The 43399-nt window shown below is 66.2% G+C and carries 37 protein-coding genes and 1 pseudogene; 17 read left to right on the top strand and 21 right to left on the bottom strand.

Annotated elements, in window-relative coordinates:
- The coding region (locus JZZ72_RS21165) for a LysR family transcriptional regulator (protein ID WP_210015097.1) at positions 1–939 on the bottom strand (939 nt) is incomplete at its 3' end.
- Positions 940–1017: 78 nt separating this feature from the next.
- Here JZZ72_RS21165 and JZZ72_RS21160 point away from each other — a divergent pair.
- The 7 genes from JZZ72_RS21160 (at position 1018) to fusA (ending at position 8370) form a co-directional block, all read left to right on the top strand.
- Positions 1018–2070, top strand: a complete 1053-nt coding sequence (locus JZZ72_RS21160) for a Gfo/Idh/MocA family protein (protein WP_100632489.1) — start codon at positions 1018–1020, stop codon at positions 2068–2070.
- 70 nt (positions 2071–2140) lie between these two features.
- Entirely contained in the window at positions 2141–3538 is a 1398-nt protein-coding gene (locus tag JZZ72_RS21155) for an MFS transporter (protein WP_210015096.1), read from the top strand.
- Positions 3535–3990, top strand: coding sequence for a type II 3-dehydroquinate dehydratase (aroQ, locus tag JZZ72_RS21150; protein ID WP_100632487.1), 456 nt, complete (start codon positions 3535–3537; stop codon positions 3988–3990). The genes JZZ72_RS21155 and aroQ overlap by 4 nt, the downstream gene beginning before the upstream one ends.
- A complete protein-coding gene (locus JZZ72_RS21145; RefSeq protein WP_116053550.1) occupies positions 3987–5150 on the top strand; it encodes a Gfo/Idh/MocA family protein in 1164 nt (387 codons plus the stop codon). Before aroQ ends, JZZ72_RS21145 begins: the two co-directional genes overlap by 4 nt.
- A gap of 100 nt (positions 5151–5250) precedes the next feature.
- Positions 5251–5649 carry an ACT domain-containing protein gene (locus JZZ72_RS21140; RefSeq protein ID WP_210015095.1) on the top strand — a complete coding sequence of 133 codons (399 nt, stop codon included), beginning with the start codon at positions 5251–5253 and terminating at the stop codon, positions 5647–5649.
- Positions 5650–5777: 128 nt separating this feature from the next.
- The gene (locus JZZ72_RS21135; protein ID WP_058540411.1) at positions 5778–6167 is read left to right on the top strand and encodes a tautomerase family protein; all 390 of its coding nucleotides are present in this window, start codon (positions 5778–5780) and stop codon (positions 6165–6167) included.
- 97 nt (positions 6168–6264) lie between these two features.
- Positions 6265–8370: an elongation factor G gene (gene fusA / locus JZZ72_RS21130; RefSeq protein ID WP_078481078.1), complete on the top strand. Its 2106-nt coding sequence runs from the start codon at positions 6265–6267 to the stop codon at positions 8368–8370.
- 12 nt (positions 8371–8382) lie between these two features.
- Here the strand turns inward: fusA and JZZ72_RS21125 are convergent, their stop codons facing one another.
- The 9 genes and pseudogenes from JZZ72_RS21125 to JZZ72_RS21090 form a co-directional block, all read right to left on the bottom strand.
- Positions 8383–8718 carry a hypothetical protein gene (locus tag JZZ72_RS21125; RefSeq protein ID WP_210015094.1) on the bottom strand — a complete coding sequence of 112 codons (336 nt, stop codon included), beginning with the start codon at positions 8716–8718 and terminating at the stop codon, positions 8383–8385.
- 94 nt (positions 8719–8812) lie between these two features.
- Positions 8813–9460, bottom strand: a complete 648-nt coding sequence (locus tag JZZ72_RS21120) for a response regulator (RefSeq protein WP_210015093.1) — start codon at positions 9458–9460, stop codon at positions 8813–8815.
- A gap of 43 nt (positions 9461–9503) precedes the next feature.
- Positions 9504–11885 (bottom strand): ATP-binding protein, encoded by a 2382-nt coding sequence (locus JZZ72_RS21115; RefSeq protein ID WP_210015092.1) that lies wholly within the window; start codon positions 11883–11885, stop codon positions 9504–9506.
- Positions 11882–14683, bottom strand: coding sequence for an ATP-binding protein (locus tag JZZ72_RS21110; RefSeq protein WP_043861103.1), 2802 nt, complete (start codon positions 14681–14683; stop codon positions 11882–11884). The genes JZZ72_RS21115 and JZZ72_RS21110 overlap by 4 nt, the downstream gene beginning before the upstream one ends.
- 139 nt (positions 14684–14822) lie before the next feature.
- Positions 14823–15611, bottom strand: a complete 789-nt coding sequence (locus JZZ72_RS28325; protein WP_404702909.1) for a methyl-accepting chemotaxis protein — start codon at positions 15609–15611, stop codon at positions 14823–14825.
- A 69-nt stretch (positions 15612–15680) separates the two neighbouring features.
- Positions 15681–16448 (bottom strand): annotated as a pseudogene (locus tag JZZ72_RS28320) (MCP four helix bundle domain-containing protein); the annotation flags it as partial.
- A gap of 201 nt (positions 16449–16649) precedes the next feature.
- On the bottom strand, positions 16650–17453 hold the full coding sequence (locus JZZ72_RS21100; RefSeq protein WP_100632481.1) for a putative bifunctional diguanylate cyclase/phosphodiesterase: 804 nt from the start codon (positions 17451–17453) through the stop codon (positions 16650–16652).
- Between the two features lie 164 nt (positions 17454–17617).
- The gene (locus JZZ72_RS21095) at positions 17618–19087 is read right to left on the bottom strand and encodes a SulP family inorganic anion transporter (RefSeq protein ID WP_210015091.1); all 1470 of its coding nucleotides are present in this window, start codon (positions 19085–19087) and stop codon (positions 17618–17620) included.
- Positions 19088–19266: 179 nt separating this feature from the next.
- Positions 19267–21030 (bottom strand): S8/S53 family peptidase, encoded by a 1764-nt coding sequence (locus tag JZZ72_RS21090; RefSeq protein WP_210015090.1) that lies wholly within the window; start codon positions 21028–21030, stop codon positions 19267–19269.
- Between the two features lie 140 nt (positions 21031–21170).
- On the opposite strand from JZZ72_RS21090, the gene JZZ72_RS21085 reads away from it, so the two are divergent.
- From JZZ72_RS21085 to JZZ72_RS21075, 3 genes are all read left to right on the top strand, one after another.
- Positions 21171–22448, top strand: coding sequence for a bifunctional O-acetylhomoserine aminocarboxypropyltransferase/cysteine synthase (locus tag JZZ72_RS21085; protein WP_210015089.1), 1278 nt, complete (start codon positions 21171–21173; stop codon positions 22446–22448).
- Between the two features lie 123 nt (positions 22449–22571).
- Positions 22572–24518, top strand: a complete 1947-nt coding sequence (locus tag JZZ72_RS21080) for a DNA topoisomerase III (protein WP_100632478.1) — start codon at positions 22572–22574, stop codon at positions 24516–24518.
- A 63-nt stretch (positions 24519–24581) separates the two neighbouring features.
- A complete protein-coding gene (locus JZZ72_RS21075) occupies positions 24582–24971 on the top strand; it encodes a VOC family protein (protein ID WP_054916504.1) in 390 nt (129 codons plus the stop codon).
- 58 nt (positions 24972–25029) lie between these two features.
- On the opposite strand, the gene JZZ72_RS21070 is transcribed toward JZZ72_RS21075, so the two are convergent.
- The 4 genes from JZZ72_RS21070 to JZZ72_RS21055 all read right to left on the bottom strand — a co-directional run bounded on the left by JZZ72_RS21070 (position 25030) and on the right by JZZ72_RS21055 (position 29855).
- Positions 25030–25974 (bottom strand): p-hydroxyphenylacetate 3-hydroxylase reductase component, encoded by a 945-nt coding sequence (locus JZZ72_RS21070; protein ID WP_043861111.1) that lies wholly within the window; start codon positions 25972–25974, stop codon positions 25030–25032.
- A 62-nt stretch (positions 25975–26036) separates the two neighbouring features.
- On the bottom strand, positions 26037–27206 hold the full coding sequence (locus JZZ72_RS21065) for a p-hydroxyphenylacetate 3-hydroxylase oxygenase component (protein ID WP_043861112.1): 1170 nt from the start codon (positions 27204–27206) through the stop codon (positions 26037–26039).
- A gap of 206 nt (positions 27207–27412) precedes the next feature.
- Positions 27413–28825: a DOPA decarboxylase gene (locus JZZ72_RS21060; RefSeq protein ID WP_210015088.1), complete on the bottom strand. Its 1413-nt coding sequence runs from the start codon at positions 28823–28825 to the stop codon at positions 27413–27415.
- Between the two features lie 85 nt (positions 28826–28910).
- Complete coding sequence (locus JZZ72_RS21055; protein WP_043861114.1) at positions 28911–29855, bottom strand: LysR family transcriptional regulator; 945 nt, start codon at positions 29853–29855, stop codon at positions 28911–28913.
- Between the two features lie 144 nt (positions 29856–29999).
- Here JZZ72_RS21055 and JZZ72_RS21050 point away from each other — a divergent pair, with 144 nt between their 5' ends.
- Entirely contained in the window at positions 30000–30863 is an 864-nt protein-coding gene (locus tag JZZ72_RS21050; RefSeq protein WP_116053531.1) for a LysR family transcriptional regulator, read from the top strand.
- Here the strand turns inward: JZZ72_RS21050 and JZZ72_RS21045 are convergent.
- Complete coding sequence (locus tag JZZ72_RS21045) at positions 30804–32000, bottom strand: HPP family protein (RefSeq protein ID WP_043861116.1); 1197 nt, start codon at positions 31998–32000, stop codon at positions 30804–30806. The two genes, JZZ72_RS21050 and JZZ72_RS21045, sit on opposite strands and share 60 nt — an antisense overlap.
- Before the next feature lie 267 nt (positions 32001–32267).
- Positions 32268–32555 carry a hypothetical protein gene (locus JZZ72_RS21040; RefSeq protein WP_043861117.1) on the bottom strand — a complete coding sequence of 96 codons (288 nt, stop codon included), beginning with the start codon at positions 32553–32555 and terminating at the stop codon, positions 32268–32270.
- Between the two features lie 268 nt (positions 32556–32823).
- On the opposite strand from JZZ72_RS21040, the gene JZZ72_RS21035 reads away from it, so the two are divergent.
- The 4 genes from JZZ72_RS21035 to ppk2 all read left to right on the top strand — a co-directional run bounded on the left by JZZ72_RS21035 (position 32824) and on the right by ppk2 (position 37630).
- Positions 32824–33747 (top strand): hypothetical protein, encoded by a 924-nt coding sequence (locus JZZ72_RS21035; protein ID WP_088514877.1) that lies wholly within the window; start codon positions 32824–32826, stop codon positions 33745–33747.
- 283 nt (positions 33748–34030) lie between these two features.
- Positions 34031–35011, top strand: coding sequence for an aliphatic sulfonate ABC transporter substrate-binding protein (locus tag JZZ72_RS21030; protein WP_100632474.1), 981 nt, complete (start codon positions 34031–34033; stop codon positions 35009–35011).
- A 17-nt stretch (positions 35012–35028) separates the two neighbouring features.
- A complete protein-coding gene (locus tag JZZ72_RS21025; protein ID WP_210015087.1) occupies positions 35029–36390 on the top strand; it encodes an LLM class flavin-dependent oxidoreductase in 1362 nt (453 codons plus the stop codon).
- A 205-nt stretch (positions 36391–36595) separates the two neighbouring features.
- Positions 36596–37630 (top strand): polyphosphate kinase 2, encoded by a 1035-nt coding sequence (gene ppk2 / locus JZZ72_RS21020; protein ID WP_043861121.1) that lies wholly within the window; start codon positions 36596–36598, stop codon positions 37628–37630.
- A 41-nt stretch (positions 37631–37671) separates the two neighbouring features.
- Here the strand turns inward: ppk2 and JZZ72_RS21015 are convergent, their stop codons facing one another.
- The 3 genes from JZZ72_RS21015 to JZZ72_RS21005 all read right to left on the bottom strand — a co-directional run bounded on the left by JZZ72_RS21015 (position 37672) and on the right by JZZ72_RS21005 (position 39820).
- On the bottom strand, positions 37672–37857 hold the full coding sequence (locus JZZ72_RS21015) for a DUF1289 domain-containing protein (protein ID WP_043861122.1): 186 nt from the start codon (positions 37855–37857) through the stop codon (positions 37672–37674).
- A gap of 9 nt (positions 37858–37866) precedes the next feature.
- A complete protein-coding gene (locus JZZ72_RS21010) occupies positions 37867–38613 on the bottom strand; it encodes an SDR family oxidoreductase (RefSeq protein ID WP_043861123.1) in 747 nt (248 codons plus the stop codon).
- A gap of 70 nt (positions 38614–38683) precedes the next feature.
- Entirely contained in the window at positions 38684–39820 is a 1137-nt protein-coding gene (locus JZZ72_RS21005; RefSeq protein WP_043861124.1) for a sterol desaturase family protein, read from the bottom strand.
- A 268-nt stretch (positions 39821–40088) separates the two neighbouring features.
- On the opposite strand from JZZ72_RS21005, the gene JZZ72_RS21000 reads away from it, so the two are divergent.
- Positions 40089–40520, top strand: coding sequence for a DUF411 domain-containing protein (locus JZZ72_RS21000; RefSeq protein WP_043861125.1), 432 nt, complete (start codon positions 40089–40091; stop codon positions 40518–40520).
- 10 nt (positions 40521–40530) lie between these two features.
- Positions 40531–40965, top strand: coding sequence for a YqaA family protein (locus JZZ72_RS20995; protein ID WP_043861126.1), 435 nt, complete (start codon positions 40531–40533; stop codon positions 40963–40965).
- A 6-nt stretch (positions 40966–40971) separates the two neighbouring features.
- Here JZZ72_RS20995 and zapE read toward each other — a convergent pair whose 3' ends face one another.
- Both zapE and JZZ72_RS20985 read right to left on the bottom strand, forming a co-directional pair.
- Complete coding sequence (gene zapE, locus JZZ72_RS20990) at positions 40972–42081, bottom strand: cell division protein ZapE (RefSeq protein WP_210015086.1); 1110 nt, start codon at positions 42079–42081, stop codon at positions 40972–40974.
- Positions 42082–42185: 104 nt separating this feature from the next.
- Complete coding sequence (locus JZZ72_RS20985) at positions 42186–43334, bottom strand: PQQ-dependent sugar dehydrogenase (protein WP_043861128.1); 1149 nt, start codon at positions 43332–43334, stop codon at positions 42186–42188.
- Positions 43335–43399: the final 65 nt, after the last annotated feature.

Genomic DNA, 43399 nt, shown 5'->3' with positions numbered 1-43399 from the left:
TCCCCCAGCCAGCGCATAGGGCCCCTGCGCCAGTTGCTCACGCAGAAACGCCACGCAACTGCGCACCTTGGCCGAACTTGACGAGCGCACCGCCGTCACCGCCCAGATGTCCGCCGGCTGGTGATACCCCGGCAGCACCTGCACCAGCGCTCCGCTGGTCAGGCTGGCCGCCACGTCCCAGCGCGAAGCCATGATGATGCCGTGCCCGTCATGGGCCCACTGGCGCACGATGTCGCTGTGGTTGGAGGCCATCGGCCCGGTCACCTTCACCGTCTCGGCGCCATTGGGCCCCACCAGGCGCCATACCCCGAAACGGTCGTCGCGGCTGCGAAACAGCAGGCAGTCATGCTGCGCCAGGTCGGCCGGCACCCGCGGCTGGCCGCGCCGCGCCAGGTAGTCCGGGGCGGCCGCCAGCACCCGCGAGCTGCTGGCGATGCGGTGCGCGATCAGGTGTTTTTCCTGCACCTCGCCCACCCGCACATCGATATCGAAGTTGTCGGCAATCAGGTCCACGCGCCGGTCCAGCAGCTCCACCCACACCTCCAGCGCCGGGTACTGGCGCCGTAGCAGCGACAGGATCGGCGCCACGTGCTCGCGCCCCAGGCGCAGGCTGGTGCACACGCGCAAGGTGCCTTGCGGCTCGCGCTGCCCGCCGGACAACGCATCGAACATCGCGCCCACGTCCTCGAGGATCTTCTGCGCCCACACGAACGTCGCCTCGCCATCGCTGGTGATGTTGACCCGCCGCGTGGTGCGGTTGAACAGCTTGACCCCGAGCATCGTCTCCAGGGTGGCGATGCGCTTGCTCACATGCGCCGGCGACAGCCCGGTCTCGGTGGCTGCCGCGATGAAGCTGGAGCGCCGCGCCACCTCGCAGAACAACTGAAGGTCACGCAGCAACGGCTCATTATTCGCTATCAGCGCATTCTGATTCTTCATCTGGCCCGATTATCTCCTGGCGCTTTTTTATTAGCCTCTCACAAACGCGCTTCGACCCAGAACAAGAAAGTGAGAACCATGACTGCATTACGCCTTGCCGTGGCCGGGGCCGGCCTGATCGGCCGCCGCCATATCGAACTGATCCAGGCCAGCGCCGAGTGCCAGCTGGCCGCCATCGTCGACCCCTCGCCCGCCGCCGCCGAACTGGCCAACGCCTGCGGCGTACCGTTGTACCCGGGGCTGGCCGAACTGTTCGGCGCGCAGCGCCCGGACGGGGTGATCCTGGCCACGCCCAACCACCTGCATGTCGACGGCGCACTGGCCTGCGTGGAGCACGGCATACCGGCACTGATCGAAAAGCCGGTGGCGCATACCCTGGAAGACGGCAAGCGCCTGCTGGCCATCGCCGAGCAGCGTGATGCACGCCTGCTGGTGGGCCACCACCGCGCCCACAGTGCGATCCTGCACAAGGCCCGCGAAGTGATTGCCGAAGGGGTACTGGGCAACCTGGTGGCGGTGATGGGCAGCGCGCTGTTCTACAAGCCCGACGATTACTTCGATGCCGCCCCCTGGCGCCGCGAGGCCGGCGGCGGCCCGGTGCTGATCAACCTGATCCACGAGATCGGCAACCTGCGTTCGCTGTGCGGCGAGATCGTCGCGGTGCAGGCCCAGGCGTCCAACGCCACCCGCGGCTTTGCCGTGGAAGACAGCATCGCCATCAGCCTGCGCTTTGCCAGCGGCGCGCTGGGCACCTTCATGCTCTCCGACACCGCCGCCTGCGCGCGCAGCTGGGAGCAGACCGCCCGCGAGAACCTCGACTACCCCAGCTACGCCGACGAGGACTGCTACGTACTGGCCGGCACCCAGGGCTCGCTGTCGATACCGACCATGCGCCTCAAGTACTACGCCCGCGACGAACAGCGCTCGTGGTGGCGGCCGTTCCAGTGCGCCACCGCCAGCCTCGACGAGGCCGACCCGCTGGCCCGCCAGCTGGCGCACTTTTGCCAGGTGATCCGTGGCCAGGCCCGGCCGCTGGTGAGCGTGCGCGACGGCCTGCGCAACCTGCAGGTCATCGACGCCATTGGCCAAGCCGTCCGCTGCGGCCACACGGTAATGATCGACAGCCTCTGAACATCGGTGCCCCGGCCCTGCGCCGGGACGCCTGCGTGCCCCCAATAAAAACAACAAACGGAGAATTGCGATGGCCACACATGACGCCGCGCACAGTGCGCGCCAAACCCGCAAAGCCACCGCCAGCGGTTGGGTCGGCTCCGCGCTGGAGTACTACGACTTCTTCATCTATGCCCAGGCCGCGGCGCTGATCTTCCCGCAGATCTTCTTCCCCAGCACCGACCTCAAGCTGGCCATCTTCGCCTCCCTGGCCACCTATGGCGTGGGCTACCTGGCGCGCCCGGTCGGGGCCTTCGTGCTCGGCCACTGGGGCGACACCCGCGGGCGCAAGAACGTGTTGCTGCTGTGCATGTTTCTGATGGGCATCGCGACCATGGCCGTGGGCCTGCTGCCGACCTTCGAGCAGATCGGCTACTGGGCGCCGGCGCTGCTGGTGGTGCTGCGCCTGGTGCAGGGCTTTGCGGTGGCCGGCGAGATCGCCGGGGCCAGCTCGATGATTCTCGAACACGCACCGCCCGGGCGCCGCGGCTTCTTTGCCAGCTTCACCCTGCAGGGCGTACAGGCCGGCCAGGTGATGGCAGCGGCGGTGTTCCTGCCGCTGGCGTACTTCATGCCCAGCGACGCCTTCAACAGCTGGGGCTGGCGCATCCCGTTCCTGCTCAGCGCCGCGGTGCTGATCGCCGCCTACATCATTCGCCGCGAGGTCAAGGAGCCCGAGGCCTTCAAGGTGGCCGCCAAGCAGACCGCGCGCTCGCCGATCCGCGATGCCTTCACCTACAGCTGGCGCGGCATGCTGGTGGTGTTCGGCGTGTCGCTGATGAACGTGATCCCGGTGGTGACCACCATCTTCGGCGCCGCCTACGCGGTGCAGCCGGCCTATGGCGTAGGCTTCGACAAGAGCGTGTACCTGTGGATTCCGGTGGTGGGCAACATCGTCGCGGTACTGGTGATCCCGTTCGTGGGCAACCTCTCCGACCGCATCGGCCGGCGCCCGCTGATCATCGGCAGCGCACTGGGCTGCGGGCTGATGTCGTTCGTCTACCTGTATGCCATCAGCCTGCACAACCTGCCGCTGGCGTTCGGCGCCTCGCTGCTGATGTGGGGCATGGTCTACCAGGGCTACAACGCGATCTTCCCCAGCTTCTTCCCCGAACAGTTCCAGACCCACTACCGCGTGTCGGCCATGGCCATCGCGCAGAACGTCGGCTACATGATCACCGCCCTGCTTCCGGCGCTGTTCACCGCCGTGGCCCCGCCCGGCTCGAACAACGTGCCGCTGCTGATCGGCGCCATCACCTGCGCGGTCACCGCCATTTCGGCCTTGGCTGCCTGGAGCGCTCCGGAAACCTACCGCACGCCCCTGGACCAGCTCGGCAAGCCGGACGCCGTGGCCCTCGACAAACCCGTGTATGACGCGCTGCGGGCCAAGGCTCTGCGCACCACCCCTGCTACGGAAACCGCCCAATGAAGACCCTGCTCGTGCTCAATGGCCCCAACCTCAACATGCTCGGCCTGCGCCAGCCCGAGGTGTACGGCCGCGAAACCCTGGCCGATGTGCAGGCGCTGTGCCACAGCGCCGGCCAACGACTGGACCTGGACATCGAGTTCCACCAGACCAACCACGAGGGCCAGATGATCGACTGGATTCACCAGGCCCGTGGCCGCGTGGCCGGCATCGTGATCAACCCCGGTGCCTGGACCCATACCTCGGTGGCGATCCACGACGCGCTGATCGCCGCCGAGGTGCCGGTGATCGAGGTGCACATTTCCAACGTGCACAAGCGTGAAGCCTTCCGCCACCACTCCTATGTGTCGCTGGTGGCCCAGGCGGTACTGGCCGGGTTCGGCACCCATGGCTACGTGCTGGCCATCAACCACTTCGCCCACCTGCAGCGCACCGCGCAAGGAGCCGTGCAATGAAAACCGTAGCCAACCCCAGCCAGCGCCTGCGCCTGGGTTTTGTCGGCGGCGGCCTGGAGTCGTCGATCGGCGCCACCCACCGCTACGCCGCGCAACTGGACGGGCACTTCGAACTGGTGGCCGGGGTCTTCGCCCGCGACCCGGCACGCAACCGCGCCGCTGCCCAGGCCTACGGCGTAGCGCCGGAGCGGGTGTACCCGGACTTCCAGCGCATGGCCGTGGCCGAAGCCGCGCGCGCCGATGGCGTGCAGGCGGTGGCGATCATGGCGCCCAACGCGGTGCACGTGCCGGCCAGCCTGGCGTTTCTCGACCAGGGCATCGACGTGATCTGCGACAAGCCGCTGGCCTCGAGCCTGGCCGAGGCGCAGCAACTGCTTGAACGCGCACGCAAGGGCCCCGCGCTGCACCTGCTGACCCACAACTACAGTGGCTACCCATTGGTGCGCGAAGCCCGCGAGCTGATCGCGCGCGGCGCCATCGGCGAGGTGCGCCTGGTGCAGGTGGAACACGCCAGCGCCTTCGGCACCCACCCGCTGGAGCAGCAAGGGGTCAAGGCGCTGGCCTGGCGCACCGACCCGGCCCAGGCCGGGGCCTCATCGGTGCTGGCGGATGTGGGCGTGCATGCCCACCAGTTGCTGCGCTTTGTCACCGGGCAGGAGGTCAGCGAAGTGTCGGCCGAGCTGAGCACCCTGGTGCCGGGGCGCCAGTCGGACGACAACGCACACGTGAAGCTGCGCCTGCAGAATGGCGCACGGGGCATGCTGTGGGCCAGCTTCGTGGCGGCCGGGCACCGGCATGGCCTGCAGTTGCGCGTGTTCGGCTCCACCGGGTCGCTGTACTGGCATCAAGAGGAACCCGACCGGCTGGAGCTGCGTCATCAGGACCAGCCGCACCAGATCCTGCGCCGTGGCGAGGCCTGGCTGAGCGAGTCGGCCAGGTTGTCGACGCGAATCAAGGCGGGCCAGCCGGAGGGGCTGCTGGAGGCGTTCGCCAACATCTACAGCGAGGCGGCCGAGCGGATCATGGCGCGCCGCGAGCACCGTGCGCCGAGCGCGCAGTCGCTGCTGTGCCCGACGGCCGAGGATGGGGTACGCGGCATGCGCTTCATTGATGCCTGCGTGCGCTCGGATGCGGCGGATGGGCGCTGGACGCAGGCCTGAACGCCAGAAGCTGCACTTATGCAGGCCCAGCAGAATTGATTTTGCTGATCAACAATCGGCTGCCAGACTGGCGGCCGATTTCTTTTGCAGGGGCACGATCATGTCGGGTGAAACAAGTCTGGCCACGCTGTTGCGCAGCATGCGGCCGCAGTTGAATGAAGGCAGCTACGTGTTCTGCACGCTGGCCGACTGGTCGGGGCTGCAGCCTGACGAGGTGATCGGCAGTTTTCGCGAGCAGGAGGGGCTGACGGTGATCGTGTCGCGTGGGCGGGCCGAGGCGCTGAAACTGCCTTTCAGCTACGAGGCCGCGTGGATCACCCTGACGGTGCATTCGTCGCTGGAGGCGGTGGGCCTGACCGCGGCGTTCGCCACGGCGCTGGGCCAGGCCGGCATCAGCTGCAACGTGGTGGCCGCGTTCTACCATGACCATATCTTCGTCGCGCAGGCCGATGCGCAGCGGGCGATGGCGGTGCTGGAAGGGTTGGCGGCGGGGGCCTGATGATAGCAGGGGCTTTCGCCGGCAAGGCCGGCTCCTACAGGTTCGGCGTTCTCTGCAGCAGCCAGCCTTGCCGGCGCCAGGGCCATCGGCCACGATGCACCTCCCCCCGCCCTACACGGAACGTCAGCATGGCCCAGATCAAGATCTATGGATTGCGCACCACCCTCGACCAGCACCGCCCTGCCCTTGCCGAAGCCATCCATGGCGCGGTGATGAGCGCCCTGCAGTACCCGCCGGAAAAACGCTTCCAGCGCTACCTGGCCCTGGACCCCGCCGACTTCCTCTACCCCGACGACCGCAGCGAACACTACCTGATCATCGAGATCAGCCTGTTCGAAGGCCGCTCCAGCGCCGCAAAGAAAGACCTCATCCGCCAACTGTTCCAGCGCATCGGCGAGCACACCGGCATCGGCGCCCAGGACATCGAGATCACCCTGTTCGAGACCCCCCGCGAAAACTGGGGCATACGCGGCCTGCCCGGCGACGAGCTGGGCCTGAACTACACCGTGGAGGTCTGAACACACGCGCCGACCGGTAGCAGCAGCCGTGCATTCTTCTGCTTAACTGGAAGAACCCGGGCCACAGGCTGCCCGCCTTTTGCACAGGTGAACGACCATGGCGCGCACCACCCCCATCGAGCTGTACCGCAATATCGGCATTGTCGCCCACGTCGACGCGGGCAAGACCACCACCACCGAACGCATCCTGTTCTACACCGGGGTCAACCACAAGATGGGCGAAGTGCACGACGGCGCCGCGACCATGGACTGGATGGCCCAGGAACAGGAGCGCGGCATCACCATCACCTCCGCCGCCACCACCGCCTTCTGGCAGGGCTCGACCAAGCAGTTCCCCGAGAAATTCCGCTTCAACATCATCGATACCCCCGGCCACGTCGACTTCACCATCGAGGTGGAGCGCTCGCTGCGCGTGCTCGATGGCGCGGTGGTGGTGTTCAGCGGCGCCGACGGGGTCGAGCCGCAGTCCGAGACGGTGTGGCGCCAGGCCAACAAGTACCATGTGCCGCGCCTGGCCTACGTCAACAAGATGGACCGCCAGGGCGCGGACTTCCTGCGCGTGGTCAAACAGATCGACAAGCGCCTGGGCCACCACCCGGTGCCGATCCAGCTGGCCATCGGCGCCGAGGAGCACTTCATCGGCCAGATCGACCTGGTGAAGATGAAGGCCATCTACTGGAACGAGGCCGACAACGGCACCAGCTACCGCGAAGAGGCGATACCGGCCGACATGCTGGAGCTGGCCACCGAGTGGCGTGCGCACATGATCGAGGCCGCCGCCGAGGCCAACGACGAGTTCATGGAGCTGTACCTCAACGGCACCGAACTCGACAACGAGCAGATCAAGGCCGGGCTGCGCCAGCGCACCCTCAACAACGAGATCGTGCCGGCCATCTGCGGGTCGTCGTTCAAGAACAAGGGCGTGCCGCTGATGCTCGACGCGGTGATCGACTACCTGCCCGCCCCGTCCGAGATCCCCTCCATCAACGGCACCGACCCGGATCATGAAGACCGGCACCTGGAGCGCCATGCCGACGACAGCGAGCCGTTCTCGGCGCTGGCCTTCAAGATTGCCACCGACCCCTTTGTCGGCACCCTGACCTTCGCCCGGGTGTACTCCGGGGTACTGAACTCGGGCGATGCGGTACTCAACTCGGTCAAGGGCAAGAAGGAGCGCGTGGGCCGCATGGTGCAGATGCACGCCAACCAGCGCGCCGAGATCAAGGCGGTGTGCGCCGGCGACATTGCCGCACTGATCGGCATGAAGGACGTGACCACCGGCGACACTCTGTGCGACATCAACCAGCCGATCATCCTCGAACGCATGGACTTCCCCGACCCGGTGATCTCGGTGGCCGTGGAACCCAGGACCAAGGCCGACCAGGAGAAGATGGGCATCGCCCTGAGCAAGCTGGCCCAGGAAGACCCGTCATTTCGCGTGCGCACCGATGAAGAAACCGCGCAGACGATCATCTCCGGCATGGGCGAGTTGCACCTGGACATCATCGTCGACCGCATGCGCCGCGAATTCGGCGTCGAGGCCAATGTGGGCAAGCCGCAGGTGGCCTACCGCGAGAAAATCCGCAACACCTGCGAGATCGAAGGCAAGTTCGTGCGCCAGTCTGGCGGGCGCGGCCAGTACGGGCACTGCTGGATCCGCTTCGCCCCGGCCGAGGAAGGCAAGGAAGGCTTGGAGTTCGTCAACGAGGTGGTCGGCGGCGTCATACCGCGCGAGTACATCCCGGCGATCCAGAAAGGCATCGAGGAGCAGATGAAGAACGGCGTGCTGGCCGGCTACCCGCTGATCGGCCTGAAGGCCACGGTGTTCGACGGCTCGTACCACGATGTCGACTCCAACGAGATGGCGTTCAAGGTGGCGGCGTCGATGGCCACCAAGCAACTGGCGCAGAAAGGCGGCGCGGTGCTGCTGGAGCCGGTGATGAAGGTCGAGGTGGTGACCCCCGAGGAGTACCAGGGCGACATCCTCGGCGACCTCAGCCGGCGCCGCGGGCTGATCCAGGAAGGCGAAGACACCCCGGCCGGCAAGGTGATCCGCGCCGACGTGCCGCTGGGCGAGATGTTCGGCTATTCGACGCAGATGCGCTCGATGACCCAGGGCCGCGCCAGCTACACCATGGAGTTCACCAAGTATGCCGAGGCGCCGGCGAGCGTGGCCGATGCCATCATCAAAAAGCAGGGCTAGGTCGTCGCGCGATTACTGCACGGTCGACGCCCCGCCGACCCGGTCGCTGGGTGCAGGGATGTGCTGATTGCTGACCACCAGCTGCAGCAGGTGTGCACTTGGCCGGTAAAAGGGGCGTCTGCTCAGTGTGTGGTCAAGCCAGGCATTGAGCTCGTACAGGCGCACCGGTGCTTCACCCGGGTAGTCCGCCAGTACGGCGAGGACCATGTTCCACACCGCAGGGCTGCAACGCAGGCAACGGCTGTCGATGTACTGCCCTATGAACTGGCGAACATCCGCTGTCTCGCTGTGTGAAATGAAGATTGTCCGCACGCTGTCGGGGTATCGCTGCTCAAGATCGGGCGCCATGATTGCCTCCTGTGGAATGCTGCCGTCGCTTGACGCCATTGAACGATACAGCCGGGCCCCGTGCCATCAGGCAAACCTGAAAACGCGGGCACGCCTACTGGAACAGGTTGGCCTCCAGGCAGTACGAGACCAGCTCCTGGTCGCTGCGCACATCCAGCTTGCGCATGGCCGCGATCTTTTGCGTGCTGATGGTCTTGGGGCTGCGATTCTGATTGATCGCGATGTCGCGCAGGCTCATGCCCGACACGAACAGACGCAGGATCTCCACTTCGCGGGTGGAAAGCGAAGCCATGCGCTCGTCGATCTGGTAGCCGTTGTCGATCACCGAGTTCCGGTTCGCCGGCGCCAGCTTGTAGATGCGGTTCTGGCTCAAGGCTTCCAGTGCGCGCAGCAACTCTTCGTTCACCGTGCGCTTGTCGATCACGCCCGCCACGCCCAGATTGTAAAGCCGCGTGAGGATGAGGCTGTTGGACACCATCGTCAGCACCAGCACGCGCAGCGCGGGGAAGTTGCGCGTCAGGTAGGTGATCAGCCGCAGGCCGTCGCCATACTGGGAACTCTCCGGCATGTTGTAGTCGGTGATCAGGATCTGGGGCTGCTTGTCGTGCAGCACGTTGATCAGTTCGGTGGAGCTGCCCGCTTCGCCAACCACCTCGAAGCGCGGGTCGGACTTGATGAGTTCGCGTACGCCAAACAGCACGATCGGGTGGTCATCGGCGATGACTACGGTGATTTTATGCATGATCGCTCCGGTGTGCACAAAGTGTGGCAAGTCTCGGCCCGGGTCATACCGACCTCATCAAGTCGCAGAGCCGGTCGAGCGCCTGGTGAATATCGTCAATCAAGGTGAGCTGCAGGCTGGGCGCGCGCAGGCGGTGCTCAAGCTCACCGAACAGCCTGGCCAGCGCGTGCGCCTGCACCACCGACAGTGCGCCACTGACACCATGCACTTTGTGCAGGACGTCGGTTTGCTCGCCGGCCGCCAGGGCCAGGCGAATGGCGCGGATGTCCTTCTCCATGGTACTCAAAAACAGGTCGCGCATGGCCGGCGACAACACGATGCCCGCTGCCGATGACTCCCCCTCGGCCAGCTGCACCGACAGCTCTAGCGACGGCTGGCGCCCGGCCTCCTCGTGCGCCAGCGCCGGGGTGACATTGAGCAGCAGGTTGCGCAAGGTGGTCAGGCTCAGCGGCTTGACCACCCAGCAGGTCATGCCCGCTGCCTGGCAACGCTCGCCCTCGTCGCGCATGGCATTGGCGGTAACGCCGATGATCGGCGCCTTGGCGTTCTGCAGGCGTATCGCGCGCGCCAGCTCGTAGCCGTTCATGACCGGCATGTTGACATCGGTCAGCAGCACGTCGAAGCGGTACTTGCGCCACTGCTGCAGCGCCTGCTGGCCATCGCTGGCCAGTTCCACGGTGCAGCCCAGGGCTTCGAGTTGTTCCTTGAGAATGGCCTGGTTGATCAGGTTGTCCTCGGCCACCAGCACCTGCAGGCCAAGCGCCGGCAAGGCAGGGGCTGCGCCAGGCGGCGCGGGCTCGGTGACGCCGTTATTTTCCATCAGCACGGCGCCGGCAATCGCCCGCACATGATTGGCGCTGACGCGCCAGCCCGCCTCCATCGGCTCGGGAACCTGCGGGCCGTCGTAGTCGCACAACAGGCGCCGGCCGTTCCAGTCCGGCAGCCACTTGCCGTTGCCCAGTACCTCGACCAGCAGCGCCCCGCTGTGCACCTCGTGCTGCGCGGCGCTGAGCACCGTAACCGTGGCATGCCAGCGCAGCAGCCAGCTGCCGATGTTCTCGGCCAGCTCCAGCACGGGCGCACGCACGTACACCTGCACGCCGCCGAGGTCGATGCCAGGTTCTGCCGGCAACGGCGTGTCCGGCAGCACGAACGGCAGGCGTAGCGTGAAACTGCTGCCCAACCCCTGTTCGCTGACCACCTTCACCTCGCCGCCCATCAACGCACTGAAGCGGCTGCAGATCGACAGGCCAAGCCCGGTGCCGCTGACAAGGTTGCTCGCGCGGGCCTGGTAGAACGGCTCGAACAGGTGTAGCTGCTGCTCCGGGGAAATGCCGATGCCGGTGTCGGTGACCTGAAGTTCCAGCGTGATGTCTTGCCCTTCGCCCCTGACCACGCGACAGCGCAGCACAACCCGCCCGATGTCGGTGAACTTGATCGCGTTGCCCAGCAGGTTGTTGAGGATCTGCCAGATGCGCACCTCGTCCCCTACCAGCTGGTCGGGTATTTCCGGTGCCACGCAGGCATAGATCTGCAGGCCCTTTGCACGCGCGTTGGCGATGTGCGCGGACATCACGTCCTCGATCAGGCCCAATGGCGAAAAGGCCACCGACTCAAGGGTGAGTTGACCCGACTCGATCCTGGACACGTCCAGCACATCGCTGATCAGTTGCAACAATGTCGAGGACGAGCGCTGGATGATGCTGAGGTAATCCATCTGGCGCTGGTCGAGGCCGGTCAGGCCGAGCAGCTCCAGGGTGCCCAATACGCCGTACAGCGGGGTGCGGATCTCGTGGCTCATGGTCGCCAGGAAGAGGGTCTTGGCTTCACTGGCCTTGTCGGCCATGGACTTGGCCTGGCTCAAGGCCACCGCGCGTTCCAGGTGTTCGGTGACGTCGGTGAACGCGCACAGCAGAACCTGCTGGTCCTGGTAGCGGGTCGAGGAGAAACTGAGCCGGAAACAGCGACCCTGCAGCACCATGCTCGCCTCGCCGCACAGTTCGATGCCGGGTTGGCGCGCCATCTCGACGATGGACTGCGCCACTTCGCGACTGTCCTTGGCACGCTGATTCTCCACCACCACCTGGAGGTCGTGCAGGCGGATGACAATCAGCCCGGCAGGTGCACTTTCGATCACCGCCAGGCTGAACGCCTGGCTGTCGAGCAGCTCGCTCCGGGCCTGGCGAGCCGGCGCGATGACCTGCCGGCGATAGTGGTAGTACAGCCACCCCAGCAGGGCACTGAGCAACGCGAATGCCAGCACGATGCGCAGCAGCGGTAAATTCGCCCCACGGATGAAGCTGACGCAATCGACGCAGTACTGCGCTGCCCATTGCTCGTGGGTCATCGCCAGCAGGAAGATCAGGGCAACGCCAAGCAGCAAGCCGATACCGAGGCGTAGGGAGCTTCTGGCCAACGACGTCACGCTCGCCTCTCTTCACGCTGGCAGTGCTGCAGGCAGGTGAACAGCGCACCGAGGCCGAAGGGTTTGACCAGCAGCTGCTGCATGCCTACCGCCAGGCACCGATCGCCCTCGTCGCGCATGGCATTGGCCGTGGCACCGATGATGGGCACCACGCAGCCTTGACGACGAAGGGCCTTGGCCAGGTCATAGCCGTTCATGCGTGGCATGTTGATGTCGGTGAGCACCACGTCGAACACCTCGTTCTGCCACAGCGCCAGGGCCTCATGCCCATCGCGGGCCAGGCCCACGCTGCACCCCAGCTCTTCCAGCTGGTCCTTGACGATCAGCTGGTTGATCACATTGTCTTCGGCGACCAGTACCCTCAGGTCCAGTTGCCGGGTGATCTCGTGCTCGATCCGGCCAGGCGCCGGGGGTGCGATGCCCTGGGCCTGGCTGACGGCCGCCAGCAGCCCGTTCAGGTCGTTGAGCTTGACCCGCCAGTAGCGTTGCTGCGACGGCGGCTCGCACTCCTGCGGGCAGATCACTACACGCGGCCCGCTCCACTCCAGCAGGACCGGGTGCGCGGTGTGCGGGTGGGCCTCCACCAGCAGCACGTCATGCGCGGCCTGGATCTCGGGTGGCAGCCCGATATGGGTCTGCGCGCCCCAGCGCCGCAGCCAGCCACTGACGTATTCGGCCATTTCCAGCACCGGGGAATGCACGTAGATCATCTCGTCGGCCAGGCGCGGCGTATCGCTCGCCGGCATCGGGTACGAGCGCCCCAGCGGAATGCTCAAGGTAAAGCTGCTGCCCAGGCCCACGGCGCTGACCACGCGGATGCTGCCGTTCATCAAGGCGGCCAGGCGCTGGCAGATGGACAGGCCCAGGCCAGTGCCGGGCACCACGTTGGTCTTGGTCGAGGACTGGTAGAACGGCTCGAACAGCAAGGCCTGGTCGTCCGGGGCAATGCCCGGGCCGCTGTCGCTGACCTGCCAGAGGATGTCGGCCCGTTCCTCGGTCATCGAGCCGACCTTGGCACGCAGCACGATCTGCCCGCTCTCGGTGAACTTCACCGCATTGTTGAGCAGGTTGTTCAGCACCTGGCGGATGCGCGTTATGTCGCCACGCAACAGCGCCGGCATGTGCGGGTCGACGAAGGCATACAGATACAACCCCTTGCTGCGCGCAGCACCGGCGTAGCTCTGGGTCACGTCGTGGATCAGCTCCAGCGGCGAGAACTCGCTGGCCTCCAGGGCCAACTGACCGGCTTCGATCTTGGCCACATCGAGAACATCGCACACCAGGTTGAGCAGCGCTGCCGAGGAACTCTCGATGGCGTGCAGATAGTCTTTCTGCGGCCCCCTCAGCTCGGTACGGGCCAGCAGCTCCAGGGTTCCGAGCACGCCATACAACGGCGTGCGTATCTCGTGACTCATGGTCGCCAGGAACAGTGTCTTGGCTTCATTGGCGGCATCGGCCATCTGCTTGGCCATGGTCATCGCGGCCTCGGCCTGCTTGCGCGTACTGATATCGCTGAAGGCGCAGAACAGCACATCCTCGCCGTTGTAGCGGGTGCGCACGAAACTCAGGTGCAGGTGGCGACCGTCGCCGGCCTGGAACTCGTCGGACTGGACGATTTCGCGGTCGCTGAAGGCTTGTTCGATCCAGCCGTGGCACAGGCGCTCGCGCTCCTTGCACTCGCCCAGCCACTGCTGCGACAAGGTGTTCTCCAGTACCACCTGGCCATCCGCGCGGCGCAGCACGCACAGCGCCACCGGGGCGGTCTGGATGATCGCGCGGTTGAACGCTTCACTTTCGATCAGTGCATCGATGCGCTGGGTCGCCGGGGTGATCAGGCGCCGTTCGACGCGCGTCACCAGGCGCCCCACCAGCACGCCGATCAGCAGGATCAGGGCGCTGGCAGCCAGCAACGGCCACCACAACACCTTGAGCAAGGCCTCCAGCCCGATGGCATAGAACAGCTTCCAATCCGAGTAGCCCAGCTTCTTGCGCATCACCAGCTGGTCGGGCCAGAAGCCTTCCCCGGAGAAGCCGAAGTCATGGCCTGTCTCCAGCTTCGGCAAGGGCAGCGACGGGTACACGCTCGACACGCTGCGCATCATCACATCGCCTCTGGGGTTGAGCATCATGAACTGCCCTGCCGCGTCATCGTGCAGCGTGCTGGCCACGTCGCTGGCATCCATCTCCATGCCGAGCCAGCCTGATCGGGGCTGGTGGAAATCCACCCGCACGAACAGATACAGCCGCGGCGTCGACGCCTGCTGATCGCTGAGCCAGACCGCCTGGTCCGCCTCGGGCAGGGTGGGATCGATACGCTGCAGGCGGCTCAGCACCGCGCCAGGGATCGGCGTATCGAAGCTGACCGTGCGGTTCAGGTACACCACGCGGGCCGCCACCTGATCGGCGACGTACAGCAGGTTGATGCGGTTTGTGGTGAGGAAATCCACCATGCGCCCGGACAACTGCAGGTCCCAGCGGAGGTCGTCACCGGGCTGTCGGTGGCCGACCTGCTGCGCCACCGCGAACTGTTGCCCAGGTGGCTTCGCCACCGCCGACAGCGCGAGGCTCTTGAGCAGCGCCTCGCGCTGGGTGAAGAACACCCGTGCATTGGCGATGGCATCGCTCATGAGCCCCTGACGACGGGAAACTTCGTTCCTGAGAATCGAGCTCAGAGAAATGATCGCACCCACCACCATGCCCAGCACCAGCAACTGGGCGAACAATCGCAGCAGCCGGCGCACGGCCTTGGGGGTGGAGAAGAACGAGTCGGTGGGTTGCAGGAAATGCTTCAATTTCATGGCGCCAGCTTAAGTGCCCTTTGCTGCGCAGCACTATCAGGCAAGCCTTAAAAATGCGCCCCAGCACAGCCAGGGCGCTTGGCTCAGCTCGATGTACCGCCGCGAATGCGCATGCCGTGGCTGGGGCACGGGCGCGGTTTCACGTGGTGAAGCGCCGGGTCAGGTCGGCCATGGCAATCGCCAGCCTGGACAGCTCGTTGCTTGCAGTGGCCGTCTGGCTGGCGCCGTCGGAGGTCTGCACCGAGTGATCGCGAATGCTCACCAGGTTGTGGTCCACCGAACGTGCCACCTGCGCCTGCTCTTCGGAAGCGGTTGCAATCAGGAAGTTGCGGTCGTTGATCTCGGTGATCGAACGGGCAATCGCATCCAGTGCGGCGCCGGCTTCCTGCGCGATCCCCAGGGTGTCCTGGGCATTGACGCGGCTTTGCGACATCGCCGTTACCGCCTGCTCGGCCCCCGCCTGGATGTCGGCGATCATGGTCTCGATTTCCTTGGTGGACTCCTGGGTGCGGTGGGCCAGTGCCCTCACCTCGTCGGCCACCACGGCGAACCCGCGCCCCTGGTCACCGGCCCTGGCAGCCTCGATGGCAGCATTGAGGGCCAACAGGTTGGTCTGCTCGGCAATCGCGCGAATCACGTCCAGCACCTTGCTGATGTTCTGTGCCCTGTTCGCAAGGCCTTCGACTTCCCCGCTGGTGGACTCGACAATCGTTGTCAGGTTCTGGATGGCGACAACCGCCTGGGTCACCCGCTCGGAACCGGTGCGGGTCGAACTGGCGGACTGCTGGGTGACTTCCGACGCGGAGGCTGCGTTGCGCGCCACCTCTTCGACCGCAACCGTCATCTCGTTCACGGCGGTGGCGGCCTGTTCGATTTCATCGCTCTGCTGCTGCAGCCCGCGGCTCGATTCCTCGGCCACCGAATGCATCTGTTCGGCCGCTGCGGCCAACTGGTTCGACGAGTCGCCCATCAGACGAATGGTGTCACGCAGGCTGGCCTGCATGCTCGCGGTCGAGGCCATCAGGTCGGTCAGCTCGTCCTTGCCGGACATCGGCACGACACTGCGCAGGTCGCCTTCGGCAATCCGCTGGTTGATCCCCAGCACCGCCAGCAACGGTACGGTGATGCTGCGCGCAAACAGAACCCCCATCAGGATGCTCAACACCACGACCACGCTGATGATCACGATCACGGTCTTCACCGAGCTCTGATAGATGGCCTCGGACTCGATCCCCGATTGGCGGGCACCTTCGCGGTTGATGTCCATCATCTTGCCGATAACGACCTGCAGGCTGTTCGCCAGCGGCCGAGTCGTCTGGTTTAGGTACTCGGTGGCTTCGGCGGCGTGGTCGGCCTGCACCCGCTCCAGAAAGCTGTCCAGCTGCCCTATGTAGTTGGCGATCCCTGTCTTGACATCGTCGTAGGCCGCTTGTTCGTCCGGGCTGGACACCTGGTGACGATAGTCGGTGACCGCCTTGTCGAGCTCGCTGCGTGCACCGGTGATGGTCTCGATGGACATCTTCCTGATCGCTGGGTCATCGGTACTGAGGAGGCGATAGCTTTCAAGCCGCAGGCGCAGCACCAGCGCGTCGATCGCGCCTCCCTGGCGCACACTTTCCATCCAGTTCTTCTCGATTTCCAGGGCAGCGGCACGCACCCGGCCCATTTGCATGATGGAAACCACACCCAGGACAATGACCAGCACGTTCAATACGAAAAACACCAGTATTGCTCGATGGCCCAGCCTGAAATTTCTAAGCAGCATGTTCAATCCCTCATAGAAACAAGCAGAAAATCGGAGGCACCCGACTCCGCGTCGTTGCTGGTGGGGACTTTAATGAGGGCGTTTGAAATAGCCTATCAGGCAAGCCTTAAAACGGGCCTGCACACCGCCCTCCGATGATCGGCGATCGAGGTACGCCCACCCTCCGAGCGGCCAGGCGCCCTTGCGTGGCGGTGGCAGCCGCTAGTTGAACAGGCGTTGCAACTCCGTCGGCGGCAAGGGCCGACTGAGCAGGTAACCCTGCGCGTAATGGCAGCCCTGGCCCACGATGAAGTCCAGGTGGTCAGCCTCCTCGACGCCTTCGGCAACCACTTCGAAGCCCAGCTCGCACCCCAGCCCGATGATTGCACGACAGATGGCGTGCAGCTTGCCGCTCTGGGGCTGGCCGCTGACGAAGCTTCTGTCGACCTTGAGGATGCTCAATGGAAAACGCAGCAGGCAACTCAGGGCTGAGTAGCCGGTGCCAAAATCATCCAGCGCCAGCCGCACGCCCAGGCTCACCAGTTCATCGAGGCAGGCCTTGACCTGGGCACTGTCGCTGACCCACTGGCTTTCGGTGATTTCCAGGATCAGGCTCGCCGGCGGCAGCCCGCAGGCCTGCAGAACGCGCCGCACCGAGGCGGCGAAGCCGACCTGCTCCAGCTGCAGGCTGGAGACGTTGACCGAACAGTGCAGCTGCCCCTGCCCGGCCAGTTGCCAGTCGCGGACCTGTCGACAGGCGCGCTGCAGCACCCACTCGCCAACCGGTACGATCTGCCCGGTGGCTTCAAGGGTGGGGATGAACGCCAGCGGCGGCACCAGTTGCCCGGCAGATCGCCAGCGCAGCAGCGCCTCGACACCCGCGATGTAGGGGCGACCCTGATCGACGCGGTAGAGCGGTTGATAATGCAGTTCGAACTGATCCCGCTCCAGGGCCCTTCCGAGGTCCGACTGCAACGACGTACTCGCGACGGGCGTCGAGACCACGTAAAGCGCCGACTGATTCATCACTCAACCCTCCCACGCAGGCGTGCCATAGCCCATCCACCGCTTCGAAAGACTCCTCCAATCAACAGGCTTGCCGTCAGAGAACGTCACTCCCGTGACAGGCCAATGTTCAGGCACATGCCGCAGCGCGGACCATCAGCAGATCCTTAAAAATGCGCGTGGGCTCAGGCGGTGTGCTGCTCCCCCGCGCGCCTGAGCAGTTGCTTGCAGCGCTCGGTCAGGTGCACCACGCGCAGGTGCTTGCCGGCCTTGGCATAGCGCTCGCGCAGGGTCTTGATGGCAGCGATCGCCGAGTAGTCGACCACCCGCAGGTGGGCGCAGTCCAGGGTCACCTCGGCCGGGTCGTCGGCCGGGGTGAACTGGTTCAGAAAGGTGGTGACCGACGCAAAGAACAGGGTGCCGTGCACGCGGTACAGCTTGCTGCCGTCGGCGTGCACGTCGCTGTCGGCGTACAGCTCGCGGGCCTGCTGCCAGGCAAAGTTCAGGGCGGCGATGATGATGCCGAACATCACGGCAGCCGCCAGGTCGGTGAACACCGTGACCACGGTGACCGCCACGATGGTCAGCACGTCGTTCACCGGCACCTTGTGCAGCACCCGCAGCGATGCCCAGGCGAAGGTCCGCTGCGCCACCACGAACATCACCCCCACCAGTGCCGCCAGCGGAATGCGCTCGATCAGCGGCGCGAGAAACAGCACGAACATCAGGATCATCACCCCGGCCACGACGCCCGACAGCCGACCGCGTCCGCCGGAGCCGAGGTTGATCACGGTCTGCCCGATCATCGCGCAGCCGCCCATGCCGCCGCACAGGCCCGAGACCATGTTGGCCGCGCCCAGCGCCACACATTCGCGGTCGGGGTGGCCGCGGCTCTCGGTGATTTCGTCGGTGAGGTTGAGGGTGAGCAGGGTTTCGAGCAGGCCGACCATGGCCATCAGTACTGCATATGGCGCGATGATGCGCAGGGTGTCGAGGGTCCATGGCACCTCGGGCAGGGCCAGGCCCGGCAGGCCGCCGGCAATGTGCGCCATGTCGCCCAGGGTGCGGGTGGGCAGGTCGAACAGGTACACCAGCAGGCCCACGCCGAGAATCGCCACCAGCGCCGGCGGCACGGCGCGGGTCAGGCGTGGCAGCACGTAGACGATGGCCATGGTCAGTGCCACCAGGCCGAGCATCAGGTACAGCGCATTGCCGGCAAGCCAGGCCTGGCCGGACTTGAAGTGTTCGAGCTGGGCCAGGGCAATCACGATGGCCAGGCCGTTGACGAAGCCGAGCATCACCGGGTACGGCACCAGACGCACCAGCTTGCCCAGGCGCAGCAGGCCGAACAGCAGCATCACCAGCCCGCCCAGCAGCACCGTGGCCAGCAGGTATTGCACGCCGTGCTGCACCACCAGCGCGACGATCACCACCGCCATCGAGCCGGCGGCGCCGGAAACCATGCCCGGGCGCCCACCGAACAGTGCGGTCAGGGTGCAGATGATGAAGGCGCCGTACAGGCCCAACAGCGGGTTCAGGTGCGCAACCAGGGCGAAGGCGATGCACTCGGGCACCAGGGCGAAGGCGGTGGTGAGGCCGGCGAGCACGTCGGCGCGCACGGGGGCGAGTCGGAAGGGTTTGCGTGTGGGCTGCATCGGGGTTCCAATCGGCAGGGCATCGCCTGCGGGGGTGACAGGGTATCGAGGGGGTGCAAAAGGTTGGCTAGCTTACCTCAAACACAAACGGCGTCGCAGCCATCGCGGGGCAAGCCCGCTCCCACAGGACTGTGCAGAGCCTGTGGGAGCGGGCTGGACCCGCGATGAAGGCGACACCCTCATCGCACCCGGTCGCGGCTCTGCACCGCCAGGTCCAGGGCCTTGTGCATGTCCAGCCGCGCCGAGCGGCCGACGTCCTTGTCATTGAGCTGGTAGTTGCGCTCCGACGGCAGGATCGGCGCGGTCAGGTCTTCGGCGTCCATCGGCTCGAAGTCGCCCTCGCTGCCCAGGGTCATGGCGCTGCGGCGCAGCAACAGGCGCAGTTGCTCGGGCTGCAGGCGCGGGTTGATCGAGAGCATGGCCGCCACCACCCCGGCCACCATCGGCGTGGCATAGGAGGTACCGCAGTGCACCTCGCCGCGCTGGTCGGCCTGCGCAGTGGACGCCTGCACGCAGGCGGCGGCGGTGATGTCCACGCGCACGTCGATGTTGGAGGCGGCGCGCTTGACCACATAGGCCGGATCATCCACCGCCACCGGGCGCTCGCTGCGCTGGTGCCCGCCCACCACCAGCAACTGCTCGGTGACGAACGAGGACGGCAGGCGGTACTCGTCGGTACCCGAGTACGACGCGCCATTGCCCGCCGAGTTGATCACCACCACGTCCGGGTGCTCCTTGCGCAGCCACAGGAAGAACTCCTCCAGCAGCTCTTCATAGCCGCTCATGGCCAGGCCCGAGCGCACCAGCGAGTCGACCTCGTCGCCCTCGACGTTCTTCGCCCCCACCCGGTGGATGCCCCAGCTCCAGTTCAGCACCCGCACGCCATCCTCCACCAGGTTGACCGAGGCGGCGATGTTGGCGGTGATGCCGGCGTCGGAATTGCGCTCCACGATCACCTCGAAGCCGGGGCTGGCCGGGTCGAGCCCGCGCAGAAAACCGGTATTGCCGCCCTGCTCCCAGCGCGCGGCGAGCACCCCGGCCACCGTGCTGCCATGCCCGTCGGGCTTGTCGGCGTCTCGCGCGTACAGGCAGGTGCGTGGTCGCTCGCCACGGCACGGGCCCAGGTAATCGGCGAAATCGGGGGCGTCGAAATCCACGTCGCGCTCGATCACGCCGATGCGTACCGGGCTGACCGGTACCGCCGCATCGCGGGCAGGGATGCGCCGCTGGTAGAAGTTGACCGCGTCCATGAAACGGTTGGCGGCCCACTCCTCGCCGCCGGGCCGGGCCTGCGCATCTGCGGATTCGCGCTCCTCGCCCTTTTCCGGCGCGGATTCCTCGATCACCACGGCGTCCACGCTGACCTCGCTGCCCAGGCGCAGCACCATGGCATCGCGCTGCACCAGGTCACTGACCGGCAGGCGCAGCTGGTAGACGTTCAGCGGCGCGATCGCCCCCACCACCTTGGCGCCGTACTTGTCGGCCAGGCGCCGGGCCTCCTGCAGACCGTCGTGGCGCTCTTCGATCAGCAGGCTGACCAGGTCGACATAGGTGGTCAGGCCGTCCATGTTCTTCGCCACCTCGCCCGGACCGGCGGGCACCACATGGCTGGCCTTGAGCGACAGCCACACCGGGTTGCTGGCCTGGCCGCCCGCGTCCTGCAGCCACAACGGGCCGCTGTCCAACCGCGCCGTATCGAGGTTCAGCCGCAGCGTATCGCCATCGCGGGTGACACGGGCGGCGGGCAGCACGTGCCCGTCCAGATGCACCCCGGGCGTGCCCTGCGCCAGGCCGCGGGTGCTCACGCACCACTGCTGCTGAACCGCGCTCAGCACATCGCCACAGCGCTGCAGGCCGGTGATGCGCAAGGGCTCGGCGGCGATGGCCAGGGTGCTGGCCAGGGCCAGCAGGGCGAAACCGGGTGCAATCAGGTGGGGCAGCATGGGCGACTCCGTTGCAGGGTGGCAGGCAATGACCATCCGACCGGCTGGCGCAGGTCATCGTTCAGCGGGGCAAGGCTTGACCCCGCGTTTGCGCCCCGCGCATGCTTCGGCCTCCACGACTTTCAAGGAACGACTGCATCATGAAGCTGGAAACCTTGGCGATCCATGCGGGCTTCAGCCCCGATCCGACCACCAAAGCGGTTGCGGTGCCGATCTACCAGACCACCTCGTTCGCCTTCGATGACACCCAGCATGGTGCCGACCTGTTCGACCTCAAGGTGGCCGGCAACATCTACAGCCGCATCATGAACCCCACCAACGATGTGCTGGAACAGCGCATGGCCGCGCTGGAAGGCGGCGTGGGCGCACTGGCGGTGGCCTCGGGCATGGCGGCGATCACCTACGCCATCCAGACCGTGGCAGAGGCCGGCGACAACATCGTCTCGGTGTCCAAGCTGTATGGCGGCACCTACAACCTGCTGGCCCATACCCTGCCGCGCTTCGGCATCCAGACCCGCTTCGCCGCCCATGACGACATCGCCGCCCTCGAGGCGCTGATCGACGACAAGACCAAGGCGGTGTTCTGCGAGTCGATCGGCAACCCGGCCGGCAACATCGTCGACCTGCGCGCGCTGGCCGATGCCGCGCACCGCCATGGCGTGCCGCTGATCGTCGACAACACCGTGGCCACGCCGATCCTGTGCCGCCCGTTCGAGCACGGCGCCGACGTGGTGGTGCACTCGCTGACCAAGTACATCGGCGGCCACGGCACCAGCATCGGCGGCATCGTGATCGACTCGGGCAACTTCCCGTGGGCCGACCACAAGCAGCGTTTCGCCCTGCTCAACACCCCCGACCCGTCCTACCACGGCGTGACCTACACCGAGGCCTTCGGCCCGGCGGCGTTCATCGGGCGCTGCCGCGTGGTGCCGCTGCGCAACACCGGCGCGGCGCTGTCGCCGTTCAACGCCTTCCTGATCCTGCAGGGGCTGGAGACCCTGGCCCTGCGCATGGAGCGTCACACCGAGAACGCCCTGAAGGTGGCCCACTACCTCCAGGGTCACGAGCAGGTGGCGTGGGTCAAGTACGCCGGCCTGCCGGACCACCCCGAGCACGCGCTGGCGCTGCGCTACACCGAGGGCAAGCCGGCGTCGATCCTGTCGTTCGGGATCAAGGGCGGCCAGGAGGCCGGTGCACGCTTCATCGACGCACTCAAGCTGGTGGTGCGCCTGGTGAACATCGGCGATGCCAAGTCGCTGGCCTGCCACCCGGCCTCCACCACCCATCGCCAGTTGAACGACGAAGAGCTGGAAAAGGCCGGCGTGCCGCGTGACATGGTGCGCCTGTCGATCGGCATCGAACACAGCGACGACATCCTGGCCGACCTGGCCCAGGCACTGGAAGCGTCGCGCGGCTGAGGCATCGGCGGGCAGGCAAGCGCTACACATTCATCTGTATATCCATACAGATAAACCTTGCCTGCATCGCCAATCCTGCGCATTCTAGGGCCCATCACAGCCCGACCAAGAGCTCACTCGGCCATGCGCCTGTACCTCTGCGAAAAACCCTCCCAGGCCAAGGACATCGCCAAGGTCCTTGGCGCCAGCCGCCGCGGCGACGGTTGCTGGGTCGGCACGGGCGTCACGGTGACCTGGTGCATCGGCCACCTGCTCGAAACCGCCCCGCCCGACGCCTACGATGCCCGTTACAAGCGCTGGTCGCTGGCCGACCTGCCGATCATCCCGGCGCAATGGAAAATGCTGGTAAAACCCAGGACGGCCGCCCAGTTCAAGGCGGTCAAGCGCCTGCTCGGCGAGGCGGCCGAACTGGTGATTGCCACCGACGCCGACCGCGAGGGCGAAATGATCGCCCGCGAGCTGGTGGAGCACTGCCGCTATCGCGGGCCGATCCAGCGCCTGTGGCTGTCGGCGCTGGACGACGCCTCGATCCGCAAGGCCCTGGCCGCCCTCAGGCCCGGCGCCGCCACCTTCAACCTGTACCACTCGGCCCTGGGCCGCTCGCGTGCCGACTGGCTGATCGGCATGAACATGAGCCGGCTGTTCACCCTGCTCGGCCGCCAGTCCGGCTATCAGGGCGTGTTGCCGGTGGGCCGGGTGCAAACCCCGACACTGCGCCTGGTGGTGGACCGCGACCGCAGCATCGCCGATTTCGTGCCGGTGCCGTTCTGGGCCATCGATGTGCAGTTGCGCAGCGCCGGCGAGGTGTTCAATGCCCAGTGGCGTGCGCCCGACGAGCTGTGCGACGACCAGGGCCGCTGCCTGAACCAGGCGTTCGCGCAGCAGGCGGCTGCGGCCATCCAGGCGGCGCCCACGGCGCGCCTTTTGACGCTGACCACCGAGCGCGTGCGCGAGGCAGCGCCGCTGCCCTTCGACCTGGGCACCCTGCAGGAGCTGTGCTCGAAGAAATTCGGCCTGGGCGCCCAGGAAACCCTCGACATCGCCCAGGCGCTGTACGAAACCCACAAGGTCATCACCTACCCGCGCAGCGACTGTGGCTACCTGCCCCTGAGCCAGCACGCCGAGGCGCCGGCGATTCTTGCCGCGCTGGGGCGCGCCGACCCGAGCCTGGCGCCCTTGCAGCCGCACCTGCAGGCGCAACGCCGCTCACGCGCGTGGAACGACGCCAAGGTCAGCGCCCACCACGGCATCATCCCCACCGCCGCCGCGCTCGACCCGGCGCGCCTGCCGCCCAAGCACAAGTCGGTGTACGTGCTGATTCGTGCCCGCTACCTGGCGCAGTTTCTGCCCAACCATGAATACGACCGCACCCAGGCCGACTTCGATTGCGCCGGGCAGGCGCTGCGTGCGGTGGGCAAGCAGATCGTCGAGCCGGGCTGGCGGCGCGCGCTGCCCGAAGCCCTGACCCCGCCCAAGGGCCGCGAGGCGCCGGTGGCGCAAGTGCTGCCGGCATTGCACGAGGGTCAGCTGTGCGAGGTGGCCGGGGTCAACCTCAAGGACCTGTGGACCCAACCGCCCAAGCCCTTCACCGAAGGCGACCTGATCAAGGCGATGAAGAACGTCGCCAAGCTGGTGGACGACCCGCGCCTTAAACAGAAGCTCAAGGACACCACCGGCATCGGCACCGAAGCGACCCGCGCCGGGATCATCCAGGGCCTGCTCGACCGGGGCTACCTGGTCAAGCAGGGCAAGGCGCTGTCGGCCACGCCGGCGGCGTTCAGCCTGATCGACGCGGTGCCAAGGGCGATTGCCGACCCTGGCACCACGGCGATCTGGGAGCAGGCGCTGGACATGGTGCAGAGCGGCGAAATGAGCCTGGAAGCGTTCGTGGCCAAGCAGTCGGCGTGGATGAGCAAGCAGGTGGAGCGCTGCTCGGGCATGAGCCTGCGCATTTCAGGGCCGCCGGTGCCGGCCGGGCGCGGCGGCGCGCCGTGGAAGAAGAAGCGCAAGAGCAGTGCCACGGCCGGCAAGCGACCCCGTGCCACCAAAGCGAAAAAAACCGGGGCTTAGGCCCGTGCCGGCTGCTTCGCCGGCAAGGCCGGCCCCTACAGAAACCACCGACAAGGAATGTGTATGAAACTGGGCTACACCATCGTTTATGTACCCGATGTCGAGGCATCGTTGAGCTTCTTCGAGAATGCCTTCGGCCTGAAGCGTCGTTTTCTGCATGAGTCCGGCGATTACGGCGAGCTGGACACCGGGCCAACCACCCTGGCCTTCGCGTCGCTGGAACTGGGCGAGTCGAATTTCCCGGAAGGTTTCGTTGCCGCCAGCAACAGCCACAAGCCCCTGGGCATGGAGATCGCGCTGGTGACCGAGAAGGTCGCGGCGGCCCACGCCAATGCCCTGGTCAACGGCGCCGAGGAAATCAGGGCGCCGCAGAGCAAGCCCTGGGGCCAGACGGTTTCCTACTTGCGCTGCCCGGCCGGGGTGCTGGTGGAGCTGTGCTCGCCGATGGGTTGAAAGCGCTTGGCCAGCAAGGCTGGCGCCTACAGGGGCCGTCCTTGGCAAAGCCTTTGGCTCACGCGCGAATCACTGCCTTGAGCACCGTCTTGAACGTCTCGATCTGCTCGTCGCTGAACGCGGCAAATACCGTGTCCTGCTGCTCGCGCGCAATCGTCCACAGGGCCTCGGTCTGGTCGATGCCGGCCACGCTCAGGCGCACATGCCCGGCCGCCTCGCTGTCGCACACCAGCCCCTTGCGCTTGAGGTTGGCCACCGCCTCGTCGATCTCTCGCGCCGGCATCGCCACCTCGCGCTGCAGGTCGGCCAGGTTCAACCCCGCATCGTTCTCCAGCACCATCAGCATGCGCGCCTCGCTGGTGCGCAAGCCACTGGACAGCTGGCGCGGCTGGTAACTGGCTTGGTAGGCACGCAGCGCCTGGGTCATCAGGTAGTACAGGTTGTGGCTCAGGCGCCCCTGAAAATGGCTGCTGGGGGCCTGCCCCTCTTCGCGTCGGGTCATGCGGGTGTGCGGCAGCACCATCGAGTACGCACCCTGGTGGTAGAGCAACGGCGAACGCCCGCCATCGTCGAACGCTACCACCTTGCCCAGCATGATCCAGTGGTCACCGCCGTCGAGCAGCTGATGGCGTTCGCACTGGAAGCACGCGGCGCAATCGGCCAGCAGCGGTGCGCCCCCCTCGCCCGCCCGGTGCTCGATGCCGGCAAAGCGGTCCTCCCGTGGCTTGGCGAAGTTGTTCGACAGCTCGATCTGGTCGGCGGCCAGGATGTTCACCGCAAAGTGGCTGGCGGCCTCGAACACCGCGAGGCTGCTGGAGCGCTTGTCCAGGCTCCAGAGGATCAGCGGCGGGTCCAGCGAGACCGAATTGAAGCTGTTGGCCGTGACCCCGACCTTGTTGCCCGCGGCATCGGCGGCGGTGACCACGGTGACGCCGGTGGCGAAGTTGCCCAGGGCGCGGCGGAACGCGCGGCTGTCGAAGGCCACGGCAGGTTCAGTAGACATGCAAGACTCCCCGGCTGCCGCCAGGGCAGCCGTACGTTGTTGTTATGGGCAGGGCGCGGTGTTCACACCATGCTCGGGTCGGGCTCCAGGCCCATCAGCTCGCGACCGAGGATCTGCGCGCAGACGTCGTAGTCGGTGTAGGCATGGGCGCCGGTCATGTGCGAGTCGCGCCACAGGCGCTGCATCTCGTTAGCCTCGAACCAGGCGGTGCCGCCCGCGGCTTCGAACAGGCGATCCACGGCCTGGATGCACATCTTCACCGCATAGCCCTGGTTGGTGCGCCAGAACGCCAGGGTCTCGCGGCTGGGGTACTGGTGGCGGGCGCTGTGGTCGGCGTGCTCCTGCCAGGTTTTTTCGAGAAAAGCCCGCGCGGCGGCCACCTGGTGGGTGGACTCGGCCAGGCGCATCAATGCGGGGGTGGCTGCGCCAACCGCGGCGCCGGTGTAGGCGCGCACGCGGTTGGCGGTCTTCTCGCGGAAGGCCTGGAGCATGCGCTCGGCCACCCCCAGGCTGACCGTGGAAAAGCCACTGGCGAAGTACGGCCGGTACGGCGAATAGAACACCTTGCTGTCCGGGTACAGGCCGAAGCCGGCGGACTTGCCTTCCATCATGTCCTTGGCTTTCTGGATGCGGTACTCGGGCACGAAGGCCTTGTCGATGAGCAGGGTCTTGGTGCCGCTGCCCTTCATGCCCGCAGCGTGCCAGTCGTCGCGGATCACGTAGTCGCTGCGCGGCAGCACGGCGAAGCAGTAGTCCTGGGTGCCTTCGGCGTTGGCGCGGCGACAGCCGACGATGGCCCATTCGGCATGGTCGCTGCCGCTGCTCCAGCCCATCTCGCCGCTGAACAGCAGGCCGCCCTCGACCTCCTCGATACGCCCGAACGGCGCGATGCTGCTGCTGGCAGTGGCGTCGCGGTCGGTGCCCCAGATCTCTTCCTGCAACCGGGCCGGGAACATCGCCAGCTGGTGGCTGTGGGTGCACAGCAGGCTCATGGCCCAGGCGGTACTGGCACAGGCACCGGCCAGCGCGGCGATGCAGTCGGCGAATTCGGGCAGGGAAATTTCCAGGCCGCCATACAGCTTGGGCTGGAAGGCGCGGTGCAGGCCGATGCCCTTGAGCAGCGCGATGTTTTCGGCGGGTACCTGGCGATCCTGCTCGGCACGGGCGGCGTTGGCAGCGATGGTCGGCAACAGTGGCTTGAGGTCTTCAAGCAGCGGGTTTGGCTTTTTCATGGAGGGCCCTGCTTATTATTGGATGTCCGGGCCGGGCTGCGAGGTGGGCAGCTAGCGGCGGATGCAGGGCCAGTATGGGATGGGTGTGACGGGGGGAAAATGCACCTTCCAGAGGCAAGGTTGTACTTTTCATGGGCCTCTTCGCCGGCAAGGCCGGCGCCTACTATCGGTAGGAGCCGGCCTTGCCGGCGAAGGGGCCGCAGGGATCAGCCCTTGACCACCTGCTGCAACCCCTCCCACAGCCTTGCCACATGCTCGCGCTCGGTGGGCAACGCGCCCACCGACACCCGCACCATCCACTGCCCGTTCAACGTCGCCGGGGTCACATACGCCGCGCCCGAGGCATTGAGCCGGTCGGCCCAGGCGCGGGTGTGGCGGTCCAGTGCCTCGCCTTCCAGCCCGCCAGGCTGGTGACGAATGCACAGGGTCTGCAACTGCACCGGCGCCAGCACCTCCCAGCCCGGGGCCGCACCTACCTGCTGTTCAAGCCAGCGAGCATTGCCCAGGTCGCGGCGCAGGCGTTGCTGCAAGCCTTCCACGCCTTCGCTGCGCAACATGAACCACAGCTTCAATGCACGAAACCTGCGCCCCAGCGGGATGCCCCAGTCGCGCAGGTTCTTCACTTCGCCATCGACCGCCGACTGCAGGTAGCTGGGGTTGGTGCTCATCACACGGATCAGGTGCTGCGGGTCACGCACGAAATACAGCGAGCAGTCGAACGCCACCCCCAGCCATTTGTGCGCATTGACCACGATGGAGTCGGCCTGCTCGATGCCGGTCCACATCCAGCGGCATTCGGGCAGGATCATCGCCGAACCGGCCATGGCCGAGTCCACATGCAGCCACAGGCCATGGGCGCGGGCGATGCGGCCGATCGGTTCGAGCGGGTCGAGGGCGGTGGTGGCCGTGGTGCCGGTGGTGGCGACCACCGCGCACGGTTGCAGCCCTGCGGCAAGGTCCTGCTCGATGGCCGCTGCCAGCGCTTCAGGGCGCATGGCGAAGGCTTGGTCGACTTCGATGTAGCGGATGTTGTCCTTGCCGAAGCCGGCCAGCAGCGCGGCCTTGTCTACCGAGCTGTGGGCCTGGGCGCTGGTGTAGATCATCAGCGGCCGGGCCTGCGCTTGCAGGCCACCCTTGACCAGCGCGTAGTCGCTGGCGCGCTCGCGGGCGCAGATCAGCGCCACCAGCGTGCTGCTGGAGGCGGTGTCCTGGATCACCCCGCTCCAGGCACCGGACAGGCCGATCATCTGGCGCAGCCAGTCGACCGTGGTCTCCTCCAGCTCGCTCAGCGCCGGGCTCGACTGCCACGACAGGCCGAGCACGCCCAGGCCGGTGCTGAGAAAGTCGCCCAGCACCGAAGACAGCGTGCCGTTGGAGGGGAAGTAGCCGAAGAAGTCCGGGTGCTGCCAGTGCGACAGGCCGGGCATCACCAGCTGGTCCACGTCGGCGAGGATCTGCTCGAAGGGTTCGCCCTGCTGCGGCGCGGCCTGGGGCAAGGCATTCTTCAGGTAGCCCGGCTCGACCTGGGCCATGACCGGCAGGCTGGCGACATTGGCACGGTAATCGGCGATGCGGTCGATCAGTTGGTGACCTTGCTGGCGAAATTCTTCTGGGCTCACGCGCTGGCTCCTGTGGGGGTGATTGCAGTGCCAGCGAGTCTAGGCGCTGGCTGGCCGCTGAAACACGCCGCGCCGCGCATAGCTGCTATGGCGAATCCACATAGCTGCCGGTGACGCCGAACTGCGACTGCTGCCACAGCTCGAACACCTGCGCACGAAACCAGCGGTGCTCGGCCGAAGCCTGCAGGCGCTGGTGCCACACCACCCAGTAGCGCTGGGTGTGTTCGACGAACGCCAGCGGGCACCACACCACCGGGTGCAGGCGGCTGAGCTGGCGGGCGATGTGTTCGGGCACGGTGACCAGTGTCTGGCTGGCGCACACCACCTGCACCGCCGCCGAGAAGAACGGCACCTGCAGGGTGATGCGCCGGGCAAGGCCCTGGCCGCGCAGGTGGCGGTCGATGAAGCTGTCCTTGTCGCCGCCGCCACAGATGCGCACGTGCCCCCAGGCCAGGTAGTCATCCTGGCTCAGCTCGGCGTGCCGGGCCAGCGGGTGTTCGCGGTGCATCAGGCACACCGCGCGATCCTCGCCGAGCATGCGCCCGTGCAGGTTGGCCGGGGCGCTGTCGAACAGCGTGGTGGCCAGGTCGATTTCACCGCTGGCCAGGCGTTCGAACTGGTCCGGCGACCAGCTGCGGTAGTCGATCGACACCCCCGGCGCCTGCTCGGCCAGGCGGCTGACCAGCAACGGCAGCATGTGTTCGGCGATGTAGTCGGAGGCGGCCAGGCAGAATCGCCGCTCGCAGCGCTGCGGGCTGAAGGCCTCGGGTTGGCGCAGGGCGTCGAGCTCGCCCAGTACCTGGCGCAGGGGCAGCACCAGCGCCTGCGCCCGTTCGCTGAGTACATAGCCGCGGCCCTGGCGAACCAGCAGCGGGTCGTCGAAGGCTTCGCGCATGTGCGCCAGCTGGCGGCTGAGCACCGACTGGCTGCTGCCCAGGCGCTCGGCGGCATGGCTGAGGTTCTTGAGCTGCAACAGCGTGTCGAGGGTACGCAGGTGCGCAAGGCTCAACGAGGCGAAGGTGGGGTTCAAGGCGCGCTCCGGCGGTGTAGTCGCCCTAGGCTAAGGGGTTTTGTGCCTGACGCAAAATCCGTTGCGTGGCCTTCGCCGGCAAGGCCGGCTCCTACAAGGGCACTGAAAGCTCTAGACTGTGCACTGGTAGAACACGAGGCCCCCATGGATATCGACCTGGCGCGTACCTTCATCGAAATCGTGCGCAGCGGCAGCCTGGTGGCCGCCGCAGAGCACCTGCACGTGACCCAGACCGCGATCAGCGCACGGGTGCAGAAGCTCGAGCAGTTGCTCGGCTGCCAATTGTTCGTGCGCAGCCGCAACGGCGCCAGCCTGACCGCCGACGGCAAGGGCTTCGTGGCCTACGCCAACCAGCTGGTGCACACCTGGGAGGCGGCGCGGCGCGACCTGCCGTTGCCCGCCGGCGGCTACCAGGTGCTGCACATCGGCGGCGAAGTCAGCCTGTGCAACCCGCTGCTGCTGGACTGGGTTCGCGTACTGCATCAGGAGGTGCCCAGCCATGCCATCCGCAGCGAGGTGGGCGACAGCGACACGCTGCTGCGCAAACTGGACATGGGCCTGCTGGATGCCGCGCTGGTGTACCAGCCGGGGTACGGCCCGGGGGTGCAGGTGGAGCAACTGCTGGAAGAGAAGCTGGTGTGCGTGCGCCGTGCCGGCCAGCCCGAGCCGTATATCTACATCGACTGGGGCGAGGCGTTCCGCCGCCAGCATGACGCAGCGCTGCCCGAGCACGCGCGCCCTGCCTTGAGCTTCAACCTCGGCCCGATGGCCTTGCAGTACATCCTCGAACACGGCGGCAGCGGCTACTTTCGCGCCCGCGTGGTGCAGAGCTACCTGGACTGCGGCGTGCTCGAACGGGTGCCGCAGGCGCCGGAGTTCACCTACCCGACCTACCTGGTGTACGCCCGCGAGCGCGACTCGGCAGCGCTGCAACAGGCGTTTGGCCTGTTACGCGGCGTGGTCGCGGGGGACAGTGACTGGTCCCAGCGCTGGGACCCGCTGATCTAGACCGGCCTGCTCGCGCTGCAGCAGTTGCTGGTGCAGCGCGCCGATCAGGTCGGTCTGGGTGACCACCCCGACCAGTTGCCCGGCTTCGAGCACCGGCAGGCAATGCAGGCCCTGGTCGCACAGCAGCGGGATCAGGGCCACCGCCGGTTCGTCGCTGTTCACGCTGCGTACCGGTTTGGTCATGACCTGTTCCAGGCGCACCGGGCGACGCCGGCCGAACAGCGCGCGCCAGCTGAAACGGCGTGCGGCCATTGCCGAATCGAGCAGGTCGCCGACGCTGACGATACCCACCAGCTGGCGCGCCTCGTCGAGCACGGGGAGGATCTTCAGGCGATGCTCGCCCAGCATCTTGAAGGCTTGCTCAAGCGTGGTGTCCGGGCTGGCGGACTGCACGTCGCGCGACATCACCCGGGCAGCCGTCATGCCGCCCAGGCTGCGCTGCAAGGCATGGCGCTCGGTGGCCAGGATGATGCGCTCCAGATCATCACGGGTCACGTCGACGAACTCGCCCAGTTCATTCAATGCGCGGTCCAGGTCGCCGGCACTCACCCCTACCCGCTCGCTCACGGGCGCATCCTGGGTACGGTGCAGGTCGGGCCGCGGGGCGACGATCTTGGGGTAGCGCACGCCGGTCAGGCGGTTGTACACCACTGCCACCAGCAGCAGGCACAGGGCATTGAGCAGCACCGGCTCGACCACCTGGGCGCCCAGGCTCGCCAGCGACGGGTCGGCCATCGCCAGGCTGACCGCCAGTGCCGCGCCCGGCGGGTGCAGGCAGCGCAGCAGGCACATCAGCAGCACCACCAGCACCAGCGCCATGCACACCACCACCAGGCTCGCGCCCAGCCAGTGGTGCAGCACCAGGCCCACCAGCATCGCGCAGCTGTAGCTGCCCAGCAGCGGCCAGGGCTGCGACAGTGCGCCCGAGGACACCCCGAACAGCAGCACCGCCGACGCAGCCAGCGGGGCCATCAGGTGCAGGGTGACGGCGTTGCCGAACAGCACGCTGCACAGTCCGCCGGCCACCAGCAGGCCGAGCACGGCGCCAAGGCCGGCCCGCAGCCACTCTTTGGGCGGGATATGCAACGCGGCGGGGATGAAGCGATCGAGCCAGTTGTTCAGACGGCGGGTGGACATGCGACGACCTGGTACCTGTTGAAATAAAAGAAGCCCGCCCAAGACGAGGGGGCTTTGTATCGCGAGGGGGCAATACGCAAAGGGCTCCGTCCCTGGAGATGGAAATCCGGGGGTTCGGATGCGCGCAGTCTGAACAAAAGCGGGGATGGGCTCCAACGCAAAAAAATGCAGCTTGAGTGCAATTATTTTGCTGGATGAGCCGGCGGGAGGGTTCTGGCAGGAGCGCAAGGCTGCGCTCCTGCCGCTGACCGGGCCTGAACGGCCGAATCAGCCAAGCAGTGCCGGGTCGATGCCGTCGCAGTCGAAGGCGATGTAGCCACCCACTTCATCGGCCCTGCCATCGGTGATCTCGCCGTGATAGGACAGGCCGTTGCTCAGGGTGACGCAGATGTGGGTGGGGTCCTGCGGGGCGTCCAGCTTGCCGTTGAACTCGACCGTGAAGCGGGTTTCGCCATCGACCTTCAACCCGATCAACACATTGGCATTGTCCACGGCCTCGGTCTCCTTGCCTGCGTATTCGGCGCTGACGGTCACGGTGGCGGTGTCTTGATACATGCTAGAGCTCCAACGGCAGGAATGCGTGACGCCCACTGGCGCCAACCGGCGGCTAGGGTAAGCCACCAGGCGGGGTGTGGGGAATCCCCGTCGGGCGCAAGGTTGCAATTTGCATGAGGCAAAACGGGCACTCATGCAGGCTGCATGGCCTTAGGACGGTTCGGTTTTACAACTGATTGATTTTGAAAGGATAAATGTTTCGTAGCATTTGGCACAGCAACTGCTCTACAGGAGGGGGAAGACCCATTTCATGACTGGAGCACCAACAATGATTACAAGTGCCGATACCTACGCCGTCCCCGCGGGGGACACCTCCAGCCACTCAGGGGTGTCCTGGGCGGCCATCTTCGCCGGTGCCACCGGTGCCGCCGCACTGTCGCTGATCCTTATCGTGCTGGGCTTCGGCCTGGGGTTCTCGGCTGTCTCGCCGTGGCCGGGTGATGGCGCCACGGCCAAGCAACTGGGTATTTCGAGCATCGTGTGGCTGGCGCTGACGCAGATCATTGCCTCGGGCCTGGGCGGCTACATCGCCGGGCGGCTGCGGGTCAAATGGGCCAACCTGCATGGCGATGAAGTGTATTTCCGCGATACCGCCCACGGTTTCCTGGCCTGGGCCTTTGCCACGCTGGTAACTGCGGTGCTGGTGGTGGGTTCGGTAAGCTCGGTGGTGAGCGGCGGCGTCCAGGCCGGCGCGATGGCGGCCTCTGGCGTGGCTGCAGCCGGTGCCGGCGCGGCTGCCAACAGCAGCAAGGCGAGCAATGACGATTCGGCCTACTTCATCGACATGCTGTTCCGTGACGAACGCCCGGTGGCGGTCACCGATGACGCGGCCCACGGCATTGCCGCGCGCATCTTCGTGCGTGGCCTGGCCGACGGCCAGCTGAACGCCGAAGACCGTACCTACCTGGCCAACGTGATTGCCCAGCGCACCCAGATCAGCCAGGCAGAAGCCGAACAGCGCATCGACACCGTGTTCGCCGAAGCCCGCCAGGCCATCGAAGAGGCCAAGCAACTGGCCGACGCCGCACGCAAGGCCGCTGCCGCCTCTGCGCTGTGGATGTTCGTGGCCCTGCTGTGCGGCGCGTTCTTCGCCAGCCTGTTCGCCATCTGGGGTGGTCGTCGCCGTGATGCCGCCGTGTTCCTGACGGCCGACCCGGTGCGCGTCGACCCCACCACTGCCCGTACCCTCTGACAGGAGATTCACCATGCGCTCGATACTGCTGTTCTTCCTCGGTGTGCCTATCCCGATCATCATTCTGATCGCCTTGTTCATGCATTGATGCACACCCAAAGCCCCCGACCCGTCGGGGGCTTTTTTGTGGGCGACTGGCGCGGCCGATAAATTCAAAAAGGATATAAAAATAACTATTTGTTCTAACTAAAAGTAATAAAAAAATTGCACTCCGCGGGCGTCAGCCTTTACTTTCAGGCCCTACCAGAAAACACCTGACGAACCCGCCTGCGGAGCCCTCACCATGTCCAACAAACCTCCTTCGACCCTGCGCCGCGTGCTGCTTGGCGGTGCCTTTGCCGCGCTCGCCAGCCTGGTACTGCCTGGCCCGGCCGCCTACGCCGAGCCAACCAAGAACCTGCGTATCGGCTACCAGAAGTTCAACAGCGTCAACATTCTCAAGGGCTCCGGCGCCCTGGAAAAAGCCCTGGCGCCGCAAGGCATCAAGGTCAGCTGGTACGAGTTCGCCGCCGGCCCGCAGTTGCTCGAGGCCCTGAGCACCGGCGCCATCGACCTGGGGCACGCCGCCGATGCGCCGTCGGTGTTCGCCCAGGCGTCGGGCAAGTCGGTGGTGTACCTGGCCGCCGAACAGCCCTACCCGCGCGGCATCGGCATTGTGGTGCGCGAGCAGGACAAGGTCGCCGATATCGCCGCCCTCAAGGGCCAGCGCGTGGCCACCGGTCGCGGCTGGAATGCCCAGTATCTGCTGGCCGTGGCCCTGCAGGACACCGGCCTGAGCTACAAGGACATCGACCCGGCCTACGTCAACAACGCCGCCGATGCCGTGGCCGCCCTGCAATCGGGCAGCGTCAAGGCCGTGACCCTGTGGGACCCCTTCCTCGCCGCAGCGGAAAAACAACCCGGCCTCAAGACCCTGCGCGACGGCACCGGGCTGACCAACAACCGCACCTTCTACCTGTCTTCGCCAGCCTTTGCCGACGAGAACCGTGGTGTGCTCAAGACCTTCTTCACCGAGCTGGGCAAGGTCAGCAACTGGGCCAACGCAAAACCCAAGGAAGTGGCGGCCCTGCTGGCTCCGCAACTGGGTATCGGCGCCGACGTGCTGGAAGTGGCCAGCGAGCGTCGCAACTACAACGCGGTGGCCATCACCCCCGAGATCACGGCCGAACAGCAGAAGCTGGCGGACACCTTCCAGGGCCTGGGCCTGATTCCCAAGCCGCTCAAGGTCGCCGACGCCGTGTACCCCGTCTCCGTACTGCCTTGACCGCGAGCGATTCGAGCATGTCCAAGCCCATCCGTTTCAACGCCTTCAGCATGAACGCCGCCACGCACCAGTCGCCGGGGCTATGGCGCCACCCACGCAACACCAGCAGCGATTTCAATCGCCTGAGCTACTGGACCGGGCTGGCCAGGCTGCTGGAGCGCGGACGTTTCGACGCGCTGTTCATCGCGGATGTGCTGGGCGTGTACGACGTGTACCAGGGCAGCCACGACGCAGCCCTGCGCGGCGGCGTGCAGGTACCGGTGAACGATCCGTTGCTGATCGTGCCGGCCATGGCCGGGGTCACCGAGCACCTGGGCTTCGGCATCACCTTCAGCCTCACCTATGAGCACCCGTACCCGTTCGCCCGGCGCATGTCGACCCTCGATCACCTGAGCGACGGGCGGGTGGGCTGGAACATCGTCACCGGCTACCTGGACAGCGCCGCGCGCAACCTGGGGCTGGCCCGGCAGCTGGCCCACGACGAGCGTTACGAGCTGGCCGAGGAGTACCTGCAGGTGCTCTACAAGCTGTGGGAGAAGAGCTGGGACGACGATGCAGTGGTCCGCGACCGGGGCCGCGGGGTGTTCGTGGAGCCTGCGCGGGTGCATCCGATCGGGCATGCCGGTGCGCACTTCCAGGTGCCTGGCGTGCACCTGAGCGAACCATCGCCACAACGCACCCCGGTGCTGTTCCAGGCCGGCGCCTCGGCACGCGGGCAGCGCTTTGCCGCTACCCACGCCGAATGCGTGTTCATCAGCGGCCCGACCCAGACGGTACTGCGCAGCTATGTGGACGGCATTCGCCAGGCCACGCGCGAGGCCGGGCGCCAGGAGAACGAGGTGCTGATATACGCGCAGGCGCTGCTGATCGTGGGTGACACGCGCGAAGCGGCCCAGGCCAGGCTGGACGAGTACCGCCAGTACGTGGATATCGAGGCGGCGCTGGCCTTGCTGTCGGGCTGGACCGGGATCGATTTTTCCAACCTGGAGCCGGATGCGCTGATCGAGTACATCGAGAACGATGCCGGGCGCACGGCGCTGGCCGCCTTTACCAGGTCGGACCCGAACCGGCGCTGGACCGTGCGCGAGGCGGCGGAGTTCGTCAGCCTGGGCGGGCGTGGCCCGGTGCTGCTGGGGTCGCCGGTGGAGATTGCCGACCAGCTGGAGCAGTGGCTGGATGCCACCGGCATCGACGGCTTCAACCTCACCTACGCGGTGGTGCCGGATGACCTGCAGGCGGTGGTCGACACGGTGGTGCCGGAACTGCAGCGGCGCGGGCGCTATCGCACCGAGTATGAGGCGGGCACCTTGCGCCACAAGCTGTTCGGGCGTGGGGATCGGTTGCCGGCCGAGCATGCGGGGCGGTTGGTGCAGATCTGAGACCGTGCCGTCTGCAATCGCGGGTCAAGCCCGCTCCCACAGGTTCGACGGTTTCTGTGGGAGCGGGCTTGACCCGCGATTGCAGCACCACCGTTACCGCGTGATATATGGCCACTTGCCTCCACGCTATTGACCAGGATCAACAGATCGCAAAATCACACTCCTACACTAGATAGAGGAAATCAGAACGCAAAACAGGCCCACCATGAGCGAAGAATCCACCGTACACCCCCTGCCCCTGCCATCCGCCTCGTCCAACGACAGCAGTTCGCCGGCCACGCCCAAAGCGGCCGTCACTCGTTCGCGCCGCCCACGCGCCCCGCGCAAGCCTGCTCAGGTGATCCCTGCCGAAATCGAAATCAGTGCCATCAGCCACGAGCCTGCCGCGCTGCAGGTGGCCAGTGCGCCGCGTCGCGGCTCCAACGAAGACAGCGTGTCTGCCGCCCTGCCCGCCAATTACCCCTACCGCAACCGCATGCGCCGCGCCGAGTACGAAAAGGCCAAGCATGAGTTGCAGATAGAGCTGCTGAAGGTACAGAACTGGGTAAAAGCCACCGGCCAGCGCATCGTGGTGCTGTTCGAAGGCCGCGATGCCGCCGGCAAGGGCGGCACCATCAAGCGCTTCATGGAGCACCTGAACCCGCGTGGCGCACGTATCGTGGCCCTGGAAAAACCTTCCGACCAGGAGAAGGGCCAGTGGTACTTCCAGCGCTATATCCAGCACCTGCCCACCGCCGGTGAAATGGTCTTCTTCGACCGCTCCTGGTACAACCGCGCCGGCGTCGAGCGGGTGATGGACTTCTGCACGCCGATGCAGTACCTGGAGTTCATGCGTCAGACCCCGGAGCTTGAACGCATGCTGTGCAACAGCGGCATCCTGCTGTTCAAGTTCTGGTTCTCGGTGAACCGCGAAGAGCAACTGCGCCGGTTCATCTCGCGCCGTGACGACCCGCTCAAGCACTGGAAGCTCTCGCCCATCGACATCAAGTCGCTGGACAAGTGGGACGAGTACACCGCCGCCAAGGAGGCGATGTACTTCCACACCGATACTGCCGATGCGCCGTGGACCGTGATCAAGTCGGACGACAAGAAGCGCGCGCGCCTGAACTGCATCCGCCACTTCCTGCACACGCTGGACTACCCCGACAAGGACCCGAAAGTCGCCCACCAGCCCGACCCGTTGCTGGTCGGCCGCGCCTCGCGCGGGCTGGAGGAAGAGGACCTAGTCAACACCCACTGACCACCGCTGGGGGCGCGTCAGGATGGCGCGCTACCTGCGGCCTAGCGCTTGTTTTTCTTCTTCAGGGCCTTCAGGCGCTTGGCCGCCCGCTCCACCGTGGCCATCTTCTCGGGCCGCTTCATGCGCTTCCACTGCTTGATCTCGTCCTTGCTGCGCCCGCAGCTCACGCACAGCTCGCCGCTGAGCTTGCACGCCGAAATGCACGGGTTGTCGATATCCTTGGCCATGCTGCGCGCTCAGCGCCCACCGCCCAGGTCGATGAAGCTGCCGGTGGTGTAGGAGGCCTTGTCCGACAGTAGCCACAGGATCGCTTCGGCCACTTCGGCCGCCTGCCCGCCACGGCCCATGGGGATGCCCGGTTCCAGCTTGCGAACCCGCTCGGCATCGCCGCTGAGGGCATGGAAGTCGGTGAAGATGTAGCCCGGCCGTACGCCATTGACACGCACGCCCTCGCCCGCCACTTCCTTGGCCAGGCCCAGGGTGAAGGTGTCCAGCGCGCCCTTGGAGGCGGCGTAGTCGACATACTCGTTGGGCGAACCCAACCGCGCGGCCACCGATGACACGTTGACGATGGCACCGCCCGGCCCGCCATGGCGGGTCGACATGCGTTGCAGCGCATGCCTGGCGCACAGCATCGGCCCCACCACGTTGGTTTTCATCAGCTTGAGCAGGCGAAACTCGGACATCTCTTCCACCCGGCTCTGGTGGCCGATGGTGCCGGCGTTGTTGACCAGCGCCGTGACCCGGCCCAGTTCCTTGTCGACACGCTGGAACAGCTGGATGATTTCATCCTCGACGCTGACATCGGCGCGCACCGTGATCGCCTCGGCACCCAGCGCGCGCACCTGCTCCAGCACGCGATGGGCCGAGGCGTCATCAGCAAGGTAGTTGATGCAGATGCGGTAGCCGGCCCGCGCAGCGGCCAGCGCAGTGGCCGCGCCAATGCCGCGACCGGCGCCGGTAATGATGATCACGTTGTCCATGGATACTCCTGGCCCCAATGCCGTTCACCCGGCAAGGCTAACGCAGCATGGGGCAGCGGGCAAAGGGCTATCAGGCCTTGGGCTCGGGCTTTTGCAGCGGGTACAGGTGCTGGCGCACGATGCCTTCGGGCAGGTCCTTGCCGAACACGCCGTAGCGGGTCGGCCATTCCTTGCGCGGCAGCTTGAAGGTGCCGAACAGCATGTCGACCAGGGGCAGGTGGATCGCGTAGTTCTTGTAGATGTAGTCCTTGTGCCGGGCATGGTGCCAGTGGTGGTAGCGCGGCATCACCAGCACGTAGTTCAGCCAGCCGCCGTCGATTCGCACGTTGGCATGCGCCAGCACCGCCTGCACGCCCACCAGGATCACGTAGGCATTCATCGCCTGCGGCGAGAAGCCCAGCAGGATCAGCGGTACCAGCACGCCGGTGCGGGTCAGCAGGATTTCGGCGAAATGGATGCGCGAGCCGGCCAGCCAGTCCATCGCGGTGCTGGAATGGTGCACCGCATGGAAGCGCCACATCCACGGCACCACGTGGTAAAGGCGGTGCAGCCAGTACTGCCCCAGGTCGGCGACGAACACCGCCAGCACGAACTGCACCACGATCGGCAGGCTCTGCACCTTGGCCTGCAGCGTTTCGGACACCACCCAGCCGGCCAGCCAGGTGGACGAGGCGGTGACGAAGATCAGGATGAACTGCACCAGCATGTGACTGACGAAGAAGTAGCTCAGGTCGGTGCGCCACTGCGGGCGCAGGATGTTCTGCTGCGGGTCCTTGGCGTAGAGCTTTTCCAGCGGGATGAAGATGATCGCCGAAACCAGCAGCGCCAGCACGAACCAGTCAAGGCCAAGGGAATACGGGGTTTGGCCGATGGTTTCGGTCTGAATGTTGGTGCCGCCCAGAAACACGGCCAGGCCCGCCGCGCTGATGCCGGTGAAGCCCAGGCGCTTGCGCCGGTTGAGCAGGATGTTGAGGGTGCCCAGGCTGAACGCCAGCACCAGCCCGGCCAGCAGCAGGGTGCGGGCGAACTGCTCGCTGTAGACCTTGCGGAACTCGCCGAAGGTCAGCCACTGCGGGAACAGAAAGCACAGCACCGCCAGCAGGCTGAGCAAGCCGAGCATGGCCGACAGGTAGCCGCTGATACGCCCTTCACCGAACCGGAACGGCTCGTGCCCGTGACGCTTGAAGTAGGCCTTGAGTGCCTGCATGGGTCATGTTTCCTTGATTGACTGTGGTACTCCATCACCGATGGTCGCCCTGACCAGGCACGACGCCATCGTTTGGGGTTAGAGGAGCGAGTGCTCCCACAGGTCACGCAGGCAGTGTCCTACCTTACAAATCTGTAATGCAGCGCTCAGTCTGGCGACAGCTTCACCCGGCTATGCTCCAGCCATGAGCCCGGTTACCCTGTTGCACTGACCGACCACCGATCATTCGAGACGCGGGTTGCCCTGACGGCGGCCCCGGAGATCCACGATGCTGAAAAAGAATTTCGTTGCCTTCGGCCTGCTGGCCATGAGTGCGCTGGCCCAGGCCGGCCAGACCATCGATGTGTACCGCGACCCCAACTGCGGTTGCTGCAAGGAATGGATCAGCCACCTGCGCGACAACGGCTTTAGCGTGAATGACCATGTGGAGCCGAACATGAGTGCAGTCAAGCAGCGCCTGGGCGTGGCGCCGCGCCTGGCGTCGTGCCACACCGGGGTGATCGACGGCAAGTTCGTCGAGGGCCATGTGCCGGCCGAGCAGATCCAGCTGCTGGCCAAGCGTCCCGACCTGCGCGGCCTGGCCGTGCCGGGCATGCCGATGGGCTCGCCAGGCATGGAAATGGGCGATCACAAGGATGCCTACCAGGTCATCGGCCTGACCCGCGACGGCACCGACGAAGTGGTCGCCAACTACCCGTGAGCACGGCGCCATGCTGAGCGGCTGGGGGCTGTTCCTCAGCGCCTTTGGCGCCGCCACCCTGCTGCCGTTGCAGTCCGAGGCGGTATTGGTCGGGCTGCTGCTGCACGAACCTGATGCCTGGTTGCTGCTGCTGGCGATTGCCACCGCCGGCAATGTACTGGGCTCGGTGGTCAACTGGCTGCTGGGTCGGGGTATCGAGCACTTGCGCGACAAGCGCTGGTTTCCGTTCAGCCAGGCCCAGCTGGACAGGGCCCAGCAGCGCTACCAGCGCTATGGCCAGTGGTCGCTGCTGTTGAGCTGGATGCCGGTGATCGGCGACCCGCTGACGCTGATCGCCGGGATCATGCGCGAGCCATTCTGGCGTTTCATGCTGCTGGTGACCGTGGCCAAGGCCGGGCGTTACCTGGTGCTGGTGCTGTTGACCCTGGGCTGGGTGCACAGCTGAGCGGCTTCAGCAGAAGCGTTGCAGTTGCATCTCGCGCAGCCGGCTGAGGGTGCGACGGAATGGGAACTCCAGGTAGCCTTCGGTATACAGCGCCTCGAGTGCCACCTCGGCCTCCACGTACAGCGCCACGCGGCGGTCATAGCATTCATCGACCAGCGCGATGAAGCGCCGCACGCTGTCGTCGTGAATCGACAGCTGCGGCAGTTCGCGATCCCCCGCCACTACCCGCTCGGCGCCGTCCTCGGTGCCGCGGGCGATTCTGCCCGGTCGTTGCCGGGCCCCGAGTGCAGGCACTTCGCCCAGCAGAATGACCTTGAAGCGATCACACAGGGCCATGAAGTCCATGGCGGCCAGGGGCTGCTCGCACAGTTCGTTGTAAGTGCACCACACCGCCGAGGTGCTGCGTCGCACCACCTTGACCGTGCGGTAGCCCAGGCTCAGGTCCTCGCGGCTGACCGGTTCACCCGCGCTCGACTGCTCGAACACCTGGGCCAGCGCGCTGGGCTGGCCCGGCTGGCGCACCCAGTAGCGTTGCAGTTCGGCACCGGGATGCAGGCGATGGTCCTGGCCGCCGTCCACCGCCACTACGTGCATGTGCCGCTCGATGGCGGCAATCGCCGGCACGAAGCGTTCGCGATTGAAACCGTCGGCGTAGAGCTGCGCCGGCGGCTGGTTGGAGGTGGCGACGATGACCACGCCGCTGTCGAACAGCACCTGGAACAGGCGACCGAGAATGATGGCGTCACCGATGTCGTTGACGAACAGTTCGTCGAAGCACAGCACGCGGATCTCTTCGGCCAGGCCGTGGGCAAGGGCCTGCAAGGGGTCGGCGGTGCCGTTGAGCTGGAACAGGCGCTGATGCACCCAGCGCATGAAGTGGTGAAAGTGCTGGCGGCGGGCGGGCACCTGCAGGCAGCGGTGGAACTGGTCCATGAGCCAGGTCTTGCCGCGCCCGACCGGGCCCCACAGGTATACCCCACGCGCCACCTCGCCGCGCTCAAGAGCCTCGAAGCAGGCTTGAAGGCAGTCGACGGCATGCTGCTGCGCAGCGTCGGGGACGAAGCCATTGAGCTCGATGGATTGCTGGTACAACGACAGCGGGGTGAGGCTGGACATGCCGGGGGCCTGTGCGGAAAAAGGCCAAGGGTAGCATCAGTGAGGTTTGCGGGGCGTGCTTCGCCTGCAGCAGCCGGCCTTGCCGGCGAAGCACGCGCCACCGCTTACTGCGTCAGGCCCACCTTCAGCAGCGCACCGTCACTCTCGTCGGTCAGCACATAGAGAAAGCCGTCCGGCCCCACCCGCACATCGCGAATACGCGCATTCAACTGCCCCAGCAGGCGCTCTTCATGCACCACCTTGTCGCCATCCAGTTGCAGGCGGATCAGCTCCTGGGCGGCCAGCGCGCCGATGAACAGGTTGTGGTCCCAGGCCTTGAAGCGCGGGTTGTCGTAGAACGCCATGCCGCTGATGGCCGGGGACTTCTCCCACACGTGCAGCGGGTCCACCGCGCCCTCGACGCGCTTGCCCTTGGCCTCGGGTATCGGCAGCAGCGAGTAGTTGATGCCGTGCGTCGCCAGGGGCCAGCCGTAGTTCTTGCCCGGCTTGGGAATGTTGATCTCGTCGCCGCCGCGAGGCCCGTGCTCGTTGGTCCACAGTTCGCCTGTCCACGGGTTCAATGCCGCGCCCTGCTGGTTGCGATGGCCATACGACCAGATCTCGGGGCGCACGTTGCTCTGGCCCACAAAGGGGTTGTCCTTGGGCACCTGGCCGTCGGGCAGGATGCGCACCACCTTGCCCTGCAGCTTGTCCAGGTCCTGGGCGGTGGGCCGCTGGTTGTTCTCGCCCAGGGCGATGAACAGGTAGCCGTCGCGGTCGAACACCAGCCGCGAACCGAAGTGGTTGCCGCTGGACAGCTTGGGCTGCTGGCGGAAGATCACGTTGAAGTCGTCCAGGCGCAGGTTGTCGCTCGACAGGCGGCCGCGCCCCACGGTAGTACCGGCCGTGTCGCCATCACCCCCGCCTTCGGCATACGAGAGGTAGACCATGCGGTCCTGCTCGAACTGCGGCGACAGCGCCACGTCGAGCAACCCGCCCTGCCCCTTGGCCCACACCTGCGGCACGCCGCTCAACGGCGAACCGACCTTGCCGTCGGCACTGATGATGCGCAGGTTGCCCTGGCGCTCGGTCACCAGCATGCCCTGCCCGTCGGGCAGGAACGCCAGCGCCCAGGGGTTCTTCAGCCCCTCGGCCAGGGTACTGACGGTGAGCTGGCCTTCTTCGCTGGGGAAGGTGCGCTCGGGGGCGGCGGTGGCGGTCAGCGGCAACAGCGCCGCAGCGCAGAGGGAGAGTAGCCAGGTACGTGAAGACATGCAGGGTTCCTTGCAGTGGGCCAAGCGATCAGGGCGTACGCGTCGATTCGCGCGGCGGGCGGGAG

The organism is Pseudomonas palmensis, from assembly GCF_017848315.1.
GTDB classification, from domain to species: Bacteria; Pseudomonadota; Gammaproteobacteria; order Pseudomonadales; family Pseudomonadaceae; genus Aquipseudomonas; species Aquipseudomonas palmensis.
This window is presented reverse-complemented; position numbering and strand designations above follow the sequence as displayed.

Coding starts and splice junctions, on each gene's coding strand:
- zapE (WP_210015086.1), bottom strand. CDS start 42,081: ATGTCCAGCCTCACCCCGCTGTCGTTGTACCAGCAATCCATCGAGCTC.
- JZZ72_RS21135 (WP_058540411.1), top strand. CDS start 5,778: ATGGCCCAGATCAAGATCTATGGATTGCGCACCACCCTCGACCAGCAC.
- JZZ72_RS21030 (WP_100632474.1), top strand. CDS start 34,031: ATGTCCAACAAACCTCCTTCGACCCTGCGCCGCGTGCTGCTTGGCGGT.
- JZZ72_RS28325 (WP_404702909.1), bottom strand. CDS start 15,611: ATGCATTCGGTGGCCGAGGAATCGAGCCGCGGGCTGCAGCAGCAGAGC.
- JZZ72_RS21120 (WP_210015093.1), bottom strand. CDS start 9,460: ATGCATAAAATCACCGTAGTCATCGCCGATGACCACCCGATCGTGCTG.
- JZZ72_RS21000 (WP_043861125.1), top strand. CDS start 40,089: ATGCTGAAAAAGAATTTCGTTGCCTTCGGCCTGCTGGCCATGAGTGCG.
- ppk2 (WP_043861121.1), top strand. CDS start 36,596: ATGAGCGAAGAATCCACCGTACACCCCCTGCCCCTGCCATCCGCCTCG.
- JZZ72_RS21015 (WP_043861122.1), bottom strand. CDS start 37,857: ATGGCCAAGGATATCGACAACCCGTGCATTTCGGCGTGCAAGCTCAGC.
- JZZ72_RS21040 (WP_043861117.1), bottom strand. CDS start 32,555: ATGTATCAAGACACCGCCACCGTGACCGTCAGCGCCGAATACGCAGGC.
- fusA (WP_078481078.1), top strand. CDS start 6,265: ATGGCGCGCACCACCCCCATCGAGCTGTACCGCAATATCGGCATTGTC.
- JZZ72_RS20985 (WP_043861128.1), bottom strand. CDS start 43,334: ATGTCTTCACGTACCTGGCTACTCTCCCTCTGCGCTGCGGCGCTGTTG.
- JZZ72_RS21025 (WP_210015087.1), top strand. CDS start 35,029: ATGTCCAAGCCCATCCGTTTCAACGCCTTCAGCATGAACGCCGCCACG.
- JZZ72_RS21095 (WP_210015091.1), bottom strand. CDS start 19,087: ATGCAGCCCACACGCAAACCCTTCCGACTCGCCCCCGTGCGCGCCGAC.
- JZZ72_RS21050 (WP_116053531.1), top strand. CDS start 30,000: ATGGATATCGACCTGGCGCGTACCTTCATCGAAATCGTGCGCAGCGGC.
- JZZ72_RS21125 (WP_210015094.1), bottom strand. CDS start 8,718: ATGGCGCCCGATCTTGAGCAGCGATACCCCGACAGCGTGCGGACAATC.
- JZZ72_RS21145 (WP_116053550.1), top strand. CDS start 3,987: ATGAAAACCGTAGCCAACCCCAGCCAGCGCCTGCGCCTGGGTTTTGTC.
- JZZ72_RS21110 (WP_043861103.1), bottom strand. CDS start 14,683: ATGAAATTGAAGCATTTCCTGCAACCCACCGACTCGTTCTTCTCCACC.
- JZZ72_RS20995 (WP_043861126.1), top strand. CDS start 40,531: ATGCTGAGCGGCTGGGGGCTGTTCCTCAGCGCCTTTGGCGCCGCCACC.
- JZZ72_RS21010 (WP_043861123.1), bottom strand. CDS start 38,613: ATGGACAACGTGATCATCATTACCGGCGCCGGTCGCGGCATTGGCGCG.
- JZZ72_RS21100 (WP_100632481.1), bottom strand. CDS start 17,453: ATGAATCAGTCGGCGCTTTACGTGGTCTCGACGCCCGTCGCGAGTACG.
- JZZ72_RS21085 (WP_210015089.1), top strand. CDS start 21,171: ATGAAGCTGGAAACCTTGGCGATCCATGCGGGCTTCAGCCCCGATCCG.
- JZZ72_RS21070 (WP_043861111.1), bottom strand. CDS start 25,974: ATGTCTACTGAACCTGCCGTGGCCTTCGACAGCCGCGCGTTCCGCCGC.
- aroQ (WP_100632487.1), top strand. CDS start 3,535: ATGAAGACCCTGCTCGTGCTCAATGGCCCCAACCTCAACATGCTCGGC.
- JZZ72_RS21155 (WP_210015096.1), top strand. CDS start 2,141: ATGGCCACACATGACGCCGCGCACAGTGCGCGCCAAACCCGCAAAGCC.
- JZZ72_RS21090 (WP_210015090.1), bottom strand. CDS start 21,030: ATGCTGCCCCACCTGATTGCACCCGGTTTCGCCCTGCTGGCCCTGGCC.
- JZZ72_RS21080 (WP_100632478.1), top strand. CDS start 22,572: ATGCGCCTGTACCTCTGCGAAAAACCCTCCCAGGCCAAGGACATCGCC.
- JZZ72_RS21045 (WP_043861116.1), bottom strand. CDS start 32,000: ATGTCCACCCGCCGTCTGAACAACTGGCTCGATCGCTTCATCCCCGCC.
- JZZ72_RS21005 (WP_043861124.1), bottom strand. CDS start 39,820: ATGCAGGCACTCAAGGCCTACTTCAAGCGTCACGGGCACGAGCCGTTC.
- JZZ72_RS21035 (WP_088514877.1), top strand. CDS start 32,824: ATGATTACAAGTGCCGATACCTACGCCGTCCCCGCGGGGGACACCTCC.
- JZZ72_RS21160 (WP_100632489.1), top strand. CDS start 1,018: ATGACTGCATTACGCCTTGCCGTGGCCGGGGCCGGCCTGATCGGCCGC.
- JZZ72_RS21075 (WP_054916504.1), top strand. CDS start 24,582: ATGAAACTGGGCTACACCATCGTTTATGTACCCGATGTCGAGGCATCG.
- JZZ72_RS21140 (WP_210015095.1), top strand. CDS start 5,251: ATGTCGGGTGAAACAAGTCTGGCCACGCTGTTGCGCAGCATGCGGCCG.
- JZZ72_RS21065 (WP_043861112.1), bottom strand. CDS start 27,206: ATGAAAAAGCCAAACCCGCTGCTTGAAGACCTCAAGCCACTGTTGCCG.